Annotated in this window: 52 protein-coding genes, 1 tRNA gene and 1 pseudogene (2 of these 54 running past the window's edge); 32 read left to right on the top strand and 22 right to left on the bottom strand. The window is 70.8% G+C overall.

Going from position 1 to position 56781, the window contains the following annotated elements; genetic code table 11:
• Positions 1–397 carry the 5' portion of a TetR/AcrR family transcriptional regulator gene (locus BLR90_RS16540; RefSeq protein WP_091026331.1) on the bottom strand. Its footprint begins 179 nt before the window's first position, so the window shows 397 of its 576 coding nt (coding positions 1–397); it begins with the start codon at positions 395–397; the stop codon falls past the left edge of the window.
• A 37-nt stretch (positions 398–434) separates the two neighbouring features.
• Between BLR90_RS16540 and BLR90_RS16535 the strand changes: the two genes are divergently transcribed.
• From BLR90_RS16535 to BLR90_RS16520, 4 genes are all read left to right on the top strand, one after another.
• A complete protein-coding gene (locus BLR90_RS16535) occupies positions 435–938 on the top strand; it encodes a VOC family protein (protein ID WP_091026330.1) in 504 nt (167 codons plus the stop codon).
• 1 nt (position 939) lies between these two features.
• Positions 940–2070 (top strand): 3-ketosteroid-9-alpha-monooxygenase, oxygenase component, encoded by a 1131-nt coding sequence (locus tag BLR90_RS16530; RefSeq protein WP_091026329.1) that lies wholly within the window; start codon positions 940–942, stop codon positions 2068–2070.
• On the top strand, positions 2067–2900 hold the full coding sequence (locus BLR90_RS16525; RefSeq protein WP_170254315.1) for an SDR family NAD(P)-dependent oxidoreductase: 834 nt from the start codon (positions 2067–2069) through the stop codon (positions 2898–2900). The genes BLR90_RS16530 and BLR90_RS16525 overlap by 4 nt, the downstream gene beginning before the upstream one ends.
• Positions 2901–3279: 379 nt before the next feature.
• Entirely contained in the window at positions 3280–4503 is a 1224-nt protein-coding gene (locus BLR90_RS16520; RefSeq protein WP_170254314.1) for an HNH endonuclease signature motif containing protein, read from the top strand.
• A 1-nt stretch (position 4504) separates the two neighbouring features.
• Here BLR90_RS16520 and BLR90_RS16515 read toward each other — a convergent pair whose 3' ends face one another.
• Genes BLR90_RS16515 through BLR90_RS21535 form a run of 3 tightly spaced genes read right to left on the bottom strand, consistent with a single transcriptional unit; the run spans position 4505 to position 6176 of the window.
• Complete coding sequence (locus BLR90_RS16515; protein WP_091026326.1) at positions 4505–5686, bottom strand: PASTA domain-containing protein; 1182 nt, start codon at positions 5684–5686, stop codon at positions 4505–4507.
• Positions 5683–5943 carry an RNA polymerase sigma factor gene (locus tag BLR90_RS21540; protein ID WP_245715362.1) on the bottom strand — a complete coding sequence of 87 codons (261 nt, stop codon included), beginning with the start codon at positions 5941–5943 and terminating at the stop codon, positions 5683–5685. The genes BLR90_RS16515 and BLR90_RS21540 overlap by 4 nt, the downstream gene beginning before the upstream one ends.
• Positions 5940–6176: a SigE family RNA polymerase sigma factor gene (locus tag BLR90_RS21535; protein WP_245715361.1), complete on the bottom strand. Its 237-nt coding sequence runs from the start codon at positions 6174–6176 to the stop codon at positions 5940–5942. The genes BLR90_RS21540 and BLR90_RS21535 overlap by 4 nt, the downstream gene beginning before the upstream one ends.
• A gap of 117 nt (positions 6177–6293) precedes the next feature.
• Between BLR90_RS21535 and BLR90_RS16500 the strand changes: the two genes are divergently transcribed.
• Genes BLR90_RS16500 through icmA form a run of 3 tightly spaced genes read left to right on the top strand, consistent with a single transcriptional unit; the run spans position 6294 to position 9079 of the window.
• The gene (locus BLR90_RS16500) at positions 6294–6782 is read left to right on the top strand and encodes a MarR family winged helix-turn-helix transcriptional regulator (RefSeq protein WP_091026323.1); all 489 of its coding nucleotides are present in this window, start codon (positions 6294–6296) and stop codon (positions 6780–6782) included.
• 16 nt (positions 6783–6798) lie between these two features.
• Complete coding sequence (locus BLR90_RS20730; protein ID WP_143016243.1) at positions 6799–7347, top strand: MmcQ/YjbR family DNA-binding protein; 549 nt, start codon at positions 6799–6801, stop codon at positions 7345–7347.
• A 43-nt stretch (positions 7348–7390) separates the two neighbouring features.
• Positions 7391–9079: a coenzyme B12-dependent isobutyryl-CoA mutase large subunit gene (gene icmA, locus BLR90_RS16490; RefSeq protein WP_091026322.1), complete on the top strand. Its 1689-nt coding sequence runs from the start codon at positions 7391–7393 to the stop codon at positions 9077–9079.
• 18 nt (positions 9080–9097) lie between these two features.
• On the opposite strand, the gene BLR90_RS16485 is transcribed toward icmA, so the two are convergent.
• The 3 genes from BLR90_RS16485 to BLR90_RS16475 are packed head-to-tail and all read right to left on the bottom strand — an operon-like array spanning position 9098 to position 10982.
• Positions 9098–9445, bottom strand: a complete 348-nt coding sequence (locus BLR90_RS16485) for a type II toxin-antitoxin system PemK/MazF family toxin (RefSeq protein ID WP_091026321.1) — start codon at positions 9443–9445, stop codon at positions 9098–9100.
• On the bottom strand, positions 9432–9662 hold the full coding sequence (locus BLR90_RS16480) for a ribbon-helix-helix domain-containing protein (RefSeq protein ID WP_091026320.1): 231 nt from the start codon (positions 9660–9662) through the stop codon (positions 9432–9434). Before BLR90_RS16480 ends, BLR90_RS16485 begins: the two co-directional genes overlap by 14 nt.
• 60 nt (positions 9663–9722) lie before the next feature.
• Positions 9723–10982 carry an endonuclease/exonuclease/phosphatase family protein gene (locus tag BLR90_RS16475; protein ID WP_091026319.1) on the bottom strand — a complete coding sequence of 420 codons (1260 nt, stop codon included), beginning with the start codon at positions 10980–10982 and terminating at the stop codon, positions 9723–9725.
• A 143-nt stretch (positions 10983–11125) separates the two neighbouring features.
• Here BLR90_RS16475 and BLR90_RS16470 point away from each other — a divergent pair, with 143 nt between their 5' ends.
• From BLR90_RS16470 to BLR90_RS21780, 4 genes and pseudogenes are all read left to right on the top strand, one after another.
• The gene (locus tag BLR90_RS16470) at positions 11126–12361 is read left to right on the top strand and encodes an acetyl-CoA hydrolase/transferase family protein (RefSeq protein WP_091026318.1); all 1236 of its coding nucleotides are present in this window, start codon (positions 11126–11128) and stop codon (positions 12359–12361) included.
• Positions 12362–12380: 19 nt separating this feature from the next.
• A complete protein-coding gene (locus BLR90_RS16465; protein WP_091026317.1) occupies positions 12381–13346 on the top strand; it encodes a tetratricopeptide repeat protein in 966 nt (321 codons plus the stop codon).
• Between the two features lie 4 nt (positions 13347–13350).
• A complete protein-coding gene (locus tag BLR90_RS16460) occupies positions 13351–13770 on the top strand; it encodes a hypothetical protein (protein WP_091026316.1) in 420 nt (139 codons plus the stop codon).
• A pseudogene (locus BLR90_RS21780) lies at positions 13728–14372 on the top strand (EI24 domain-containing protein); the annotation flags it as partial. The gene BLR90_RS16460 and the pseudogene BLR90_RS21780, both read left to right, overlap by 43 nt.
• A gap of 111 nt (positions 14373–14483) precedes the next feature.
• Here BLR90_RS21780 and BLR90_RS16450 read toward each other — a convergent pair.
• Positions 14484–15386 (bottom strand): LysR family transcriptional regulator, encoded by a 903-nt coding sequence (locus tag BLR90_RS16450; RefSeq protein WP_091026315.1) that lies wholly within the window; start codon positions 15384–15386, stop codon positions 14484–14486.
• Between the two features lie 72 nt (positions 15387–15458).
• Here BLR90_RS16450 and BLR90_RS16445 point away from each other — a divergent pair, with 72 nt between their 5' ends.
• The gene (locus tag BLR90_RS16445) at positions 15459–16373 is read left to right on the top strand and encodes an EamA family transporter (RefSeq protein WP_091026314.1); all 915 of its coding nucleotides are present in this window, start codon (positions 15459–15461) and stop codon (positions 16371–16373) included.
• Here BLR90_RS16445 and BLR90_RS16440 read toward each other — a convergent pair.
• The 8 genes from BLR90_RS16440 to BLR90_RS16405 form a co-directional block, all read right to left on the bottom strand.
• On the bottom strand, positions 16330–16749 hold the full coding sequence (locus BLR90_RS16440) for a universal stress protein (RefSeq protein WP_091026313.1): 420 nt from the start codon (positions 16747–16749) through the stop codon (positions 16330–16332). The genes BLR90_RS16445 and BLR90_RS16440 overlap by 44 nt on opposite strands.
• 5 nt (positions 16750–16754) lie before the next feature.
• Entirely contained in the window at positions 16755–18269 is a 1515-nt protein-coding gene (locus BLR90_RS16435; protein ID WP_091026312.1) for an APC family permease, read from the bottom strand.
• A 67-nt stretch (positions 18270–18336) separates the two neighbouring features.
• A complete protein-coding gene (locus BLR90_RS16430) occupies positions 18337–19089 on the bottom strand; it encodes an NUDIX hydrolase (RefSeq protein WP_091026311.1) in 753 nt (250 codons plus the stop codon).
• Between the two features lie 24 nt (positions 19090–19113).
• Positions 19114–21306, bottom strand: coding sequence for a 1,4-alpha-glucan branching protein GlgB (gene glgB, locus BLR90_RS16425; protein ID WP_091026310.1), 2193 nt, complete (start codon positions 21304–21306; stop codon positions 19114–19116).
• Positions 21303–22745: a maltokinase N-terminal cap-like domain-containing protein gene (locus BLR90_RS16420; protein WP_091026309.1), complete on the bottom strand. Its 1443-nt coding sequence runs from the start codon at positions 22743–22745 to the stop codon at positions 21303–21305. The genes glgB and BLR90_RS16420 overlap by 4 nt, the downstream gene beginning before the upstream one ends.
• Positions 22742–24499 (bottom strand): maltose alpha-D-glucosyltransferase, encoded by a 1758-nt coding sequence (gene treS, locus BLR90_RS16415; protein ID WP_371863158.1) that lies wholly within the window; start codon positions 24497–24499, stop codon positions 22742–22744. Before treS ends, BLR90_RS16420 begins: the two co-directional genes overlap by 4 nt.
• Positions 24496–26481: an alpha-1,4-glucan--maltose-1-phosphate maltosyltransferase gene (locus tag BLR90_RS16410; RefSeq protein ID WP_091026308.1), complete on the bottom strand. Its 1986-nt coding sequence runs from the start codon at positions 26479–26481 to the stop codon at positions 24496–24498. Before BLR90_RS16410 ends, treS begins: the two co-directional genes overlap by 4 nt.
• A 181-nt stretch (positions 26482–26662) precedes the next feature.
• A complete protein-coding gene (locus BLR90_RS16405) occupies positions 26663–30100 on the bottom strand; it encodes a M36 family metallopeptidase (RefSeq protein ID WP_091026440.1) in 3438 nt (1145 codons plus the stop codon).
• 128 nt (positions 30101–30228) lie between these two features.
• On the opposite strand from BLR90_RS16405, the gene glgP reads away from it, so the two are divergent.
• The gene (gene glgP, locus BLR90_RS16400; protein ID WP_091026307.1) at positions 30229–32826 is read left to right on the top strand and encodes an alpha-glucan family phosphorylase; all 2598 of its coding nucleotides are present in this window, start codon (positions 30229–30231) and stop codon (positions 32824–32826) included.
• A 30-nt stretch (positions 32827–32856) separates the two neighbouring features.
• Here glgP and glgX read toward each other — a convergent pair whose 3' ends face one another.
• Complete coding sequence (gene glgX / locus BLR90_RS16395; protein WP_174812369.1) at positions 32857–35004, bottom strand: glycogen debranching protein GlgX; 2148 nt, start codon at positions 35002–35004, stop codon at positions 32857–32859.
• A gap of 94 nt (positions 35005–35098) precedes the next feature.
• Between glgX and BLR90_RS16390 the strand changes: the two genes are divergently transcribed.
• From BLR90_RS16390 to BLR90_RS16375, 4 genes are all read left to right on the top strand, one after another.
• The gene (locus tag BLR90_RS16390; RefSeq protein WP_091026305.1) at positions 35099–35878 is read left to right on the top strand and encodes an enoyl-CoA hydratase/isomerase family protein; all 780 of its coding nucleotides are present in this window, start codon (positions 35099–35101) and stop codon (positions 35876–35878) included.
• A gap of 4 nt (positions 35879–35882) precedes the next feature.
• On the top strand, positions 35883–36203 hold the full coding sequence (locus tag BLR90_RS16385; RefSeq protein WP_091026304.1) for a hypothetical protein: 321 nt from the start codon (positions 35883–35885) through the stop codon (positions 36201–36203).
• A 193-nt stretch (positions 36204–36396) separates the two neighbouring features.
• Complete coding sequence (locus BLR90_RS16380; RefSeq protein ID WP_245715358.1) at positions 36397–37182, top strand: electron transfer flavoprotein subunit beta/FixA family protein; 786 nt, start codon at positions 36397–36399, stop codon at positions 37180–37182.
• Between the two features lie 13 nt (positions 37183–37195).
• Complete coding sequence (locus tag BLR90_RS16375) at positions 37196–38158, top strand: electron transfer flavoprotein subunit alpha/FixB family protein (RefSeq protein ID WP_091026302.1); 963 nt, start codon at positions 37196–37198, stop codon at positions 38156–38158.
• A 71-nt stretch (positions 38159–38229) separates the two neighbouring features.
• On the opposite strand, the gene BLR90_RS16370 is transcribed toward BLR90_RS16375, so the two are convergent.
• Positions 38230–39741 carry a lysyl oxidase family protein gene (locus tag BLR90_RS16370; RefSeq protein ID WP_091026301.1) on the bottom strand — a complete coding sequence of 504 codons (1512 nt, stop codon included), beginning with the start codon at positions 39739–39741 and terminating at the stop codon, positions 38230–38232.
• Between the two features lie 131 nt (positions 39742–39872).
• On the opposite strand from BLR90_RS16370, the gene BLR90_RS16365 reads away from it, so the two are divergent.
• The 10 genes from BLR90_RS16365 (at position 39873) to katG (ending at position 47078) form a co-directional block, all read left to right on the top strand.
• Positions 39873–41132 (top strand): glutamate-5-semialdehyde dehydrogenase, encoded by a 1260-nt coding sequence (locus BLR90_RS16365; protein WP_091026300.1) that lies wholly within the window; start codon positions 39873–39875, stop codon positions 41130–41132.
• Between the two features lie 31 nt (positions 41133–41163).
• Positions 41164–41775: a CDP-alcohol phosphatidyltransferase family protein gene (locus tag BLR90_RS16360; RefSeq protein WP_091026299.1), complete on the top strand. Its 612-nt coding sequence runs from the start codon at positions 41164–41166 to the stop codon at positions 41773–41775.
• A 7-nt stretch (positions 41776–41782) separates the two neighbouring features.
• Positions 41783–42241 (top strand): YqaA family protein, encoded by a 459-nt coding sequence (locus tag BLR90_RS16355; protein ID WP_091026298.1) that lies wholly within the window; start codon positions 41783–41785, stop codon positions 42239–42241.
• Positions 42242–42263: 22 nt separating this feature from the next.
• Positions 42264–42422 (top strand): hypothetical protein, encoded by a 159-nt coding sequence (locus tag BLR90_RS21110; RefSeq protein WP_170254312.1) that lies wholly within the window; start codon positions 42264–42266, stop codon positions 42420–42422.
• Between the two features lie 36 nt (positions 42423–42458).
• Complete coding sequence (nadD, locus tag BLR90_RS16350) at positions 42459–43076, top strand: nicotinate-nucleotide adenylyltransferase (protein WP_091026297.1); 618 nt, start codon at positions 42459–42461, stop codon at positions 43074–43076.
• On the top strand, positions 43073–43450 hold the full coding sequence (rsfS, locus tag BLR90_RS16345; RefSeq protein ID WP_091026296.1) for a ribosome silencing factor: 378 nt from the start codon (positions 43073–43075) through the stop codon (positions 43448–43450). The genes nadD and rsfS overlap by 4 nt, the downstream gene beginning before the upstream one ends.
• Positions 43451–43452: 2 nt before the next feature.
• Positions 43453–44058: a histidine phosphatase family protein gene (locus BLR90_RS16340; RefSeq protein ID WP_170254311.1), complete on the top strand. Its 606-nt coding sequence runs from the start codon at positions 43453–43455 to the stop codon at positions 44056–44058.
• Between the two features lie 88 nt (positions 44059–44146).
• Positions 44147–44219, top strand: a tRNA-Ala gene (locus BLR90_RS16335).
• Between the two features lie 131 nt (positions 44220–44350).
• Positions 44351–44785 carry a Fur family transcriptional regulator gene (locus BLR90_RS16330; RefSeq protein ID WP_170254310.1) on the top strand — a complete coding sequence of 145 codons (435 nt, stop codon included), beginning with the start codon at positions 44351–44353 and terminating at the stop codon, positions 44783–44785.
• A gap of 22 nt (positions 44786–44807) precedes the next feature.
• A complete protein-coding gene (gene katG, locus BLR90_RS16325) occupies positions 44808–47078 on the top strand; it encodes a catalase/peroxidase HPI (protein WP_091026294.1) in 2271 nt (756 codons plus the stop codon).
• A gap of 66 nt (positions 47079–47144) precedes the next feature.
• Here the strand turns inward: katG and BLR90_RS16320 are convergent, their stop codons facing one another.
• Positions 47145–47795, bottom strand: coding sequence for a hypothetical protein (locus tag BLR90_RS16320; RefSeq protein ID WP_091026293.1), 651 nt, complete (start codon positions 47793–47795; stop codon positions 47145–47147).
• A 12-nt stretch (positions 47796–47807) separates the two neighbouring features.
• Entirely contained in the window at positions 47808–48644 is an 837-nt protein-coding gene (locus tag BLR90_RS16315) for a thioesterase family protein (protein ID WP_170254309.1), read from the bottom strand.
• Positions 48645–48732: 88 nt separating this feature from the next.
• Between BLR90_RS16315 and BLR90_RS16310 the strand changes: the two genes are divergently transcribed.
• Both BLR90_RS16310 and BLR90_RS16305 read left to right on the top strand, forming a co-directional pair.
• Positions 48733–49110: a hypothetical protein gene (locus tag BLR90_RS16310; RefSeq protein ID WP_143016242.1), complete on the top strand. Its 378-nt coding sequence runs from the start codon at positions 48733–48735 to the stop codon at positions 49108–49110.
• 92 nt (positions 49111–49202) lie between these two features.
• Positions 49203–50843, top strand: coding sequence for an acyl-CoA synthetase (locus BLR90_RS16305; protein ID WP_091026291.1), 1641 nt, complete (start codon positions 49203–49205; stop codon positions 50841–50843).
• Positions 50844–50930: 87 nt separating this feature from the next.
• Here BLR90_RS16305 and BLR90_RS16300 read toward each other — a convergent pair whose 3' ends face one another.
• The gene (locus BLR90_RS16300) at positions 50931–52397 is read right to left on the bottom strand and encodes a flavin-containing monooxygenase (RefSeq protein ID WP_091026290.1); all 1467 of its coding nucleotides are present in this window, start codon (positions 52395–52397) and stop codon (positions 50931–50933) included.
• A gap of 69 nt (positions 52398–52466) precedes the next feature.
• On the opposite strand from BLR90_RS16300, the gene BLR90_RS16295 reads away from it, so the two are divergent.
• The gene (locus BLR90_RS16295) at positions 52467–53420 is read left to right on the top strand and encodes an AraC family transcriptional regulator (RefSeq protein ID WP_091026289.1); all 954 of its coding nucleotides are present in this window, start codon (positions 52467–52469) and stop codon (positions 53418–53420) included.
• 78 nt (positions 53421–53498) lie between these two features.
• Positions 53499–55562 (top strand): PhoX family protein, encoded by a 2064-nt coding sequence (locus BLR90_RS16290; protein WP_091026288.1) that lies wholly within the window; start codon positions 53499–53501, stop codon positions 55560–55562.
• A gap of 37 nt (positions 55563–55599) precedes the next feature.
• Here the strand turns inward: BLR90_RS16290 and BLR90_RS16285 are convergent, their stop codons facing one another.
• Positions 55600–56361: an SDR family NAD(P)-dependent oxidoreductase gene (locus tag BLR90_RS16285; protein WP_091026287.1), complete on the bottom strand. Its 762-nt coding sequence runs from the start codon at positions 56359–56361 to the stop codon at positions 55600–55602.
• 171 nt (positions 56362–56532) lie between these two features.
• Here BLR90_RS16285 and leuS point away from each other — a divergent pair, with 171 nt between their 5' ends.
• A protein-coding gene (gene leuS, locus BLR90_RS16280; RefSeq protein WP_091026286.1) for a leucine--tRNA ligase crosses the window boundary here: on the top strand, positions 56533–56781 show its 5' portion. It continues 2226 nt past the right edge of the window; only the first 249 of its 2475 coding nucleotides appear in the window; the start codon lies at positions 56533–56535; the stop codon falls past the right edge of the window.

The following is a 56781-nucleotide window of genomic DNA, read 5'->3' as shown; positions in this document are numbered from 1 at the left end:
CCTCCTGGGAGGCGGCCCAGTCGGCATCGATGGCGACCGGGGTGGAGAGGACCGGGTGGCGGCGCACCTGCTCGAGGAAGCGCGCGTAATGGGTCGGCCCCGAGGCCAGCAGCTCGGTCATCGGCCGGACCAGCGCGTCGACCAGGCCGTGGACGTCGTGCAGACGCCCCGACTCGGCCAGCGCGTCGAGCAGCTCGCGGCGCCGTGCCTCGAGCGGGACCTGCCGGCGGCGGATGACCGCCTCGTGGAGCGCGTCGCGGGAGCCGAAGTGGTACTGCACGGCGGAGTTGTTGCGCTGGCCGGCGGCGGCCGCGATGTCGCGGCTCGACACCTCGATGCCGCGCTCGGCGACGAGCCGCTCGGCGGCGTCGAGGAGCCGCTCCTTTGCCGTGGACACATGGACAGTTTAAGGCAATTGCCTTAAAGTCGCCAGCATGAGCATCGCCGAGGGACCCGTCATCCAGCTCGCCTGGGTGACCGACGACATCGCCGCGACCGAGCGGCTCCTGAGCGAGCAGTTCGGCGTGGGTGCGTGGACCCGGCTGGAGGACGTCCGCTTCGGCCCCGACGAGACGACACTGCGCGGCGAGCCGGTGGACTTCACGATCCACGTCTCGCTCGGCTACGCCGGCGACCTCCAGCTCGAGCTGATCCAGCCGGTGTCGGGGGAGACCGTCCACGCGGAGTTCCTCGCGGCGCACGGGCCTGGCCTGCACCACGTCTGCTTCGCGGTCGACGACCTCGGCGCCGCGTGCGAGCGGGCCGAGGCGGCCGGTCTGCGGGTGCTCATGCGCGGCTCGATGATGGGCGGCGAGATCGAGTTCGCGTACGTCGACGGCTCGGCCTCAGGCGCGCCGTACGTCGAGCTGGCGCGGATCGGCCCGGCGATGCAGGCGTTCTACGACGACGTGAAGAAGACGAGCGAGAAGGAGCACTGACATGGCCGGAGTACGAGAGCTCGACCGCGGCACCCTGCCCACGCGCTACGCCCGGGGCTGGCACTGCCTCGGCCTCGCGGAGGACTTCCGCGACGGCGAGCCGCACGGCATCGAGGTCTTCGGCACCAAGCTGGTGGTGTGGGCCGACGGCGAGGGCAAGATCAACGTGCTCGACGGCTACTGCCGCCACATGGGCGGCGACCTGACCCAGGGCAGCGTGAAGGACGGCAACATCGCGTGCCCCTTCCACGACTGGCGGTGGGGTGGCGACGGCAAGTGCCAGTCCATCCCCTACGCGCGGCGGGTGCCGCTGCGTGCGCGCACGCAGCGCTACGAGACCTGCGAGCAGAACGGCCAGCTCTTCATCTGGAACGACCCCGAGGGCAACCCGCCGATCCCCGAGCAGGCGATCCCGGCGATCCCCGGGATGGCCGAGGGCGAGTACAGCGCTTGGGCCTGGCACACCAAGCTCATCGAGGGCGCCAACTGCCGGGAGATGATCGACAACCTGACCGACATGGCGCATTTCTTCTACATCCACTTCGCGGTGCCGACCGCCTTCCGCAACGTCTTCGACGGTCACACGGCGGCGCAGATCATGGAGTCCAAGGCACGCGCCGACGTGCACGACACTGACAAGTTCGACATCGACGCCGCCCTGCTGCGCTCGGAGGCGGCGTACTACGGACCGGCGTACATGATCGACTACCTGAAGAACGACTTCGGCAACGGCTTCGGGGTCGAGTCGGCGCTGATCAACTGCCACTACCCGATCAGCCAGAACTCCTTCATGCTCCAGTGGGGCGTGGCCGTACGGCGGGCCGACGGACTCGACGACGTGACCGCCGGCAAGATCGCGACATCGATGTCCAGCCACTTCGGCGAGGGGTTCCTCCAGGACGTGCACATCTGGCAAAACAAGGTGCCCGTGCAGAACCCGCTGCTGTGCGAGGAGGACGGGCCGGTCTACCAGAACCGCCGGTGGTACGAGCAGTTCTACGTCGACGTCGCCGACATCCAGCCCGACATGGTCGACCGCTTCGAGTTCGAGGTCGACACCACCAAGGCCCAGGAGCACTGGCGCGCCGAGATCGCCGAGAACCTCGCGGCCCGGGAGACGCAGGACGCGTGACCGGCGTCGCGCTCGTCACCGGGGTCGGACCCGGCTCGCTCGGTGAGGCCACCGCGGCGGCCCTCCGGGAGGCCGGTTGGCGGGTGCTCACGACCACCCGCTCCAGCGAGACCACTCTCGACAGCCACCCGCTCGAGCTCGCCGACGCCGGGTCGGTGGCCGCGCTGGCGGCGTGGGTGCCGACGGTCACCGACCGCCTCGACGTACTCGTGAACAACGCGGGCGTCCACCTCGACCTGCGCTCCAAGTGGCGCGAGCCGCAGCTCGTCGACGGCCACGAGGTGCACTGGCGCACCAACTACCTCGGCACCGCCCAGCTCACCCGGCTGCTGCTGCCGCTGCTCCTCGACACTGCTGCCGCTCAGGGGCAGGCCCGCGTGGTCAACGTCGTCTCCAAGCTCCACGAGCGCGGCCGCAACGACTGGCTCTTCGGCGACCTCACGCCCTACGACTCCTGGGCGGCGTACGGCACCTCCAAGCTCGCGCTGGTCCATGAGGCCGCCGAGCTCGAGCGGCGCTACGGGGACCGTGGGCTGCACGGCTACTCCCTGCACCCAGGCTCGGTCTACACGAAGGTCGCCGACCGGGGCCTCGAGACAGCTCCGGTGCTCGCGCGCCTGCGTCGGCTCGCCGCGCCGCTCGAACGACGGGCCCTGGCCACGCCTGAGGTCGGAGCGCGTACGACGGTCTGGTGCGCGACGTCCGCCGACGCCGTACCCGGTGGCTACCACGTGAGGTCGGCTGTGGCCGAGCCGTCCGCCGACGCGCTCGACTCCGCTGTTGCTTCGCGGCTGTGGGACGCGATGACCGAGTGGGTGGACCACCTCTAGCTCGGGCCGTCGTGGTGGCTGTCTTCTCTAGGACTGTGGCCCGCGCGCGTAGCAACCCGGGCCTCGCCGTCAAGGAGCTTCGCCCCCTCCGGGGCGCCTTCGGCGTCCTTGACTGCGAGCCTCTCCCGGGTTGCTTGGGCGGCGCACGGGCGGCACGGCTTCGCCGCGCCGCCCGCCAAGCGCGGGCCCGTTGGCGACTCCCGCCTGTGTTTGAGGCGCGTGCGAGGGGACCCTCCGGCGGTGGTTGAGGGGCGAGCGCAGCGAGCCTCGGAACCACCACCGCGAACTCGAAGGTAAAATGTCAGAAAGTTCTCGAAACCCCTGTGGATCAAGGGTTCTGAGGCCTCGGACTGTCGGTGCTCGATGCTGGAATGGACGTATGACCAGCACCGGACACCGCACCGATCGGGACCACCCGATCCTTGCTGCGCTGTCCGCGATCGAGGTCGAGCTCGACGCGATCGAGCACGCCCCAGCCTGGTTCCTGAGTGACGCTGACGCTCGCCAGGCGCTGCTCCGAACGACCCGGGTCGCAGTCCGCGTCGCCGCGGCGGAGCTCAAGCTCGCCGCCCACGCGGACCGCAACGACCTCGGCGCCGAGTCGGGCGCCACGAGCGCTGCAGTGTGGTGGGCCATCGAGACCCGGATGACCCAACGCGAGGCCGCCCGGAAGATGAAGCTCGCCAAGGCGCTTGAGCAGCAGGACCAGGTGAGCGAGGCCTTGGCGGCAGGTGACGTGCTGGTCGACCAGGCGCAGGCAGTCACCGAATCGGTCGACCGACTTCCCGACACCGTCCTGCCCGAGGTCCGCACCCAGGCGCGGGACTACCTCCTCGAGGCAGCCAAGCACTACGACTCGAAAGCCCTGCGCCTGCAAGGCCGCCGGATCCTCGACGTGGTCGCGCCCGAGGTCGGTGAGGCCGAGGAGGCCAAGCAGCTCGAGGCCGAGGAGCGTAAGGCTGAGCAGGCCGCGCGGTTGACGATGCATGACGACGGCCACGGGCAGACTCACGGCCGGTTCACTCTCGGCACGGCTGAAGCGGACATGCTCCGCAAGGCCCTCCACGCGATTGCCAACGCGAAAGGGCACGGTCTCGATCCGCACGGGATGGGGGTCGCGTTCGGTGAGTACGTCCGCGGCTACCCGGCCGACAAGCTCCCCACCGCCGGCGGAGTCAACGCCACCGTGGTGGTGACGATGACTCTCGAGACGTTGCTAGGCGGATTGAAGGCGGCCCAACTCGACACCGGAACGATGATCAGCCCCGGACTGGCCCGCAAGCTCGCGTGTGGGGCCGGTGTCATCCCCGTGGTGCTCGGCGGCAAGTCCGAGGTCCTCGACGTCGGTCGCAAGCGCAGGTTCCACACCAAGGCCCAACGCATCGCCATGGCCGTCCGAGACAAGGGCTGTGTGGCGATGGGCTGCGAACGACCCGGCTCCTGGTGCCACGCACACCACCTCATCCCCTGGAGCCAAGGAGGAAGCACCAGCGTCGAGAACGGCGCACTCCTCTGCCCAAGACACCACGCGCTGGCCCACCACCACGACTACGCCGTCACCCACCATCCGGAGGGCAGGATCTCCTTCACCAGGCGGGAGTGAGCTAGTAGGCCGCCCGCCACTCTCGAGCCGTCTTCTCGTCCCAGGGACGGGTGAAGCCGCACGCCATCAGGTCGCGCGTGGGGCCGAAGGCGGCCAGGATCTTCGTGCCCACGGCGTCCCGCCAGTCGTCGGGAAGCATGAAGTCGAAGGTGTTGAGTACGACCGTGGGATCGCTGCCGCCCCGGAACCACTCAGAGATGAGGACGCTCACCGTGGCTGGGACGGCATCGGCGCCGGCGACGTACTCGGTCAGCCGGACCCCGATCACGGTCCCGGCTATGGCCCCGGCCCTATCGGGGAGATCGTCGGGGTAGTCGTACGCACAGCTGATCGCCGGGCCGATGGACACGCTCGGCCAGTCCGTGCTCCGCGCGATCCGAACCCGGACCGTCGAGCCCACGAGCACAACGCTGCCGCCACCCGGCTGGGTGCCGAGGACATAGCCGTCGCTGAACTGGCTGTTGGTGTCGACCGGTACCTCCTCGACCACGAGCCCGGCCGCCTCGATCGCCTCGGGGGTCCACGGCACGGCGACCTGGTCGGCCGGGACGATCCGGGCGCTCTCCATGATCGCGCGGGTCTCGGCCTCGCTGTGGGTGGCGATCGCCAGGAAGCCTGAAGGGTCATGGCTGACGAACATCGTCACCAGGCCGCCCTCGGTGGTTGTCTGGGAGACCAGCAACGTGCCGCCAGGGACCTCGACCTGGGTGAGCTCCTCGTCGCTCCCGTCCCCATAGCCGTCAGTCAGGTAGCCGTCATCGAGCACCGAGACGTACGGCGCCGGCTTGGTGATCAGGCATTCCCTCCCGCTACTTCCCCAGAACACCGTCGGCTCCGACACAGACGGGCCGGCGCACTCCGCCTTTCCGCTCGGCCACGAGGCCGGCACCTCGACGGCGAGCCGGCCGACACCGACGAGACGGGTCTCGGCGGCGGGCGGCGCAGGCTGGACCACGGGAGCCTCGTCCCGAGGTCGCGACGGGTCGTCCCTAGTCAGCCCGACGGCGGCGGTGCCACCGGCCACGACGATGACCGCAGTCGCAGCAAGGGCGGCGCCGAGTCGGTGCCGGCGGCGTCGGTGCGCGGTGGCGAGGAGGTGGTCTGCGGGCAGCGGTCCGACAGGTACGGCGTCAGCGGCGCGGCGCAGCAGCGCGACCTGGTGGTCGTGCGGATCGTGGGTCACAGCTCCTCCTGGGCGAGCTCGGTGAGGTCGATGGCGGCCAGGGCACGCGAGACCCGGCTCTTGATGGTGCCGACCGGGATCTGGAGCGCCTCTGCGGTGGCCCGCTCGCTGAGATCGGCGACGAAGCGCAGGACCAGCACCGCGCGCTGCTCGGCGGGCAGCCCGGCCGAGCGCGCGCACCACTCTGTCGCGCAGCTCGACGTCGGCGCTGGCGTCGGCGACGGCCCGGTCGGGGGTGCGGTCGGTGGGGCGCTCACCCCACCACCGGCGCCGGCGGCTGGTGGAGAGCGTGTTGACCAGGATCCGGTAGACGTAGGCGTCCGGGTCTTCCGCACGCCGTACCCCGTCCCCAGCTGCTCCACGCCTTGAGCAGCGTGGCCTGGGCCAGGACCTCGGCGTCGGCGTGGGAGCAGCCGAGCAGCACCGCCGAGCGCACCAGCGACGTCCAGCGGCCGGCGGCGTACGCCGCGAAGTCCGCGTCCCGCTCCATCCGCACCCCCTCACGCCTGCCATCCGGAGTCGCCGTCACCCAACCAGACAACCCGGAGCGACGGTTCGGTTCCGTCGGTGCGTGACTGTCGGCGATCACTGCCACTATGGGCGCATCATGTCCCTGCCCTTCGACCCCATCGACGAGGCCGCCCGCCAGTGGGGCGAGCGCTGGGACGGCGTCCCCGCGATGCACGCCGTCACGTCGCTGATGCGGGTCCAGCAGCTGGTGATCGGCCAGCTCGACGCGCTGCTCAAGCCGCACGGGCTCACGTTCGCGCGCTACGAGGCGCTGGTGCTGCTTGTCTTCTCGTCGCGTGGCGCGCTGCCGCTGGGCAAGATGGGGGAGCGGCTCCAGGTGCACCCCACGTCGGTCACCTCGATCGCGCGCCGGCTCGAGGGTGCGGGTCACATATTGCGCAGGCGGCACCCCGACGACGGGCGGGCCGTGCTGGCCGAGATCACGCCGGCCGGGCGCAAGGTCGTGGAGGCGGCCACCAAGGACCTGGTCGAGTCCGGCTTCGCCCTCAACGCGATGGCCGAGGCCGACTTGGTCGCCCTGTCCGAGCTGCTGCGTCCGGTGCGCCAGCAGGCCGGCGACTTCTGAGGTCGGGGCACGTCCGATGGTCACCGCTGACGACGTACGCCGCGTCGGCCTGGCGCTGCCCCGGTCCTACGAGTTCCACACCGGTGGCCGCGCCAAGCTCAAGGTGCGCCAGATCGTCTACGCGGCGTTCAGCCGGGACGAGACGCAGATGGGCTTCGGCTACCCGAAGCTGGAGCGCGACGGGCTGGTCGCCTCCGACCCCGAGACCTTCTTCCTGCCACCCACGAGCGACCTGCGCTACCAGTGGGTGTGCGCGCATCTCGACCGCCTGGGGGCCGACGAGATGCGCGAGCTGGTCACCGACGCCTGGCGGTTGTGCTCGCCGGCGATGCTGCACGAGCTGCCCGAGCAGCCGGCGCCGACCGCCGCGGCCTGGGACGCGATGGACCGCCAGGAGTGGGGCGAGCTGCGGTCGCTGCTGAACCCCTACGTGCGCTTCGCCGACGGGTCGCTGAGTCTCCGGGGCCGGTCGCAGCTGCTCGCGCACCTGCACGACCACCCGACCCCGAGGCCGCCGACCGAGGTCGAGGTCCGCGACGGCCAGGTCTACCGCTGGAGCCGCTGACGGCTCATTTGGGAAATATAGTTGGACGTCCTACTATTTCCCCATGACGGAGACGGCACGCGCCCGCTGGCAGGACCGCTACGAGAAGTCCCGCACCCGGGAGGTCGACTTCACGACGCTGAGCGGCGTCGAGGTCGAGCCGGCGTACGGCACCGACGACTCGGAGTGGCCCGGCGAGTTCCCGTTCACGCGCGGCCTCTACGCCACCGGCTACCGCGGACGCACCTGGACGATCCGGCAGTTCGCGGGCTTCGGCAACGCCGAGCAGACCAACGAGCGCTACAAGATGATCCTCAACCGGGGCGGCGGCGGCCTGTCGGTCGCCTTCGACATGCCGACCCTGATGGGCCGCGACTCCGACGACCCCAAGGCGCTCGGCGAGGTCGGCCACTGCGGCGTGGCGATCGACTCCGCGGCCGACATGGAGCGGCTCTTCGACGGCATCGACCTGGGTCACACCACGACGTCGATGACGATCAGCGGCCCCGCCGTACCCATCTTCTGCATGATGCTCGTCGCCGCCGAGCGCGCGGGCGTCGACACCACCAAGCTCAACGGCACGCTCCAGACCGACATCTTCAAGGAGTACATCGCCCAGAAGGAGTGGATCTTCGGCCCCGAGCCCCACCTGCGCCTGATCGGCGACCTGATGGAGCACTGCGTCGAGAAGATCCCGGCCTACAAGCCGCTCTCCGTCTCCGGCTACCACATCCGCGAGGCCGGCTCGACGGCCGCGCAGGAGCTCGCGTTCACGCTGGCCGACGGGTTCGGCTACGTCGAGCTCGGGCTGTCACGCGGCCTCGACGTCGACGTCTTCGCCCCCGGTCTGTCGTTCTTCTTCGACGCCCACGTCGACTTCTTCGAGGAGATCGCCAAGTTCCGCGCCGCCCGCCGGATCTGGGCCCGCTGGCTGCGCGACGTCTACGACGCCAAGACCGACAAGGCCCAGTGGCTGCGGTTCCACACCCAGACCGCCGGCGTCTCGCTGACGGCGCAGCAGCCCTACAACAACGTCGTCCGCACCGGCATCGAGGCGCTCTCCGCCGTGCTCGGTGGCACCAACTCGCTGCACACCAACGCCCTCGACGAGACCCTCGCGCTCCCCAGCGAGCAGGCGGCCGAGATCGCGCTGCGCACGCAGCAGGTGATCATGGAGGAGACCGGCGTCGTCAACGTCGCCGACCCGCTCGGCGGGTCCTGGTACGTCGAGGCCCTCACCGACAAGATCGAGGCCGAGGCCAACCAGATCTTCGACAAGATCCTCAGCCTGGGCGGCTCCACGCTGACCCACGACCGGCCGGCCGACATCGCCGCCGCCGTGGGCCGCGGCGAGCTGCCGGTCACCAAGGGCCTGCTGCGCGGCATCGAGGACGGCTGGTTCATGAGCGAGATCGCCGAGGCGGCCTTCCAGTACCAGGTCGCCCTGGAGAAGGGCGAGAAGCGGATCGTCGGCGTCAACTGCCACACCGACTCCGTCACCCACGACCTCGAGATCCTGCGGGTCTCCCACGAGGTCGAGACCGACCAGGTGCGCACCCTCGCCGACCGACGTACGGCGCGCGACGACGCTGCCGTCACCGCCGCCCTGGCCCACCTGGTCGACGTCTCGCGCACCGACGACAACATGATCGAGGCGATGCTCGACGCCTGCCGCGCCGAGGCAACGCTGGGCGAGATCTGCGACGCCCTGCGTGCCGAGTGGGGCGAGTACCGCGAGCCTGCGCGCTTCTGACCGACCTCTGCGAGACGGCTACAGTTGGAGGTGCAGGCGCAGGGCCTCGTCGAGCTGAGTCAGCAGGTGCGTGGGGACGCGGCCGAGCGCGGGGCCCATACGTTCGACGGACACGGACCGGACCTGTTCGGCCTGCGCCTTGGACTCGACCCGAAGACCCGTCTCTGCGGCTGGTAGCAGCACCTGGAACGGGAACACCTGGGTGACGTTGCTGGTGATCGGCACGATGGTCACGACGCCGCGACCCAGTCGTGCGGCGGTGGCGTTGGCACGGTCGTTGCTGACGATGACCGCCGGGCGACGCTTGTTGGCCTCGCTTGGCCGGGCCGGCTCCAGGTCGGTCAGACGGATCTCACCGCGGAGCATCAACGAGTCCGTCGGCGGCAGTCGACTCCCAGGCCGCTGCGTCGCCCGAGGCCTCCCACTCGTCCCAGGCGGCGGCGTAGGAGTGCTCGAGCTCGGGATCGCCCAGTAGCCGGATTGCGTGCTGAACCGCCGCGGAACGCGACCCCAGCCCGGCTGCGCGGGCGTAGTTGTCGAGGGCGGCCACCTCGACCTCCGAGAGACTGACGCTGAGCTTCATGGGGCAATGCTACTTCGGTAGTACCGCTGTGCCTACCGCTGGAAGCGTCTCTGCGTTCTGTCACAGCCGCAGTTCGACCCAGACCGTCCGGTGGTCCGACGACGGGAACGGGAACTCGCCGGTCAGCCGCGAGAGCGGGTCGGACGGCACCGGCCAGAAGACGCCCGCGTCGCGCACCCTCAGGCCGCGTGACGGCAGGACGTAGTCGGCGCGCAGGTTGCCCGGCGCCGGGAAGTCGCTGAAGTCGGCGGTGTCGTAGCGCGGGTCGGACTCGTGCGCCGCGTTGGCACCGCCCTGCCGGGCCGCCGCCTCGACCGCGCCACGCGAGGTCGGCAGCGGGTCCATGATCCGGCGGTGGTCGAGCAGCTGCTGGATCGCGCCGTCGACCGAGTCTCCGTCGGCCGGGTCGCTGTTCTGGTCGCCGGCGATCACGAACGGCTCGCCGCGCGCCAGGCCGCCGCGGCGACCGCTGTCGTCGTACATGTAGTCACGGCCGGAGGCGTAGTCGGCCCAGAAGCGGATCTCGTCGTGGTTGCGGCGCCCGTTGCGGTCCTCGGCGCCGTCGAAGGTCGGCGGGGTGGGGTGCGAGACCAGGAAGTGCACCGTCTCGCGGCCGATCTTCACCGGGACGTCCCAGTGCGACTTGCTGGACAGCCGTACGTCGGCCAGCTCGGCGGGCGTGTACCAGTCGGCGGGGGCGGCCGTGGCCGGGTCGTCCGGGAGCAGTGCTCCGGGCAGGTCCTTCCAGAGGAACGTCTGGAACGTGCGGACCCGGTGGGTCGCGATCGGGTGCTTGCTGAGCACGACCATGCCGTACTGGCCCTCGAACTCACCGAACCCGAAGGCGTCGTTGCCGCCGCCGACCGTGCCGTTGTTGTCGAGGTCGTGCCCGCTCGGCACGCCGGTGTTGGACGGCGCGACGAACGCGTAGGGGTAGTGGATCGGGCGTGCGCCGTGGTGGCCGACCTCGAGGTAGTTGTCGCGGAACAGGTCGACGGCTGCGCGGCCGGGCACGTAGTCGAACTCGTTGAGCAGGAGCACGTCGGGGCGGGTGCGCTGGATGATCTCGGCCACCGCCGAGGCCTGCGGGTCGTCCGGGGTGGACAGGTCCTCGACCAGCTCGCCGGCACGGGCGCGGTTGAGCGAGGCGTTGAACGTCTGGAAGCGGACCGTGTCGTGCCGGTCGGCGTGGCCGGGTCCGCCATGGTCGCGACCGGCGGCGGCGCCGGCCATGGGGCCCGTGGTGAGGCCCGTGACAGCGAGGGTGGTGCTGAGAGTGATGGCCGCGGCGCTCGCCACGACAGCCCGAGAGAGAGTCATGGCTCCGATGCTGCCACGCCGCGGGGCCGGGCGGTCGAACGGGAGGTGACCAACAGGGAAGGACGAAAGTCACCACACGGGGTGCACTTATCAGGGACTGAGGTCACTGGCCCGCCGACGGCATACCTGCTGGAATCGGGAGCGTGAATCTCACCCGACACCCGGCTGGCGACCTCGAAGACCAGCTCTCGCGACTCCCTGCCAACCCCCGTGTGGTCGTCACCGGAAACCACGCCACCCCGTGGACCACGCTTCGTCGGATCGACGAAGCCCTGCCCGAGTTCCGCCTGTGGGTGCTCAACGGCCAGCCCGGACTGCCCGAACGCGAGGGTGTCACGCTCGAGACGTCCTTCGTCGGCTCCGGCATGCGCCGCAGCCCGCGCCTGAGCTACGTCCCGTCGCGGCTGTCGCTGGTGCCGTTGCTGTTCAGCGGCCCGATGCCCCCCGACGTGGTCCTCATCCACACCACGCGCCCCAAGGACGGCAAGGTCTCGCTCGGGGTCGAGGTCAACGTGCTGCCCGCGGCGATCGAGGCGGTACGTCGTACCGGCGGCCTGGTCGTCGCCCAGGTCAACGACAACATGCCGTGGACGTCGGGCGACGCGCTGGTCTCCGTCGACGACATCGACGTCATGGTGGAGGCCGACGAGCCGCTGCTGCACGCCTCGGGTGGCAGCTCCATCGACGACGCCTCGGCGACGATCGGTGAGCTCGTGGCGGCCCGCGTCGGCGACGGGGCCACGCTCCAGGCCGGCATCGGAGCCGTCCCGGACGCCACCCTGCACGGGCTGGTGAACCGTCGTGGGCTTCGGATCTGGACCGAGATGTTCTCCGACAGCGTGCTGGCCCTCGAGCGGGCCGGCGCTCTCGACCGCGAGGTGCCGATCACGGCGTCGTTCCTCTTCGGCTCCCCGGAGCTGCTCGAGTGGGTCGACGGCAACGACCGCGTCAACATGGTCCGTACCGAGGTGACCAACGACCCCGCCCTGATCGCCCGCAACCAGGCGATGGTCAGCGTCAACACCGCGCTCCAGGTCGACCTGTTCGGCCAGGCCAACGCGTCGCGGATCAACGCCCGGATCCACTCCGGGTTCGGCGGCCAGACCGACTTCATCGTCGGCGCGATGCACAGCTTCGGAGGGCAGGCGTTCATCGCCCTGCGCTCATGGCACCCCAAGGCCGACTGCTCGACGGTGGTCGCGCTCGTCGACGAGCCGGTAACGTCGTTCCAGATGAGCGCGATCGTGACCGAGCAGGGTCTCGCGGAGCTCTACGGTCGCGACCAGCGCGAGCAGGCCCGTCAGATCATCGAGAACGCCGCCCACCCGAGCGTGCGCGAGGACCTGCGCGAGGAGGCGGTCGGTCTCGGCCTCGCGTGAGGTCCCTAGGATTGGGGCCATGACGCAGCAGCCGTTCAGCCGTCCCGGAGCGATCGACCTGTCCGCCCTGAAGCGACCGGCGGCACCACCGCCGTCCGCGGGCGCCGGCCCGATCGACGGCCCGACCGCCGGCCCGACCGCTGGAGCCGGCGCCAGCGCCACGTCGTACTCCCTCGAGGTCAACGAGCAGAACTTCCAGGAGGTCATCGAGCGGTCGATGACCGCACCGGTCCTGCTGGTCCTGTTCTCGCGCTCGCGGATGCCCGAGAGCGGCCAGCTCGCCGACGACGTGGCCACGCTCTCGGGTGAGTTCGAGGGCCGGTTCCTCGCCGGTCTCGTCGACGTCGACGCGTCCCCGGGCATCGCCCAGGCGATGCAGGTGCAGTCGATCCCGCTCGTGGTCGCCGTGCTCGACGGCCGCCCCGCGCCGCTGTTCCAGGACGTCGTGCCGATGGACGAGCTGCGGGCGGCCCTAACCCAGGTCATGCAGCAGCTCGCGACGCAGGGTATGACCGCGCGGCACCAGCCCCTGACGGGTGCGCCGGCACCCGCCGAGGACGGCGAGGAGCAGGTCGACCCGAGGTACGCCGCGGCGCAGGACGCGCTCGCGGCCAACGACATCGACGGCGCGGTCGCGGAGTACCAGAAGCTGGTCGACGCCAACCCCGCCGACGCCGAGGCCGTCGCCGGGCTCGCCATGGCGAAGGTCCTCCAGCGCACGGAGGGCGTCGACCTCACAGCAGCCCGCGAGGCCGCCGCGGCGGCCCCCGACGACCTGGCCGCCCAGAGCCTGGTGGCCGACCTGGACCTGCTCGGCGGCCACGTCGACGATGCGTTCAGCCGGCTCATCGAGCTCGTACGCCGCTCGTCCGGCGACGACCGCACCAAGGCCCGCGAGCACCTGCTCGCGCTCTTCGCGGCCGTCGGCAACGACGACCCGCGGGTGCTCCGAGGTCGCCAGAACCTCGCCTCCGCCCTCTTCTGAGCCGGTGACGGGCCAGGGCACCACCAAGGACCGGCTGCTCGGGCTGCTGCTCCTGGTGCTGGCGCTCGCCATGCTCGGCTGGCTGGTCGCCGACCTGGCGGCGGACCGGCCGGTGGGTGGCCTGATGGTCGCGGCGCGGGTCGCGAGCGTGGCCTTCTGGCTGGGACTGGCCTGGGTCGCTCTTTCCGACACGCGCGGTCTCATCGGCGTCGTCGTCGCCGGCGGCTCCGTCGTACTGCTGCTGGTCGCCATGGCCGCCGGCCTGCTGCTGACCCCGGACGACTTCGTGGGCACCACCAGCAAGGGCCCGACCACCCCGGAGGCGGCGCGGCTCCTCGGCGCGGTGCTCACGGGGGCGCTGGTCGTCGGCGGCGTCTGGGCATGGCGCAAGCTCCGCCGCGCGACGCAGAGCGGGCCGCGATGACCTCCGGGGCCTCCTACGTCCTGCGCGGCTTCACGATGTGGCGCCGCCGCCCCGGGCTGATGCTGCTCGGCATGGTCCCGGCGTTGGTGGTATCCGCGGTCCTGCTGGCGGCGTACGTCGTGCTGCTCCTGCAGCTGCCGGACCTGGTCCGGTGGCTGACGCCGTTCGTCGACGACTCCGCCGACGTGGTGCGGGTGCTGGTGCGGACGAGCGTGTCGCTGGTGATCGTGGCCGGGGCGCTCGCGCTCGCCGCGTCGACCTTCGTGGGGCTGACCCTGGCCGTGGGCGACCCGTTCTACGCCCGGATCTGGCGCGAGACCGAGCTGATGCTCGGGGGCTCGGTGCCCGACGGCGAGCTGGGCGCCTGGCGGGCCGCGCGCGACGCGGTCGTGCTGATGGTCGTGGGCGTCACGGCGAGCGTGGTCGTGGTCGTCGTGGGGTCGCTGCCCCTGGTCGGCACCGTGATCGGCGTGCTGCTCGGGCTGGCGGTCTCGGGGTGGCTGCTGGCCAGCGACCTGCTCGCCCGGCCGCTGGAGGCGCGCGGCCTGGACGCCGCCCGGCGCACCGCCCTCACCCGCGGTCGCCGCTCCTCGGTGCTCGGCTTCGGCGTGACCGTCCAGGCGTTCTTCCTCGCGCCGTTGGGTGCCGTGATCGTCATGCCCGCCGCCGTCGTCGGAGCCACCATGCTCGCGCGCGACCTCGTCGAGGAGGACTCAGCTCTCCCGACCGTCGGCGCAGAGACCGGCCAGGACGGCGGCGACCGCGGGGGAGGCGGTCATGCTGCGCCGGTGGAGCGCGAGGACCGCGCGGGTGGGGACCGGGTCGTGGGCCGGTACGGCGACCAGCTGGTCGCCCAGGCGCTGCCGCCCGAGCCGGGGGACCAGGGCGATCCCGAGCCCGGCGCGCACCATCGCGAGGTGGCTGTCGAACTCCATCGCCACGTGGGCGATCCGCGGCAGCCGCCCGGTGCCGTCGTACATCCGGGTCAGCCACTGGCGGCAGATCGTGCCCTCCGGCGTGGCGATCCAGCCCTCGTCGAGCAGGTCGCGCGGCGCCACCACGCGGCGCCGGGCCAGGGGGTGGTCGCGGTGGACCACGACGTCGGCGACGTCCGGAGCGAGGCGGACCGAGGAGAGGTGGTCGGGGATGGCGAGGGCGGCGTCGCCCCAGCTGTGCACCACGCCGACCTCGCACTGCCCGGAGGCCACCAGGTCGATGGTGTCCCACGGCTCGCGCTCGGAGAGCTGCACGGTGAGGTCGGGGTGGTCGTCGAGCAACGACCGGACCATCGGAGCGACCAGCCCGCGCATGGCGGTGGAGAAGGCGACGATGCGCAGGTGGCCGGCGACGGTCTCGGCCTGGCGGTGGAGCCCGGACTCGATCTGCTCGAGGTCGGTCAGCACCTGGACGCCGGCGTCGACGAGGTGCCGGCCGTGCCGGGTCAGCATCACGCCGCGGCCGACGCGCTCGAGCAGCGGTACGCCGGTCTGGCGCTCGAGCCGCTTGACCTGCTGCGAGACCGCGCTGGGGGTGAAGCCCAGGGCGTCGGCGGCCGCGACCACCGAGCCGTGGGTGTCGACGGCGCGCAGCGCGGTGAGGGCACCCAGGTCGATCATGCAGCGATGCTACACAGATAGGTGTATGAACATTCGCTGGTGCTTCCGGGTTTCGGCCGTCACGATGGGCCGGTGAACAGACGCGACTCGCTCCTGGCCGCCCTGGTCGCCACCGTGTGGGGCTTCAACTTCGTGGTCATCGACTGGGGGATGGGCGAGGTCCCGCCGCTGCTGTTCCTCACCGCCCGCTTCTTGCTGGTGGTGTTTCCCGCGGTGCTGCTCATCCCGCGCCCGCAGGCGCCGTGGCGGGTGGTCGCCATGATCGGGCTGTTCATGTCCCTGGGCCAGTTCGCCTTCCTGTACGTCGGGATGGCGGCGGGCATGCCTCCGGGGCTGGCCGCGCTCGTGCTCCAGGCGCAGGTGATCTTCACGGTGCTGATCGCGGCCGGGGTGCTGCGCGAGCGTCCGACGCCCGGCCAGGTGGCCGGGGTCCTGCTGGGCTCGGTCGGCCTGCTCGTCGTGGCGGTGGGTCGCGGCGGCGACGTCTCGTTGCTCGCCCTGGCGCTGACCCTGCTGGCGGCGCTGACGTGGGGCATCGGCAACGTCCTGTCGCGCGCCTCGGGCGTGAGCGGCGGGCTGTCGCTCACGGTCTGGTCGGCGCTGGTGGTTCCGGTCCCGCTGCTGGCCCTGAGCCTGCTGCTCGACGGGCCTGCGGCAGTGGCCGACGGGCTGGCGGCGTTCGGCTGGGAGGCGCTCGCCTCCACGCTCTACACCGCGGGGCTGGCTTCGCTCGTGGGCTACGGCATCTTCAACACGCTGCTGGCGCGGAACCCGTCCGCGTCCGTGGTCCCGTGGGTGCTGCTGGCACCGGTGGTCGCGATGGCCTCCGCGACGCTGCTGCTCGACCAGCGGCCCAACGCCGCCGAGTCCCTCGGCGGGCTGCTGCTGGTGCTCGGTGTGCTGGTCGCGGTGCGCCCGCCGAGGCGGGCTCTGGCGCCGCAGGTCAGGGCTCGCCGACCGGCACGCACAGCACCGGCCGAGTGCTGAGGTGCAGCAGCTTGTGGGGCGTCGAGCCGAGCATCGCGCCCTTGAGCGGGCTCTCGCCGGCGGTGCCGACCACGATCACGGTGGCGTCGTGGGCGTCGGCCACCTGCATCAGGGCCTGGGCGGGCTTGGCGTCGACCAGCTCGATCTGCGTGTCAACCCCGGCGGCGTGCGCGCGCTCGACGGCATGCGAGAGAGCGGTGCGGCCGATCTCGCGCAGCGCGTCGCGGTGGGCCTTGAACTCCTCGCCGACGTTGCCCGGGGGAGCGGCGCCGTAGACCAGGATCAGCGGCTCGTCGAACCGCGCGGCCACGTTGATCGCCGTCGTCAGTGCCGCCTCGGCGCCCGGCGACTCGTCGTACCCCAGCACTACTGCCATGTCGTTCAGCCTTCCAGTCCGTCGGGGTCGGCCTCGGGCCGCTTCACGCCTCGGACCACGTCGGGGTCAGGGAGGCCTGCCCGCTCCGACCAGTAGCGGCCGTCCTTCGCCCGCCAGAACAGCATCAGGGCGACGCCGGCCAGGAAGATGCCCGCGCCGATCACCAGCGGCGGGCCGACGCCAAGCCACGACTGGCCGCTGTAGGAGTTGGCCGGGTCGGACATGTCGCGCACCGAGAGCACGAGCAGCCAGATCAGCATGGCCGAGCCCAGGAGCGGGCCGACGCCGATCAGCAACAGGTTCTTGGGGCTCTCGAGCAGGTGCTTGCGGTGGTAGACCGCGCAGGCGATCCCGGTGAGTGCGTAGTAGAAGGCGATCAGCAGCGCGAGCGCTGTGAGCGAGTCGAACAGCGCGTTGGCGCTGACCTGGTAGATCCCGACGTACCAGACGATCGCGATGCCGGCGACCCACCAGGTGCTGACGTGCGGCGTGCGGTGGCGGTGGTGGATGCGGCCGTAGTACGACGGCAGCGCGTGACGCCGGGCCATCGAGAGCCCGGTGCGTGACGCCGGGATGATCGTGGTCTGGGTCGACGCGATCGCGGAGGTCGCCACCGACGCGAGGACCACCCAGCCCCAGCCGCCCATCACGCGGTCGGCGAGCTCGGCGAAGACGAACTCCTCCTCGCCGGCGTTGTCGGTCAGCCAGTCGGTGCCGGCGTAGGCCACGACCGCGATCGCGACCGACACGTAGGTGGCGAGCAGGATGAAGGTCGACCAGACCGCAGCCCGTCCGGGAGTGCTCGCGCCGTCGGTCGTCTCCTCGCTGAGGTTGACTGACGACTCCCAGCCCCAGTAGGCGAAGACCCCGAGCAGGAGTGCGGTCGACAGGCTGGCGCCGCCGGCGCCGAACGGGTTGAGCCAGGACAGCGACGGGTCGATCGGGTCGAGCGAGCTGTTGTCGGTGACGGCCTTGACGATGGCCACCGCCGCGAAGACGAGCAGCGAGCCCACCTGCGCGAGGATCAGGATGTTCTGAAGCCGTGCCGAGACATCGGTGCCGAGCACGCAGACCCACGTGAGCAGCAGGATCAGCCCGATCGCGAGCGGCATCCGGACCCACGCGTTGTCGGCCGCGGTGTCGGCACCGAACGTGCGCAGCGTGAAGCTGACACCGACGTCGGCGAGCGAGCCGATCACCAGCACCCCGGTCATCGCGATGGCCCAGCCGCCGATCCACCCGAACCACGGGCCCATCGCCCGGGTCACCCAGCTGAAGGTGGTGCCGCAGTCCTGGTCGACCCGGTTGAGGTAGAGGAACGCGGTCGCGATCAGCGCCATCGGCACGAACGACGCGAGCAGCGCGCCCGGCGCGTAGACCCCCACCGCCGCCGTGACCGCCCCGATGACCGCGGCCAGCGAGTACGCCGGGGACGTGGCGGCGAGCCCGATGACCAGCGCGTCGACGAAGCCGATGGAGCCCGCCTTCAGCTGTGTTTCCGACACCTCGACGTCAGCCATGAGGCCCCCTTCCGACCGTGGGGACCAGTTCTACCGGGCCAGGACGAGCCGAAACAGTGACCGGCGGTCACACCCCCGACTCGGTGTAGGCCGGCCCCCCGCCGAGGTTGGCGAGGGCGGAGGTGAGCCGCCGGGCGGTGAAGTCGGCGCACCGCTCGCGCGCCTGCTCCAGGGTGAGGAACTCAGTGGCCCGGATCTCGCGGGTCTGCCGCACGATCGTGTCGGCGATGGAGGCGTCGTGGACGCCGCCGTCGAAGACCAGGCACAGCGCGTCGTCCCAGCCGCCCCAGGGCGGCAGCCAGTCGGTGAGCACGAGCGGGCCGGCCTTGATCGCGAGGCCGAGCTCCTCCTCGACCTCGCGGGCCACGGCCAGCTGCGGCGACTCGCCGACCTCGACGACGCCGCCGGGCAGGTCCCAGTCCTGCTTGTAGGTGAGCTCGCAGAGCAGGATCCGGTCGTCGTGGTCGCGGATCAGCATCTGGCTGATCGCCCGCTTGCGGGGGAGGAACGAGTTGAGCAGGGCCCGGAAGCCGCCCGGCTCGGAGACCGGCACGTCGGAGGTCAGTCGTGCGTAGACGACCTCGTCGCCGCCCACGCCACGGCGTACGCCCTCCCGGCGCATGCCGGACCAGGTCGCGACCCGCTGGGCAACCTCGTCGTCGGCGGCCACGTGGATCTCGACGCGGCCGTGCCGCTCGAGCGCCGCCTCGACCTCACGCCGTACGACGTCAACGGCGTCGGCCCAGTCACCGTCGGCCGGCGCCCAGATGATCCGGGCGACGCCGTCGTCGACGGTCACGATGCTCGGTCGGTCACTCACCCGCCCAACCCTAGTGTCGCGGTCTCAGTCGGGCACGTGGCGCAGCCACAGGGTGGCCAACGGCGGCAGGACGATGTCGGCGTGCGCCGGCTGACCGCTGTGCTCGCCCGCGACCGCGGTCACCGCGCCGAGGTTGCCGACCCCCGAGCCGGAGTAGCCGTCGGAGTCGGTGTTGAGCACCTCCTGCCACGTGCCGGCGGCCGGCAGGCCGAGGCGGAACCCCTCCTGCGGGTGGTCGCGGAAGTTGCTGACCGACACCACGTCGGGGCCGTCGCCACGGCGGATGAAGGAGTAGACGCTGCGACTCGCGTCGTTGGCGTCGACCCACTCGAAGCCCTGCGGGTCGTGGTCGCGCGACCACAGGGCCGGGGAGCTCGTGTAGACGCGGTTGAGGTCGCGCACCAGGTCGTGGACGCCGCGGTGCTCGGGGTGGTCCAGGAGCCACCAGTCGAGCTCGCGGGCCTCGGCCCACTCCGACTCCTGGCCGATCTCGCAGCCCATGAAGAGCAGCTGCTTGCCGGGGTGGGCCCACATGTAGGCGAAGTAGGCGCGCAGGTTGGCCAGCTGCTGCCACCGGTCGCCGGGCATCTTGCGCAGCAACGAGCCCTTGCCGTGCACGACCTCGTCGTGCGAGATCGGCAGCACGTAGTTCTCGGCCCAGGCGTAGGTGAGAGCGAACGTGAGCTCGTTGTGGTGCCAGGACCGGTGCACCGGCGGGCGCTCGAGGTAGCCGAGCGAGTCGTGCATCCAGCCCATGTTCCACTTGAAGCCGAAGCCGAGACCGCCGTCGCTGGTGCGGCCGGTGACGCCGGGCCACGAGGTAGACTCCTCGGCGATCGTGACCACGCCGGGCACCCGCTTGTAGACGGTGGCGTTCATCTCCTGGAGGAACTGCACGGCCTCGAGGTTCTCGCGTCCGCCGTGCTTGTTGGGCGACCACTCGCCGTGCTCGCGGGCGTAGTCGAGGTAGAGCATCGACGCGACGCCGTCGACGCGGAGACCGTCGGCGTGGAACTCCTCGAGCCAGTAGAGGGCATTGGCGTAGAGGAAGTTGCGTACCTCGGGCCGGCCGAAGTTGAAGATGTGGGAGCCCCACTCCTTGTGCCACCCGCGCTGCGGGTTGGGGTCCTCGTAGAGCGGCGTGCCGTCGAAGCTGGCCAGCGCCCACGCGTCGGTGGCGAAGTGACCGGGCACCCAGTCGAGGATCACGCCGATCCCGGCCTGGTGCAGCCGGTCGACCAGCCGCCGGAAGCCGTCGGGGTCGCCGTAGCGGGAGTCGGGCGCGAAGTACGACGTGACGTGGTAGCCCCACGAGCCGCCGAACGGGTGCTGCATGACGGGCATCAGCTCGACATGGGTGAACCCGAGGTTGGAGAGGTACGGGACCAGGTCGTCGGCGAGCTCGTCGTAGGACCAGAAGCCGCCGCCCGGGTGTCGCTTCCACGACCCGAGGTGGAGCTCGTAGATCGACATCGCCTCGGCGACCGGCTTCTTCTTCGCGCGGGCAGCCATCCACTCGTCGTCGTTCCACGTGTGGGTCGACTCGGTGACCCGCGACGATGTCGCCGGCGCCACCTCGGCGTGGAACGCCATCGGGTCGGCCTTCTCGCGCCACTCGCCGTCGGCACCGCGCACGCCGAACTTGTACGTCGTACCGGAGCCGATGCCGGGCACGAACAGCTCCCAGACGCCCGAGGAGCCGAGCTGGCGCATGGGGTGCTCGCGGCCGTCCCACGCGTTGAAGTCGCCCTTGAGCCGGACCGACCTCGCGGAGGGAGCCCAGACCGCGAACGACGTGCCGCTGACGATGCCGTCGACGGTCTTGTAGTGGTGGACCCGCGCGCCGAGCACCGTCCAGAGCAGCTCGTGACGGCCCTCGTTGATGAGGTGCAGGTCGACCTGGCCGAGCGTCGGCAGGAACCGGTAGGGGTCGTCGAGCTCGATCGGCCCGTCGTCGTAGGAGACGGCGATGCGGTAGTCGGGCACGGCGGTCTCGCCGGTCAGCACGCCCACCCAGACGCCTTCGTGCTCGTGCTCGAGCGGGGTCTCGGTGCCGCTGTGCCGGATCACGACGCTGGACGCCAGGGGCTTCAGCACGCGCACCGTGACGGCGCCCTCGTAGACGTGCGGGCCGAGGACGGCGTGGGGGTGCCCGTGCTCGCCGTTGACGATCTGGTCGAGCTCGGACGTGGGGACGGGTGCGATGGTGCGGGTCATTCCGCTCCGATCCTCGCCACAGCCTGGAGCGGGATGTCCACCCAGGTGGGGCGATTGCGCGTTTCGTAGACGGTCTCGTACACGGCCTTGTCGGCGACGTACGCATCGAGCAGGATCTGCTGCTCGTCGGTCAGGGACCCTCCGGCATAAGCCGTCAGGAAGTGGTTGGCCGCGCGGTTGGCCCACTCGTCGGCACGCACGCGGAGCATGGCCGCGTCGGCCAGGTCGTCGTCGGTGCGGTCGCGCTCGACGGCGTGGGGTGCGTAGTCGAAGGAGCGCAGCATGCCCGCGACGTCGCGCCACGGCGAGTCGGGCAGCATCCGCTCCGCGAGCGGCTTGGCGGGCTCGCCCTCGAAGTCGACGACCTTCCAGCCCTTGCTGGTGCGCAGCGTCTGGCCCAGGTGAAGGTCACCGTGGACCCGGTGCACCTCGATCTGGCCGAGCCCGGCGACCCGCGCGTGGACGGCGGCCAGGCGGTCGTGGTGCTCCCGCAGACCTGGTACGACGGTCTGTGCGGCGGCGAGGCGCTCGCCCATCTGGCCGACGAGACCGGCGGCGTCCGCGGTCTCGGTGCCGAACGACTCACGCAGCGTTTCGTGCAGCTCGCGCAGTGCCTCCCCGAGGCGGGTGGCCTCGCCGGCGAAGTCGCCGCCGGACTGGTTGGCGTGGAGCTCGGGGTCGGCGAACAGTGTGCGGACGCTGCCCAGGGCCATGTCCCAGCCGTCGATCGCGGTGCGCAGGAACTGCTGGAGCATCGCGAGCTGGATCACCGCGTCGGAGTCGGGGTCGAGCACGTCCAGCCAGCCGTAGAGGCTGGCGATGTGGTCGGAGCCGGCCCGGGTGAGGACCTCGTGGACGGCCACGTCGGGGTTGACGCCCGGCGTCACCTTGCGGAACACCTTCATCAGGGCGTCCTCACCGAACGCGACCGACGAGTTGGACTGCTCGCCGGTGAACAGCGTGGAGGCGGCCTCGCGGTCGAGGTCGTGCCCCGGCAGCCGGTGGAAGGTCAGCATCGACTCGGGGTCGACCGTGTGGTCGTGCTCCTGGCCGGCGGCCTCGTCGAAGGAGCGCAGCCAGCAGGCCATGGCCTCCCGGTCGTGCAGGGCGTCGTAGGCGTGGACCCAGCCGTGCTCGGGGTCCTCCCACCAGCCGACGAAGGCGTGGTCGAGCCGGTTCTCGGGGTGCTCGTAGTAGGCGAGCGGCACCTGGTAGAGCTCGACGGCGTCCGGCGCGCCCGCGGCGACGTCGGCGTAGCTGACCTCGACCAGGTGGATGACGACGCGTGGGCTGTCGTCGACGCGGCTGGGGACCTCCCCGACGGTGCGGACATCCGTGACCGTGAAGGGACGGCCCTTCCCGGCGAACCAGCGCGTGCGCGCGAGGTAGTCGGCGAAGACCTGGGGCTCGAGGTGCCCGGAAACCTGGGGTGCGGTCACAGCAGCTGCCCCTCTCCGTGGTCGGCGCCCGGCGTCAACCGGAACCAGTAGAACCCGTAGCCGCCGAGGGTGAGCAGGTAGGGCAGCTCGCCGACGCGCGGGAACGGCACGCCCCCGAGGAGCTCCACCGGCACCATGCCCTCGAAGCGCCGCAGGTCCAGCTCGACCGGCTGCGCGAAGCGGGACAGGTTGTTGATGCAGACGATGATGTCCTGGGTGCCGTCGTCGGCGACGTGCTCGCGGGCGTAGGACAGCACCGCGGGGTTGGACCCGCCGAGGTCGTGGAACGACCCGAGCCCGAACGCGTCGTGCCGCCGGCGTGCCTGGATCATCCGCCGCGTCCAGTGCAGCAGTGAGGACGGGTTCTCCAGCTGGGCCTCGACATTGACCGACTGGTACCCGTAGACGGGATCCTGAATCGCCGGGAGGAACAGCTTTCCGGGCGTCGCCGCGGAGAAGCCGGCGTTGCGGTCGGGCGTCCACTGCATCGGGGTGCGCACGCCGTCGCGGTCGCCGAGCCAGATGTTGTCGCCCATGCCGATCTCGTCGCCGTAGTAGAGGACGGGTGAGCCGGGCAGCGACAGCAGCAGCGCGTTGAAGAGCTCGATCTGGTTGGTGTCGTTGTCGAGCAGCGGGGCCAGCCGCCGGCGGATGCCGATGTTGGCCTTCATCCGCGGGTCCTTGGCGTACTCGTCCCACATGTAGTCGCGGTCGTCGTCGCTGACCATCTCGAGCGTCAGCTCGTCGTGGTTGCGCAGGAAGATGCCCCACTGGCAGCCGTCAGGGATGGGCGGTGTCTGCTCGAGGATCTCGGAGATCGGGAAGCGCGACTCACGGCGCACGGCCATGAAGATGCGCGGCATCACCGGGAAGTGGAAGCACATGTGGCACTCGTCGCCACCCTTGTCGAAGTCTCCGAAGTAGTCGACGACGTCGGACGGCCACTGGTTGGCCTCGGCCAGCAGCACCCGTCCGGGGTACTTGTCGTCGACGAAGCGGCGTACCTTGCGGAGGAGCTCGTGGGTCTCGGGGAGGTTCTCGCCGTTGGTGCCGGGACGCTCGTAGAGGTAGGGCACCGCGTCGAGACGGAAGCCGTCGAGGCCCATGTCGAACCAGAACGAGATGGCCTCGAGGATCGCGTCGTGCACGGCCGGGTTGTCGTAGTTGAGGTCCGGCTGGTGGGAGAAGAACCGGTGCCAGAAGTACTGCTGGCGCACGGGGTCCCAGGTCCAGTTGGACGGCTCGGTGTCGACGAAGATCACCCGGGCGTCCTGGTAGAGCTCGTCGGTGTCGGACCACACGTAGAAGTCGCCGTAGGGACCGTCGGGGTCCTCGCGGCTGGCCTGGAACCACGGGTGCTGGTCACTGGTGTGGTTCATGACGAAGTCGATGATCACGCGGATGTCGCGCTTGTGGGCCTCGTCAAGGAAGTGGTGGAAGTCCTCGACGGTCCCGGCCTCGGGAAGGATGTTGGTGAAGTCGGCGACGTCGTAGCCGCCGTCGCGCAGCGGGCTGGTGAAGAACGGCGGCACCCACAGGCAGTCGACGCCGAGCCACTCGAGGTAGTCGAGCTTCTCGGTGAGGCCCTTGAAGTCACCGGTGCCGTCGCCGTTGGAGTCGCGGAAGGACCGCACCATCACCTCGTAGAACACCGCCGACTTGAACCAGTCGGGGGTGCTGCCCTCGGTGTCCGGGAACGGGTCGCTCGTCGTCGGGTCGGTCTCGGGGAGGTTCACGGCTTGCGGGTCGGTCACTCGGTGCTCCTGATGGTCAGCACGTGCGCGGGCTCGTGCCCGGGATCGAGCCGGACGTAGTTGTGCTGGCCCCAGTGCCAGTCCTCGCCGGTGATCTCGTCGTGCACGGTGAAGCCGTCGTGCCAGTCGAGACCCAGGCTGGGCAGGTCGAGGTGGATCATGGTCTCGCGGGTCGCGTGGGGGTCGAGGTTGACCACCACGATGACCCGGTCGGCGCCCGGCCCCTCGCCCGCCACCTTGGAGAACACCAGGATGTTCTCGTCGTCGCTGCTGTGGATCGTGAGGTTGCGCAGCAGCTGGAGCGCCGGGTGTGCACGCCGGATCTCGTTGAGCCGGGTGAGGTACGGCGTGAGCGTGCGGCCCTCGGCCTCCGCGGTGTCCCAGTCGCGGACCCGGATCTCGTACTTCTCGGAGTCGAGGTACTCCTCGCTGCCGGGCTTGACGGCGACGTGCTCGTAGAGCTCGTAGCCGGCGTAGACGCCCCAGCTGGGGGACCCGGTGGCCGCGATGGCGGCGCGGATCTTGAACGCCGCGGGCCCGCCGTACTGGAGGGAGGCGTGGAGGATGTCGGGGGTGTTGACGAAGAAGTTGGGCCGGACCAGGTGGTCGGACTCGCTGGCCAGCTCGGTGAGGTAGGCCTCGATCTCCCAGCGTGCGGTGCGCCAGGTGAAGTACGTGTAGGACTGGTGGAAGCCCACCGAGCCGAGCGCGTGCATCATCGCCGGGCGGGTGAACGCCTCGGACAGGAAGATCACGTCGGGGTCGGTGCGGCGCACCTCCTTGAGCAGCCACTCCCAGAACGGCAGCGGCTTGGTGTGCGGGTTGTCGACGCGGAAGACGCGCACGCCGTGCGACATCCAGTGCCGGACGATCCGCAGCACCTCGCGGCAGATGCCGGTCGGGTCGTTGTCGAAGTTGATCGGGTAGATGTCCTGGTACTTCTTCGGCGGGTTCTCCGCGTAGGCGATGGTGCCGTCGGCGCGCGTCGTGAAGAACTGGGGGTGCGTGGTCACCCAGGGGTGGTCGGGCGCCGCCTGGAGCGCAAGGTCGAGGGCGACCTCGAGGCCGAGCTCGTTGGCGCGCGCCACGAACGCGTCGAAGTCGTCGAACGTGCCGAGGTCGGGGTGCAGCGCGTCGTGGCCGCCGTCCTTGGAGCCGATCGCCCACGGTGATCCCGGGTCGTCCGGCCCGGGGGTCAGCGTGTTGTTGGGGCCCTTGCGGTTGACCTCGCCGATCGGGTGGACCGGCGGCAGGTAGATCACGTCGAAGCCCATCGCGGCCACGGCGTCGAGGCGCAGTGCGGCCGTGCGGAAGCTGCCGCTGGTGACCTTGCCGGTCACCTCGTCGCGGGTGGCACCCTCCGATCGGGGGAAGAACTCGTACCAGCTGCCGGAGAGCGCGAGGGTGCGGTCGGCGTAGGCCGGGTAGGGGCCCTCCACGGTGACGAAGTCGCGCACCGGGTAGGCCAGCAGCACGGCCGCGAGGTCGTCGGACTGGAGCTGGGCCAGGCGTGCCTCGACGGGTCGCTTGCCGTCCGTGGCGGCCTTGATCGCAGCCGACAGCACCTGGTGCTGGGCCTTGGCCTTCTTGGGGACGGTGGCCTTGACCCGCTCGAGCAGCAGCTTGCCCTCGAGGAACATCAGGTCGACGTCGACCCCCGCGGGGATCTTGAGACCGGCGTCGTGGTCCCACGTCGCCACCGGGTCGGACCACGAGTGCACCTCGAAGGTCCAGGGGCCGGGAGCGTCGGGGGTGACCCAGGCGCGGTAGCGGTCGGGCTCCTCGCCGTACGGCGCCATCCGCACGGGCTCGCGCCTCGTGCCGTCGGGTCCGGTGAGCACCACCTCGGCGGCGAGCTGGTCGTGCCCCTCGCGGAACACCGTCGCCGTCACGGGGAAGGGCTCACCGACGGTCGCCTTTGCTGCCTGCCTGCCGAGATCGACGACAGGCATGACGTCCATTACAGGGATTCGTCCAGCCATCTCTCCACCCTTGCCGGTTGCCAGTGCCCTTGCAAGCCGGGGTTCTGTCCACCCCCCTACGGGGTGAGACGGGCGGCGCGCAGGGGTGCGGACAGGCGTGCTGGGGTGAAGCGGAACGCGGACGAGGCAGGCGCCCCATACGCCCGCCCCGCCCGCTTTCTCCCCGGAGGGAGGCCCAGCCTCAGAACACCTGCAGCTCCGCGGCGTGGACGATCGTGCCCCGGTCGGACGCCGTCTTGCAGTCGGTGGCGTTGACGGGGTCGTTGTCGAGCTCACCGGCGTAGCCGGCGAAGCCCGTGCACTGGTTCTCGAGGACGACCAGTCGGATGGCGGCCGCCTTGGTCGGCTTCACCTTGAACGAACGCAGGTTCAGGGTGGGAGCCACCGGTCGCGGGCGCTTGGACGGGAACGCGTCGGCGCTCGAGACGTAGAAGCGCTTCCACTTCGCGTTGGCCTTCGTGCAGTTCTTCACGCACGCCTCCAGCGCGAACCGGCGCAGCGCCGTGAAGCGGGACCCGGAGTCGGGGTCGGCCGCCAGCGGTACGTCGGTGGGGGAGGCCGGCGCCGGGTTGAGGTAGGCGCTGACCTGGACCCGGCGGACCGTGTGGATCTTGCCCGCCAGGTCGACGGACACGAAGGGACGCGTCGCGTCGACGTTGCCGGCGGTGACGCCGCCCCAGTTGGTCGCCTCGGTGCCGTCGATGAGGGAGCCCGCGTTGCGCGAGCCCGCCGTCGAGCCGATCACCTTGGCACCGGACGCGCGGGCGGCGAGGTTGAGCTTGTCCTTGATCCGGTACGCCGTCTTGCCCGGGGTCACCTTGAGCGTGAACCGGGTGAAGCCGGTCTTCGGCGACACGAAGAGCATCTTGTAGCGGCCCGGGGTGAAGCCCACGACGTTGTCGAGCTTGGTCTTCTTCACGGTGTCGCCCACCGGGGTGACCCGCGCCTCGTAGTCGCCGACGAAGAGCTTGCCGGGGCTGGTGCTGGTGAACTTCACCGTGCCGTTGGCGCCCTTGGGGGACGTGAAACTCGGCTTCGGCTGTCCGGAGTCGGCGTTGGGCACCGAGGCGCCCTTGCCCATGCCGCGGCGGGCGAAGGCGGCCCACATGACCTTCTGGTTGACGCCGTTGAAGCGCATCCGGTCGGCGGCGAGCATCGCGTCACGCGCGTCCAGCATCGACGTGGCGCCCTGCTGGAGCAGGAAGGAGTCGAACATCAGCTGGACCCAGCGGCGGTTGCCCGGGCACAGCTGCGGGCGCTGGACGCCCTTGTCCCGGTTGCCCTGCGCGCACTTGAGCTGGAGCTTGGCGCGGGAGTAGTGGAAGCGCTTGACCTTGTTCCACTTGTTGACCAGGGCCTGGCGCACCTCCCACTGCGTGCCGTTCCAGATCTCGCCGTCCGCGTGCACCTCGACGCCGGTGCTGTCGAAGCCGTAGTCGGAGTAGTTGAGCGGGTTGCGGTTGATGGCGTAGTCGCGGATGGCGGTCTGCTTGTTGCCGGTGGCGTAGACGCCGACGGCCCAGATGTTGCCGCCGTTCTTGTAGCCGTGGCTGAACTGGTACTCCGCGGCGACCAGGTCGCTCCACGACTCACCCATGGCACCACCCTGCTCCGAGGTCAGGCCCTCGTCGGGGCCGCCGACCATCCTCCCAGTGATCGCGTGGGTGTACTCGTGGGCCACGATGCCCATGTCGAGCCCGCCGTCGGTGCACGGAGCGTAGAACGCGCCCGCGATCGGCTGGAAGAGGTACTGGTTGGTGATGCCCGGCACGCCGTCCTGGAGCGTGATCTGGTTGGCGTTGTCGCGGCCGAGGAACGACGGCTGACCGCCGGACAGCGCGCCGGCCTGGGCGTTGCCCACCTCGGGGTCGTTCTCCACCCCGCCGCGGCCGATGTTGTCGGTCTGGAGGTTGAAGTTCCGCTCGTTGAAGCCCAGGTAGTAGGAGTAGTCGTGCATCCGGTTGTGCGCCACGAACAGGTTGGTGACGCTGGCGTTGATGTCGTTGCCGCCGGGCACCAGCTCCGCGGGGTTGCACTTGCTGTTGTTCCACGCGTCGGTGAACGGGGTCGTGTACTGCTGGGTCGGCGACACCGGTGCCTGCGCCAGGCCGCCGGGGGTCAGCGGACTGGCCCAGGCCTCGTGGGTCGTGGCGTTGTTGCCGGTGGTGGTGAGCGACGACGTCCCGGAGGCGGTCATGAAGTCCCAGGGGCCGACCGCCTGGAGGTTGCGGAGAGGGCCGGTGCTGAGCGTGCAGCCCGAGGCGGCCAGCCAGCAGCCGACCACCGAGTTGCCCGGGGTGTGGTTGGGGGAGAAGTTCATCGTCGGGTTGGTGGGGAAGAAGCGCCACTTGGAGTTGTAGGCCAGGTCGTCGGCGCCGGGGGCACCCTCGTCACTGGTGGTCACGGCGACGCCGTAGTTGCCCGGGGGCAGGAACGGCGCGGTCGGGTCCTCGAACGGGCAGACCTGGACCGAGTAGTCGCCGCCCGGGATCGGGTCGGCGGAGTACGTCGCGGTCTCGGGGCTGGTGCCGAGGTCGCCGGCGACGAGCAGCACGTTGCCCGGTCCCCAGAGCTTCACCACGATGTCGTTGGCGGCGTTGACGGTGGAGGCGACCGCGACGATCTGGCGGGTGTTGTTGTCGGTGAGCGTGAACGGGTGTCTCGGCCCGCACGTCGCCGCGGTGATCGACCCCTGGAACGGGAAGACGTCGCTGCTGTTCTCGACCTTGTTCTGGCGGTGCAGGATCTCGCCGGTGACGGCGTCGACCATCAGCGTGTAGCCGAGCGCCGGGGCCGCGGCGGCGTCGACGACGTTGGACTCGAGGACCGGGCGGACCGAGCCGTCGGCCATGGCCAGGGCGCGCAGGCGCACCAGCTGCTCCTGGTCGAAGCCGGGGACGGCGAGGCGGGTCCAGCCGTCGGCGACGGTCTGGGTGATGTCGGCGAGGTCGCCGCCGGGGATGGCGCGACCGACGTTGGCGGCCGCCTTCAGCCAGCCTTGGAGCGGCGAGAGCTGGGCGGAGGGAGCGTCGCCGGTGGTCTTGCTGATCGAGGAGGAGGCGTAGGCGATCTCGCCGTTGGCGACGCCCACGGTGACCATGCTGGCCAGGGCCGGGGTCAGGTCACCGAAGCGCTGGCGGAAGAGGACGGCACGCGCGCTGCTCACGGCGAAGGGCTGCGAGCTCACGAGCTCGAGGTCGCTGACCTGCGCGGCGGTCAGCCCGAAGACCGAGGCGTTGCGGCTGAGCCAGGTGCGGGCGGCCTTGACGGGGTCGGCCGAGGTCGTCTCCGCGAGCGCGCCGTCGGCGGGCAGCAGGGACGCCGGCGTACCGAACCGGTTCCAGCGCACGTCGACGGCGCCGAGGCCGGCGACCGCCCGCTGCTGGGTGAGGCTGGGCCGGGCGGTACCGCGCCGGTCGAGGTCGGCCATGCCGTGCACCGGGTCGCCGATGGTGCGGATGTCGTCGACGACGGGTGCCGAGGAGGCGGGGGAGCGGGGCGCGGCGGCCGGGGTGTCGGCGAGCGCCGGGATCTGCAGCAGCCCGGGGACCAGGGTGGCGGTCAGGAGGGCGAAGGCGGCCGCGCTGTAGCGGCGACCCCGAGAGGGCAGGTGTGTCATGTCCAGCACAACGCCCGGCGTGCACGATCGTTATGTGGCTGTCAGACGAAACGTGAATTTCACATGCCGAGGGCACCTTTTACGAGATCTATTGGATCGTTCAAGAAATCGACGGTAGCGTCCTGCTGGTGCGAGCAATCAGACGATTCACGGTCCGCCCGGTCCTGCCCCCCGCCCTCCAGCCGCTCGGCGTGCTGGCGCTCAACCTGCGGTGGTCCTGGCACCCGGAGACGCAGGACGTCTTCGACGAGGTCGACTCCGACCTCTGGGAGTCGACGGGCCACGACCCGGTCCGGCTGCTCGGCGCGGTCGGTCGCGCCCGGCTCGAGGAGCTCGCCACCGACGAGGGTTTCCTGGCCCGCCTGAAGGTTGCCTCCGACGACCTCGACGCCTACCTCACCGGCGACCGCTGGTACCAGCACCGGGTGGCCGCCGGGTCGGCCACCACGGAGGCCGGCCCCGTCGCGATCGGCTACTTCTCGCCCGAGTTCGGCATCACGGCCGTCCTCCCGCAGTACTCCGGTGGCCTCGGCATCCTCGCCGGTGACCACCTCAAGGCCGCCAGCGACCTCGGCGTACCCATCGTGGGCGTCGGCCTGCTCTACCGCCACGGCTACTTCAAGCAGGCGCTGTCCCGAGACGGCTGGCAGCAGGAGACCTACCCGGTGCTCGACCCCGACGGGCTGCCGATCTCGCTGCTGCGCGAGCCCGACGGCTCGCGCGCGACGATCTCGATCGCCATGCCCGGCGGCCCCGACCTGCTCGCCCGGATCTGGGTGGCCAGCGTCGGTCGCGTGCCGCTCCTGATGCTCGACACCGACGTCGAGGGCAACCCCGACCACTACATCGACGTGACCGACCGGCTCTACGGCGGCAACAGCGAGCACCGCCTGCGCCAGGAGATGCTGCTCGGCGTCGGCGGCGTGCGGGCGCTGCGCGCCTACTCTCGGATCACCGGAGCGCCCGAGCCGGAGGTGTTCCACACCAACGAGGGCCACGCCGGCTTCCTCGGCATCGAGCGGATCCGCGAGCTGACCGTGGCCGAGGGCGGGCCCGGGCTCGACTTCGACACCGCGCTCGAGGTGAGCCGCGCCTCGACCGTCTTCACGACTCACACGCCGGTGCCCGCGGGCATCGACCGGTTCCCGCAGACCCTGGTCGAGCAGTACTTCGGTGAGTCGGGCGCGACCCCCGGCGTCCCCATCGACCGTGTGCTGGCCCTGGGCGCCGAGGACTACGAGGACGGCGACCCGTCGGTCTTCAACATGGCGGTCATGGGCTTCCGCCTGGCGCAGCGCGCCAACGGCGTCTCCGTCCTGCACGGCCAGGTCAGCCGCGGCATGTTCAACGGCCTGTGGCCGGCCTTCGACGAGGCCGAGGTGCCGATCGGCTCCATCACCAACGGCGTGCACGCGCCGACCTGGGTGGCGCGCGAGATCATCGAGCTCGCCGAGGCCGAGGGTGCCGACGCCGACACCGACGACACCGACCCCTTCTTCAACGCCGTCGACCGGGTCTCCGGCGCGCAGGTCTGGTCGGTCAAGCGCCGGCTGCGCGAGCGGCTGGTGCTCGACGCCCGCAGGCGGCTGCGGCGCTCGTGGGAGAACCGCGGCTCGGCCAAGGCGGAGCTGGCCTGGATCGACGGCGCGCTCGACCCGGACGTGCTGACCATCGGCTTCGCGCGCCGCGTCCCGTCGTACAAGCGACTGACGCTGATGCTGCGCGACCCCGCCCGGCTCAAGGCCCTGCTGCTCGACCCGGAGCGGCCGATCCAGCTGGTCATCGCCGGCAAGTCGCACCCCGCCGACGACGGCGGGAAGAAGCTGATCCAGGAGATGGTGAAGTTCGCCGACGACCCGGAGGTGCGGCACCGGATCGTGTTCCTGCCCAACTACGACATCGCGATGGCGCTGCCGCTCTACCCCGGCTGCGACGTGTGGCTCAACAACCCGCTGCGGCCCTACGAGGCGTGCGGCACGTCGGGCATGAAGGCCGCCCTCAACGGTGGGCTCAACCTCTCGATCCTCGACGGCTGGTGGGACGAGTGGTACGACGGCGAGAACGGCTGGGCGATCCCGTCGGCCGACGGCCTCGACGACCCCGAGCGCCGTGACGACCTGGAGGCCTCGGCGCTCTACGACCTGATCGAGAACGAGGTCGCGCCGCGCTTCTACGACGTCGACCACGAGGGGGTGCCGACCCGCTGGGTCGAGATGCTGCGCCACACCCTGAAGTCGCTCGGCCCCAAGGTGCTCGCCTCGCGGATGGTGCGCGACTACACCCTCAAGCTCTACGCCCCGGCGGCCTCCAACGCGCGCCGCCTCAACAACGACTTCGAGGGAGCCCGCTCGCTCGCGGACTGGAAGCAGCGGGTCAAGTCGCTGTGGCCCGAGGTCAAGGTCGAGCACGTCGAGAGCAGCGGCGTCGGCGACGCCCCCGAGGTCGGCGACGTCATGAGCGTGCGCGCCTTCGTGGCCCTCGGCTCGCTGACCCCCGACGACGTGGAGGTCCAGCTGGTCCACGGCAAGACCAACGGCGAGGACGAGCTCTCCGAGACCCGGATCGACACCCTCACCGTCGCCGAGTCCTACGACGGCGGGCGCCACCGCCTCGACGGCGAGGTCACCCTCGACCACAGCGGCGCCTTCGGCTACACCGTCCGCATCATCCCCCGCCACGACCTGCTGGTCTCCGACGCCGAGCTCGGCGTCGTCGCCATGGCCTGACCCGAACCTCACCGCCGACTCGGCGGTCGGTCAGGTGCCGCGCAGGACCAGGACGGTGCGGGGCCCGAGGGTGAGGGCGTCGCCGGCCTTGACGGGCGAGCCGGGCTCGAGGTCGGGGTCGGTGGTGAGGGCGATGTCGCCCTGCTGGACCCAGTCGTTCTCGGGCATCACCAGGTCGACCGGGTCCGAGCCCGAGTTGAACCACAGCATGAACGACGCGTCGACCTGCTGCTCGCCGCGCGGGCCGGGGGAGCGCAGGGGCTTCCCGGAGACGAACATGCCGATCGTCGTCAGGTGCGAGTCGTGCCAGTCGTCGGCGGTCATCTCCCGCCCCGACGCGTGCAGCCACGCGAGGTCCTTGGGTCCGCCGAGGATCGACGGCTGGCCCTCGAACCAGTGCCGCTGCCGCAGTGCCTGGTGCTCACGCCGCAGGCGCAGGGCGGCCTTCGTGATCTCGTAGACGTCGAGCCAGGCGTCGTCGGGCCGCCAGTCGACCCACGACACCGGGTTGTCCTGGCAGTAGGGGTTGTTGTTGCCGTGCTGGGTGCGGCCCCGCTCGTCTCCCGCGGTGATCATCGGGACCCCGTTGCTCAGGCACAGCGTCACCATCAGGTTGGCCGCCTGCCGCCGTCGTAGCGCGAGCACCTCGGGGTCGTCGGTCTCGCCCTCGACGCCGTGGTTCCAGGACCGGTTGTTGTCGGTCCCGTCGCGGTTGCCCTCGCCGTTGGCCTCGTTGCGCTTGTGCTCGTAGCTCACCAGGTCGCGCACCGTGAACCCGTCGTGCGCGGTCACGAAGTTGACCGAGGCGTACGCCGACCGGCCGTCGTCGGCGTACAGGTCCGACGACCCGGCCAACCGGGTCGCGACCCGGCGGATGCCCGACGAGCGACCGCGCCAGAAGTCGCGGATCTCGTCGCGGAACTGGTCGTTCCACTCGACCCACGGTGGCGGGCAGTCGCCGACGCGGTAGCCGTCCATCGACGCGTCCCAGGGCTCGGCGATGAGCTTGACGTGGCGCAGCACCGGGTCCTGGCCGATCGCCGTCAGCAGGTGGCAGCCCATGTCGATCTCGTGGTCGATCCGGGTGAGGGCCGAGAGCAGGTCGAAGCGGAAGCCGTCGACGTGCATCTCGGTCACCCAGTAGCGCAGCGAGTCCAGGATCATCCGCAGCGCGAAGGGGTAGGCCGCGTCGACGGTGTTGCCGCAGCCCGTGACGTCCCAGTAGTGGTCGGCCGGCTTGTCGGGCTCGGACGGTCCGACCCGCGTGTAGACCGCGTCGTCGAACCCGCGGAACGACAGGGTGGGCCCGTCCGCGCCGGCCTCCGCGGTGTGGTTGTAGACCACGTCGAGGATGACCTCGAGGCCGGCGGCGTGGAACGCCTTGACCATCGACTTGAACTCCGTGATCTGCTGGCCGCGGTCGCCGGAGGCCGAGTAGGCGTTGTGGGGGGCGAAGAAGCCGATCGAGTTGTAGCCCCAGTAGTTGGTCAGCCCGCGCTCGACCAGAGCCACCTCGGGCACGAACTGGTGGATCGGCAGCAGCTCGATCGCGGTCACCCCCAGGTCGCGGAGGTAGTCGACGACCGCCGGCGTCCCGAGGCCGGCGTAGGTGCCGCGCAGCTCCTCGGGCACCCGGTCGTGCAGCTGGGTCATGCCCTTGACGTGCGCCTCGTAGATGACCGTCTCGCGCCAGTGGTGGTCGGGCGGGGCGTCGTCGCCCCAGTCGAAGTCGTCGGTGACGACCACGCTGCGAGGGACGTACGCCGCCGAGTCGACCGGGTCGCGCTGCTCCGGGTCCTCCTCGCGGAAGCCGTAGATCGCCTGGTCGACCACGACCTCACCGCTCACCGCCCGCGCGAACGGGTCGAGCAGGAGCTTGGCGGGGTTGAACCGAAGGCCCGCTGCCGGGTTCCAGGGTCCGTCGACCCGGAAGCCGTAGCGGGCGCCCACCGCGACGCCGGGGACGGCGCCGTGCCAGATGCCGAGCGAGTGCTCGGTGAGCTCGTGGCGGCTCTCGCCACCCTCCTCGTCGAACAGGCAGACCCACACCGCGTGGGCGCGCGGGGCGTGGACGGCGAAGTTGGTGGCCTCGGGCGACCAGGTCGCGCCGAGCGGGTGGTTGCTTCCGGGCCAGACCGCGGCTCGGTCGCCGAGGTTGCGCCAGAGGCCGGGGGTCACTGACTCATTCTTGCCGATGCGAGAGGGTGGGTCCTCACAAGTCCGCATCGGCCTCGCAGTCGGCCGCAGCGGCAGCAGCGAAGGAGTGAGCGTGATGGGTGAGTTCGTAGGCCTCGAGGTGGCTGACGGCGTCGGCACGATCCGGCTGGACCGGCCGAAGATGAACGCGATCAGCTTCCAGGTGCAGGCCGAGCTGCGCGCCGCGGCCGCCGAGGCGAGCGAGCGCGACGACGTCAAGGCCGTCGTCCTGTACGGCGGCGAGCGGGTCTTCGCGGCCGGCAACGACGTCAAGGAGATGGCCGAGCTCTCCTACGCGGACATGGTGACGCTGTCGGGCTCCATCCAGTCGGCGGTCACGGCCGTCGCAGGGATCCCCAAGCCCGTCGTGGCCGCGATCACCGGCTACGCCCTGGGCGGCGGCTGCGAGCTGGCGCTGGCCGCCGACGTCCGGTTCGCCGCCGACAACGCCACCCTGGGCCAGCCCGAGGTCCTGCTCGGCATCATCCCGGGGGCCGGCGGCACCCAGCGCCTGAGCCGCCTGGTGGGTCCGAGCAAGGCCAAGGACATCATCTTCACCGGCCGCTTCGTGAAGGCCGACGAGGCACTCGCGATCGGCCTGGTCGACCGCGTCGTACCCGCCGAGTCGGTCTACGACGAGGCGGTGGCGTGGGCGGGGCAGTTCTCCGGCGCGGCCTCGCTCGCGGTGCGGGCGGCCAAGGAGAGCATCGACCGCGGCCTGGAGCTCGACCTCCCCAGCGGGCTCGAGATCGAGCGGCTGCAGTTCGCCGCCCTCTTCGCCACCGAGGACCGGAGCACGGGTATGCAATCCTTCGTCGACAACGGTCCAGGCAAGGCTCGGTTCGGGGGACGGTGAGCTCGTGGCAGAACGTAAGGCAAGCAGCACGCGACTGAGGGTGGTGGCGGCGCGGCTGCTCTGGCTCCTCTTCGTGGCGTGCGCGTCCGTACTGGCCGTCGCGGCGCTGCTGATCGCGCTCGAGGCCGAGCCCGACAACCCGCTGGTCGAGCTGGTGCTCAACCTCGCGGACGGTGTCGACCTCGGCGTCTTCGACCTCGACAACCCGATCAAGCGTTTCGCTGGCGACAACGGCGAGACCACCACGGCGCTGTTCAACTACGGCATCGGCGCGGTCGTCTACCTCGTCCTCGGCCGGCTCGTCGACCGGCTGGTCCGGCCCTGACGAGTGGCTCCGAGGCACGGGTGACCCATTCCACGCTGTGACGTAGTCGACCGCGGACCTGTGTTTCGTCGTACGTGACTCGGCGGTAGCCTGCCCTCGCCAGGAGTCCTGGCAGTCATGGACCTCACCATGACCTCACGAGTCCACAGGAGGGGCCGTTCCCGGCCACACCACCATGAACATTGTCGTCTGTGTGAAGCACGTCCCCGACGCGACCGCCGACCGGCGCTTCGAGTCGGACAACACCGTTGACCGCGTAGGCGTCGATGGTCTCCTCTCGGAGCTCGACGAGTACGCGGTCGAGCAGGCCCTCCAGATCAAGGAGAAGTCCGACAACCCGGAGGAGACCAAGGTGACCGCGCTCTGCGTGGGTCCCGAGAAGGCAGTCGACGCGGTCCGCAAGGCACTGCAGATGGGCGCCGACGAGGGCATCCTCGTCTCCGACGAGGCGATCGCCGGCTCCGACTACGTCGCGACCTCGCTCGTGCTTGCCAAGGCCATTTCAAAGGCCGGGGAAGAGCGGGCCGTTGACTTGGTGATCTGCGGCATGGCGAGCACCGACGCCGCGGGCAGCGTCGTTCCGGCGATGCTGGCCGAGCAGCTCAACCTGCCTCAGGTCACGTTCGCCTCGGTCGTCGAGACCCAGGGTGACCAGGTGCGTGTGAAGCGCGACGGTGACACCGCGACCGAGGTCATCGGCGGCACCATGCCGCTGGTGCTGTCGGTCACCGACCAGACCGGCGAGGCGCGCTACCCGTCGTTCAAGGGGATCATGGCCGCCAAGAAGAAGCCCCTCGAGACCTGGTCGCTCAGCGACCTCGGTGTCGACGCGGGCGACGTCGGGCTGTCGGTCGCCTGGACCCAGGTCGAGGACACCACCGAGCGCCCGCCGCGCTCGGCCGGCGAGATCGTCAAGGACGAGGACGGTTCGGGCGCCACGGCGCTCACCGAGTTCCTCGCGTCCAAGAAGTTCATCTGAGGAGCGGGAAGACATGTCTGAAGTTCTGGTACTCATCGACCACGTCGACGGCGCGGTCCGCAAGCCGACCTACGAGCTCCTCGCGATCGCCAAGCGCCTCGGCGAGCCGTCCGCGGTCTTCATCGGCGGGGCCGACCAGGCCTCCGGTGCGGCCGAGGCGGTCAAGAAGTACGGCGCCGAGAAGGTCTACACGGTCGACGACACCGAGATCAAGGGCTACCTCGTGGCCCCCAAGGCCGAGGTGCTCCAGCAGTTGGCCGAGAAGACCTCGCCGGCAGCGATCCTGATCTCCTCCTCCTTCGAGGGCAAGGAGATCGCCGGTCGTCTGGCGATCAAGCTGAAGTCGGGGATCATCACCGACGCGGTGGACGTGCAGTCCTCCGAAGGCGGCCCGGTCACGACCCAGTCGGTGTTCGCGGGCAACTTCACCGTCCAGGCGAAGGTCACCAAGGGCACGCCGATCATCACGGTCAAGCCCAACGCGGCGGCACCCGAGGAGGGTGACGGCGCGGGCGCTGTCGAGGAGTTCGCGGCGACCATCTCCGACGCCGCCAAGAGCGCCAAGATCGTGGCCTCGCAGCCGCGTCAGGCGAGCGGGCGCCCGGAGCTGACCGAGGCCGCGATCGTGGTCGCGGGTGGACGCGGCACCGGTGGCAACTTCGAGCCCATCGAGGGTTTCGCCGACGCCCTCGGCGCGGCGGTCGGTGCCTCGCGTGCCGCGGTCGACTCGGGCTGGACGCCGCACACCTTCCAGATCGGTCAGACCGGCAAGACGGTCTCGCCGCAGCTCTACGTCGCCAACGGCATCTCCGGTGCGATCCAGCACCGCGCCGGCATGCAGACCTCCAAGACGATCGTGGCCGTCAACAAGGACGACGAGGCCCCGATCTTCGAGCTGGTCGACTTCGGCGTCGTGGGCGACCTGCACACGGTGCTCCCGGCCGCGACCGAGCAGATCAACAAGCGCAAGGGTTGACCCGCCCGTAACTCACGCGAACAGTCGTTGACCCGCCCGAAAGTTTCGGGCGGGTCAACGTCGTTTCCGGGTCAGCGACCCTCGCCGGCGCCGCCACCCTGTGAGGGTTCGACGACCAGGCCGACCTGGGGCACGTGGACGGTGCGGGCGCCCGGCTTGCCGCCGATGACGACCTTGCGGAGCGCGACGTTGTTGTCCGTCGAGCCCTCGACGAGACGGCCGCGCGGGTTGGCCCGGACCTCGATGTAGTAGGTCCCGTTGGGCAGGCCCTCGAGGCTGAACGACTGGCCGGCGCGGAACTGCGCGTAGGTGTCACCCCAGCCGGAGACGAGCACCTCGCGGATCGACAGGGAGCTGTACTCACCGCAGGATGTGGTGAGGTCGGTGTTGACCGGGTTCAGCACCGCGGAGGGCACGGTCGTGTCGACGGCGTCGGTGTTGGCCAGGCAGAACGCCTCCTTGCGCGACTTCACGATCGCGGTCTGGTCGGCCTTGAGCAGCGTGTAGGACGCGAAGTCGCGGAAGTGCCAGTGCTGGTGGGTGGGCTTGGCGTCCCAGTGGAAGTGGCCCACCGGCTGGTAGCCGGTCTGGTTGCCGTCGGCGTCGAAGAAGTACTGGTAGGCGTCCATCTCGTCCTCGCCCTCGCGCCGGAAGCCGTCGACGACCAACGGGCTGTCGCCGCCGTTCCAGACGGTCGCGGAGAACTGTAGGAAGTCGCCCTTCTCGGCGACCCGGATGCCCCAGGCGGGCACGGCGCGCAGGTCCGGCATCGTCGTGGGCAGGTCGCGGGCGACCGGGCCGGTGGGCCGGGTCGCGGCGGGCCGCGCGACGCGGGACGGCGGCGTCGTACGACCCACGGGCTCCTCGACGCCCGCCTCCTCCTTGACCACGAGCGTCAGCGTGCGGGTCGAGTCGGCCTCGTTGAGGCCGAACGCCGTGGCGTAGCGCGGGGTGATCTGCGCAGTGACCTGGTAGCGGCCCGCCTCGAGACGCAGCGGCTTGCGGCTGTAGCCGAGCAGCGGCATCGCCCACCCGGCCTGGATGCCCTGGCGGGCGCCGATCGCGAACGGGTTGTAGCTGCACCAGTCGGCGTACGGCGAGGTCGCGGGGGCGTCGGGACGCATGCGCTGGGCGTAGCCCGCGAAGCAGACGCCGCGGACCAGGGTCTGGGTCGGCCCGCCCTTCATGGGCACCAGGGTGAGCTTCACGAACTGCCGGAGCGTGCCCATGCTGGTCATGGAGCCAGGGGGCAGCGCGACGTCGCCGCCGGGGGCCTTCCAGACGGTCTTGATCGTCTCCTCGTAGCTCGCCCGGGTGGAGCTCAGCTCGAAGGTCTCTCCGTTGGCCAGCAGGCGCAGGCCCAGGTCCGTGTAGGCCCGGCCCCGGTAGACGAAGGTCTCGTAGCGCTTCGGGGCCCACAGCGAGAGCGGCGAGTCGCCCTCCGCCCGCTGGCTGACGGGTGGGGCCGCGGGGGCAGTGGCGATGGCGGTGGCGGTGGGGCCGGTCAGGACCGGCACTGCCGGAAGGAGGAGGGCGATGCTGGCCAGGCCGAAGCCTCGCAGGGTACGACGGGTCCGCGACAAGGGTTCCTCCACTGATGGGTGACGTCTGCAGTGTGGACGCTCTGGCGGGGGTTTTGGTTGCGTACCGGGCGGATCGGTCGACTGGTCGAGACAGGTCGGGTCCGGCACGAACGCTCGCCTAGGCTCGGGGCATGAGCACCGCCGACATCCAGCAGGACGTGCTCGAGGTCGCACGCCGAGCCCGTACGGCGAGCCACACGCTGGCCCTGGCCACGCGGGCCGAGAAGGACCGCGCCCTGCACGCGATGGCCGACGCCCTGGCCGAACGCCACGACGAGGTGCTCGCGGCCAACGCCGACGACGTCGCCCGCGCCGAGGCGGACGGGACGCCCGCCAACATCGTGGACCGGCTCCGGCTGACCCCGGACCGCCTCGACGCCATGTCGCAAGGTCTGCGCGACGTCGCCGGCCTGCCCGACCCCGTGGGGGAGGTGGTGCGCGGCAGCACCCTGGCCAACGGCCTCGAGCTGCGCCAGGTCCGGGTGCCCTTCGGTGTGGTCGGGATGATCTACGAGGCCCGCCCGAACGTCACGGCCGACGCCGCCGGCATCTGCCTCAAGTCCGGCAACGCGGTCCTGCTGCGAGGCAGCTCGAGCGCCCGCTCGAGCAACGCCGCGATCGTGGCCGTGCTCCGGGACGCGGTCACCACGGCCGGGCTCGACGCCGACGTGGTGCAGCTAGTCCCGGGCGAGACCCGTGACAGCGTCAAGGCCCTGATGCGTGCCCGCGGCCACGTCGACGTGCTCATCCCGCGCGGCGGCGCCGGCCTGATCCGCTCGGTGGTCGAGGAGTCGACGGTTCCCGTGATCGAGACGGGGGTCGGCAACTGCCACGTCTACGTCGACCGCGCCGCCGACCTCGACAAGGCGCTCGCGATCGTGCTCAACGCCAAGACCCACCGCACCAGCGTCTGCAACGCGGCCGAGTCGCTGCTGGTCCACGCGGACGTCGCCGAGCAGTTCCTGCCGCGTGTCGTCGCAGCCCTCCAGGACGCCGGCGTGACCATCCACGGCGACCCGGCCTTCGGTGCCCACGACGGCGTCGAGCCGGCCACCGACGACGACTACGCGCAGGAGTACCTCTCGCTCGACATCTCCGCGGCCGTCGTACCCGATCTCGACGCGGCGATCGCCCACATCCGGCGGTTCTCCAGCCAGCACAGCGACGCGATCGTGACCGAGGACCAGGGGGCGGCCCGCCGGTTCGTGGCCGCCGTCGACTCCGCGGCGGTGCTCGTCAACGCCTCGACCCGCTTCACCGACGGAGGTGAGTTCGGCTTCGGCGCGGAGATCGGGATCAGCACCCAGAAGCTCCATGCGCGCGGTCCGATGGGACTGCCCGAGATGACCTCGACGAAGTACGTCGTCACCGGCGACGGCCACGTGCGCTGAGGGGGACACCCCTCGCGATAGCGTTTTGCCCATGCCCGCCTCCGACCGCGCCATCCATGCCGATGCGAGCGTGGAGCGGCTGTGGACCGGCGCGACTGTCATCACGTTCGTCCGGACCCTCGCGTCGCTGGCCCTGTGCCTGGTCGCGGCGGTCGAGCAGGACCGCACGCTGCTGATCGTGGGGCTGGTCGTTTACTGGGTCGGCGACATGGCCGACGGCGGCTACGCCCGTCTCTTCGACTGCGAGACCCGCATCGGCGGCGTCCTCGACATCATGTGCGACCGCATCAACTGCGCCGCCTTCTACATCGGGCTGGCCTGGCTCGAGCCCGAGATGGTGCTCCCGGTGTCGGTCTACCTCTTCAACTTCATGGTGATCGACATGTTCCTGTCGCTGGCGTTCCTGGCCTGGCCGATCCGCAGCCCCAACTACTTCTACGTCGTCGACCGCCGGATCTACACCTGGAACTGGTCGAAGCCGGCCAAGGCCGTCAACTCCTCGCTGTTCGCCGTTCTGCTGCTGGTCACCGGCTGGTGGCAGGTTGGGCTGGTGATCGCACTGGCTCTCGTGGTGCTCAAGTGCGTCTCGATGCGGTGGCTCTTCCAGCTCGGGATCCCGGTGCCGGAGCGCGCCGCCGTATGAGGCTCGCATGAGCCTGACCCTCTGGACCTTCGGGGTCAGCATCGCCTCCGCCCTGTTCCCGCTGATCAACATGGAGGTGATCCTCGGCGGGATGGCGGCCACCGTCGGCGACGGCCACGCCTTCCCGCTGGCGCTGACCGCCGGCCTGGGCCAGATGTTCGGCAAGATCGTCTGGTACGAGGCGACCCGGCGCAGCATCGAGACCGACTGGGTCCAGAAGAAGCTCTCCGGCGACAAGATCAAGACCAGCTACGCCCGCTGGCAGGCCCGCATGGACGGCCGGCCGTGGTTCTCGGGCGGGATCATGCTGATCTCGTCGTTCGCCGGGGTGCCGCCGCTGCTGGTGATGGCGGCCGTCGCCGGGGCGCTCAGGATGCGCATGTACGTCTTCCTGCCCACCATCCTGGTCGGCCGCACGCTGCGGTTCTGGCTGGTCCTCGCCGGAGTCGAGTCGCTGCTGGGCTGAGGGTCCCGATAGGCTGCGCCCCATGTCGTTGAGCCAGATCACGCTGTCCCTGAGCCGGGCCGCCGAGGAGCACCACGAGCAGGTCATCAACCCCTGGATCGTCGGTGCGATCACCATCGCCATCCTGCTCGCGATGATCGGTGCGCTCGTCGCCTTCGGCGGAGGACGCGAGCACACCTGAGTGGCACCCCTCAGTGAGCTCGCATGACTGCCGCCCATGAGTGAGGCAGAGCCGGTACGCCGCCGGGTCGGCGTCATGGGTGGCACGTTCGACCCCATCCACCACGGGCACCTGGTGGCGGCGTCCGAGGTGCAGGCGTGGTTCGACCTCGACGAGGTCGTGTTCGCGCCGACCGGACGGCCCTGGCAGAAGTCCGACCGCCAGGTCTCGCCCGCGGAGCACCGCTACCTGATGACGGTCATCGCCACGGCCGCCAACCCACGGTTCACGGTGTCGCGGGTCGACATCGACCGCGAGGGCCCGACGTACACGATCGACACGCTGCGCGACCTCAGCGCGGCCATGCCCGACGCCGACCTCTACTTCATCACCGGCGCCGACGCGCTGACCGAGATCTTCGGCTGGCGCGACGCGGAGGGACTCTTCGAGCTGGCGCAGTTCGTCGGCTGCACGCGCCCCGGCTACGACATGGACCCCGACGTGCTGGGCTCGATCCCCGCCGCCCGGGTGACCATGGTGGAGATCCCCGCCCTCGCCATCTCGTCCACCGACTGCCGCGAGCGCCAGCGCCGCGGACAGCCCGTGTGGTACCTCGTGCCCGACGGTGTGGTGCAGTACATCCAGAAGCACCGCCTCTACCCCGGAGAACAATGACTGCCACCGACCATGCCGTCGAGCTCGTCGTCGCTGCCGCGCGCGCCGCGGCCGACAAGCTCGCCACGCAGATCGTCGCGTTCGACGTGAGCGAGCAGCTCGCGATCACCGACGCCTTCGTCCTCGCCTCGGCCACCAACGACCGCCAGGTCAAGGCGATCGTCGACGAGGTCGAGGACAAGCTCCGCGAGATCGGCGCCAAGCCGATCCGCCGGGAGGGCGAGCGCGACGGCCGCTGGGTGCTCATCGACTACGGCGAGATCGTCGTCCACGTGCAGCACGAGGAGGAGCGCCAGTTCTACGCCCTCGAGCGGCTCTGGCGCGACTGCCCGACCATCGAGCTGCCGGCCGACCTCACCCGCCCGGCCGGCTGACGGTGCGCACGCTCGTCCTGCTGCGCCACGGGCGCACCGCCTTCAACCACGGGCTGCGCGTGCAGGGCCAGCTGGACGTCGAGCTCGACGAGGTCGGGCGCCAGCAGGCGGTTGTGGCCGCCGAGGCGCTCGCCAAGCTCGGTCCCACCCTGCTCTGGTCCTCCGATCTGGTGCGCGCGCGGGCGACCGCCGGCGCGCTCGCCGAGGCGACCGGCCTCGCACCGACGTACGACGCGAGGCTGCGTGAGTTCCACCTGGGGGAGCGCCAGGGCCTCACCCACGACGAGTACGCCGCCGCCGACCCGGTCGAGTTCGAGCAGTTCCGCCGCGGTCACTACGACTCCGCGCCGGGGGCCGAGCCCGCTGACGACGTACGCCGCCGGATGACCGAGGCGCTGCACGAGCTGCTCGCCGCCCTGGCGCCGGGGGAGGCCGCGGTCGCCGTCTCGCACGGCGCCGCCATCCGGGTCGCGACCGGCGCGATGCTGGGCTGGCCTGACGAGCAGTTCCACACTCTGCGCGGGCTCACCAACTGCGGCTGGGTGGTCCTCGAGGAGCATCCCGAGGTCGGCGGCCTGCGGCTGGGGGCCTACAACCGCACCGCGTGACCCGCGATTTCGCCCCCCGATTTTCGTGGGGCGTGCCGGGTTGGCTAGTATTCCGCGAGTTGTCCGAAGGAGACTTCGTTCGACGTGAGGGGCTGTGGCGCAGCTGGTAGCGCATCTGCATGGCATGCAGAGGGTCAGGGGTTCGAGTCCCCTCAGCTCCACCGATCGAGAGCGGCTCGTCTTGCTGAGGCAGGACCGGGCCGCTCTCGTCATTTCCCGGCTGTCCCGCCGCCCTCTCGCCGCCTGCGAGTCCTTTCTTGACTTGTTCCAGAAAAGCGGCAGAATGATTCGCATGGCCACCGAGCACGACTTCCCGCACCTGCTGCGCGAGGCCGCGCTGCGCGTGACCCGACCGCGGGTGGCCGTGCTCGCCGCGGTCCACGCGCACCCGCACGCCGACACCGACACGATCATCGGCGCCGTACGACGCGAGCTGCCCGACGTCTCGCACCAGACCGTCTACGACTCGCTGCACACCCTGACCGGCACCGGTCTCGTCCGGCGGATCCAGCCGGCCGGGTCGGTCGCGCGCTACGAGTCGCGGGTCGACGACAACCACCACCACGTCGTGTGCCGCTCGTGCGGCGCGATCGCGGACGTCGACTGCGCCGTCGGCCACACCCCTTGTCTCACCGCCTCCGACGACCACGGCTTCATGGTCGACGAGGCGGAGGTCGTCTACTGGGGCACCTGCCCCGCCTGCACGACCGCAGCCCTCATCCAGTGAACCGTCAGCCGGAAGGAAGCAGATGACCGACAGCCAGGACAGCAGCACCCCCGAGAGCCCCCAAGGGGTGGACCGCAAGGCTGAGGCGGGATGCCCGGTCATGCAGGGCTCCGCTGCCGCGAAGGGCAGCGAGAGCGAGAACCCGGCGATCGACTCGCCGACCGTCAAGGAGGGCCGTCCCCACGGCAACCGCGACTGGTGGCCCAACCAGGTCGACCTCTCGGTGCTCCACTCCCACTCGCCCAAGGGCAACCCGCTCGCTCCTGACTTCGACTACGCCAGCGAGTTCGCGAAGCTCGACCTCGAGGCGGTCAAGCAGGACATCGTGGAGGTGCTGCACTCCTCGCAGGACTGGTGGCCGGCCGACTTCGGCCACTACGGCGGCCTGTTCATCCGGCTGAGCTGGCACGCCGCCGGCACCTACCGGATCTACGACGGCCGCGGTGGCGCCGGCGACGGCGGCCAGCGGTTCGCGCCCCTCAACAGCTGGCCCGACAACGCCAACCTCGACAAGGCCCGCCGGCTGCTCTGGCCGGTCAAGCAGAAGCACGGCCAGAAGATCTCGTGGGCCGACCTGCTGGTGCTCGCCGGCAACGTGGCGCTCGAGGACATGGGCTTCGAGACCTTCGGCTTCGGCTTCGGCCGCGAGGACGTGTGGGAGCCCGAGGAGATCTTCTGGGGCCCCGAGGACACCTGGCTGGGCGACGAGCGCTACAGCGGCGAGCGCGACCTCCACGAGCACCTCGGCGCGGTCCAGATGGGGCTGATCTACGTCAACCCCGAGGGCCCCAACGGCAACCCCGACCCGTTGGCCTCCGCCCGCGACATCCGCGACACCTTCGCCCGGATGGCGATGAACGACGAGGAGACCGTCGCCCTCATCGCCGGCGGTCACACCTTCGGGAAGACCCACGGCGCTGGCGACGCCGACCTGGTCGGCCCCGAGCCCGAGGCGGCTCCGCTGGAGCAGCAGGGCCTGGGCTGGAAGAGCGAGTACGGCTCCGGCATGGGCGCCGACGCGATCACCAGCGGCCTCGAGGTCACCTGGACCGACGTACCCACCCAGTGGAGCAACCGCTTCTTCGAGATCCTCTTCGGCTACGAGTGGGAGCTCACCGAGAGCCCCGCGGGTGCCAAGCAGTGGGTCGCCAAGGACGCCGAGGCGATCATCCCCGGCCCGGCCCCGGACTCGCCCAAGCGCAAGCCCACGATGCTGACCTCCGACCTCGCGCTGCGCTTCGACCCGGAGTACGAGAAGATCTCGCGCCGCTTCCTCGAGAACCCCGACGAGTTCGCGCTGGCCTTCGGCAAGGCCTGGTACAAGCTCCTGCACCGCGACATGGGCCCGGTCGACCGCTACCTCGGTCCCTGGGTGCCCGAGCCGCAGCTGTGGCAGGACCCCGTCCCGCCGGTCGAGGGCGCGCTCGTCGGTGACGCCGACGTCGCCACCTTGAAGAGCAAGGTCCTCGAGTCGGGCCTCTCGGTCTCCGAGCTGGTCTCCACCGCGTGGGCCTCGGCGGCGAGCTTCCGCACCACCGACAAGCGGGGCGGCGCCAACGGTGCCCGTATCCGCCTGGAGCCCCAGCGCAGCTGGGCCGTCAACCAGCCCGAGCAGCTTGCCCGCGTCCTGGCCAAGCTCGAGGGCGTCCGCGACGAGTTCAACGCCGCAGGGGGCGCCCAGGTCTCGCTCGCCGACCTGATCGTGATCGCCGGCAACGCCGCGGTCGAGAAGGCGGCGAAGGACGCCGGCGTCGAGGTCACCGTGCCGTTCCACGCCGGCCGCACCGACGCCACCGAGGAGCAGACCGACGTCGAGTCGTTCCGGGTCCTCGAGCCGCGCGCCGACGGGTTCCGCAACTATCTGCGAGCGACGGACAAGATGTCGCCCGAGACGCTGCTGGTCGACCGCGCCTACATGCTCGAGCTGGGCGCTCCCGAGATGACCGTCCTGGTCGGCGGGCTGCGGGCGATCGGTGCCAACGTCGAGGGCGCGCAGCACGGCGTCCTCACCGACCGTCCCGGGGTCCTGAGCAACGACTTCTTCGTCAACCTGCTCTCGCCGGGCACCCGGTGGAAGGCCTCGGACCGGGAGCACGTCTACGAGATCCGCGACGCGGCCACCGACGAGCTCAAGTGGACCGCCACCGCGGTCGACCTCGTCTTCGGCTACCACTCGCAGCTGCGGGCGCTCGCGGAGGTCTACGCCAGCGCGGACGGGCAGGACAAGCTCGTGCACGACTTCGTCGCCGCCTGGACGAAGGTCATGGAGCTGGACCGCTTCGACCTGCGCTGACCCGGCCAGCGGCGCGAGCCCGGTCGACCTCACGGTCGGCCGGGCTCGTCCCGTCTCCGGAGACTGTCAGGCGGACTCGGCGACCCGTTCGGCGAGCCGCACCGCCGCGTGGCGCACCACGTCTGCCTCCGCCGGGTCGGCGGCCACCTGCTCCGGTACCTGCCCGCCGAGCAGGCCGGCCGGCTGGGTCAGCCACGCCCAGGCGCGCCACGGGTCCATGCCCGCCGCGAGCAGGGGGCGGAGCACGGGCTCGAGCTCGGGCCGCAGCTCGCCCGCCTCCGTGAGCTGGAAGCCGGGTACGACGGTGCCGGCCTCGGTGGCGACGACGAGCAGCCCGTGGTCGTTCTGGGCCTTGTGCACCGCGAAGCGGGTGGCGTTGACCGAGGCGCCGCGGAGCGCGGCCAGGGTCTCGTAGGTGTACGACGGTCCGGCCAGCAGCTCCTGGCGCACGCGCGCCTGGCGGGCGATCAGCAGCAGCGGCACCGGCACGGCGTGCTCGGGCTCGGAGCCCTCGCGGTGGAGCAGGCGGTCGAGCTGGTGGAGCTGGTCGGCGTCGAGCGGCTTGCGGGTGACCGGGTCCGTCCAGTGGACACCGCCCTCGCCGTCACGGGCGAAGGTCGGCAGCCCGGCGGCCCCCAGGTGCTCGGTCAGCCCGAGGCCCTCGAGCCAGGAGGCCAGTCGCTCGCCGAGGTCTCCGGGCAGCTGCTCCGACGTCATGGGAACAGCCTGTCAGCCGCCGGTGCGGGTGCCGTCGTCGGAGTACTCGATGCCACCCATGTCGACGGTGCGCAGGGCGTTGGCCACCGACGTGACGACCGCCGTGCCGAGCGGTCCGCTGCGGTCGAAGACGGCCGCGGTGCCGACCGCGATGCCGTCGTACTCCACGCGGTCGACGGCGGAGAGGCCGATCTCGGCGCCGTCGGGCTGGCGGGCGAGGGTGAGCGTGATGTCGGTGTTGATGTACTCCACGCCGCGACTGCCCCAGTTGGTGACCAGGCTGGCACCGTCGGCGACCGCGGCGGCGGCCTGGAACGGCGTGATCGGCTCGCCGGCCAGGACGGGGATGGCGGAGTTCCAGGACTGCTTGCGCGACGCGTTCTGGTGCTCGCCGAAGTTCTGCGACCAGCCGGCCTCGCTGTGGAGGAACGGCACGTGCGGCACGTCGGTCTGCGGCGCGACGTCCAGCGGCGGCGGGACCGGGCGCTCCGACGGGCTCCAGACCTCGCCCTCGGTGGTGGCGGTGGCCGCCAGGAAGACCGCGCTGGCCCGCGCCACCCGCTGGCCGCCCTGGGTCAGCACGGCGTCGACGAGACAGATCCGGCGTCCCTCGCGCACGACCTCGGCCGTGACCTCGCAGGGGTCCATCGTGGCCGCCCGGAACAGGTCGACCGTGAGCCGGGCCGGGTGCAGGTCGTGCCGCCCGAGGTCGGCGACCTGGCGCTCGAGCGCCCGGGCCAGCGCGCCGCTGACCGCGACGCCGTGCATGTGGTTGGTGTCCCACATGCTCTGCGCCATCTCGGTGGGGACCAGCAGGGCGCCGTCGGCTCGGAAGAAGGAGAGATCCACGATCGGAGGTTAATGGCGGCTCTCAGCCGGTGACAGGGGCGGGGTACCGGCCTACGCTGCCAGGGGGGAAATCGAGACAGGAACTCACATGCGAGCAATCACTCTGTCAGTGGCGGCACTCGCCGTCGTACTTCCGGCCGGCCTTCTGAGCGGCATCGCCGCCGAGGCCGCGGCCCCGGCCGCGTCGGTCACCGTCACCATCAAGGCCGAGGGCACCGACATGTCCGGCACGGTCTCCAGCACCAAGCCCCTCAAGTGCGCCGCCAACCGCACGGTCAAGGTGTTCAAGCTGGTCAACGGCGAGCCGCACCTCTGGGCCTCCGACACGACCGAGAAGCAGGGCGCCAAGTACGTCTGGTCCACCGGCAACACCGGGACCGAGGGGCGCTTCTACGCGAAGGTCGGCGCCAAGCCGGGCTGCAAGATGGACGTCAGCCCGACGATCAGGGTGGTCCGTCCCGACTAGCGACCCACCACACCGTGGGATTTGACACGCGTCAGGTGTGACGGCGGCTACAGTCCTGGAACCTGTTCTAGTTCCGGCCCAGGAGTGTGGCAATGCCCGGCTTCAACCTCTCGACCGTGTTCGACACCGTGGCCCGCGCCGTGCCCGACCAGGAGGTCCTGGTCTGGCGCGACCGGCGGTTCACCTACGCGCAGAGCAACGCGCGCGCCGACGGTGTCGCGCACTTCCTGGTGGAGCAGGGGCTCGGCTGTCACACCGAGCGGGCGGGGCTCGCGGGCCACGAGTCCGGCCAGCACCACGTCGGCATCTACCTGCGCAACGGCAACGAGTACCTCGAGACCCTGGTCGGCGGGTGGCGTGCCCGCGTGGCGCCGTACAACATCAACTACCGCTACGTCGAGGAGGAGCTGCTCTACCTGCTCGAGGATGCCAAGACCGACGCGCTCGTCTACGCCGCGGAGTTCGCGCCGCAGGTCGCCGCGCTGCGCGAGCAGGTGGCGGGGCTGAAGGTGCTGGTGCAGGTGGCCGACGACAGCGGCAACGCGCTGCTGCCCGGGGCGGTGGACTACGAGTCGGTCGTGGCGACGCCCCCGCCGGTCGGCGGCATGCCCGAGCCGGACGGTGACGACCTCTTCATCATGTACACCGGTGGCACCACCGGCATGCCCAAGGGCGTGGTCTGGCGCCAGGACGACGTCTTCATCTCCGCGATGGGCGGGCTGCCGTTCGGCACCACCGAGCCCTATGCGTCGTACGACGAGATCGCGCAGGCCGCACGCGACGCCAATGGCGGGGTGACCCTGCTGATGCTGCCGCCGTTCATGCACGGTGCGGCCCAGTGGTCGGCGTTCCACATGTTCACCACCGGCGGCAAGATCGTGATCCCGGACGACGTGCACCGCATGGATCCCGCGGACGCGCTCTCCACGGCGGTGAGGGAGAAGTGCCTGAGCATCCCGGTGGTGGGCGACGCGGTGGCGCGGCCGCTGGTCGAGGAGCTCGAGCGCGGTGACTACGACATGTCGGGGGTCGCGGCGTTCAGCAACGGCGGCGCCCCGATGACTCCGACGGTGCGTAGCCGGCTGCTCGAGGCGCTGCCGCACATCATGCTGCTCGATGCGGTGGGCTCGTCGGAGACCGGCATCCAGATGAACCACTACTCCGCCAAGGGGTCGGAGGCCGACACCGCCATCTTCAACCCGCAGGAGGACACGACGGTCGTGAGCGACGACCTGGACCGCCGGCTCCAGCCGGGTGAGGGTGGCGGCTGGCTGGCCCGTCGCGGCCGCATCCCGCTCGGCTACCTCGGTGACCCCGACAAGACCGCCCGCACGTTCCCGGTGATCGAAGGCGCGCGCTGGTCGGTGCCCGGCGACCGGGCCAACCTGCTCGCCGACGGCCGGATCGAGCTCCTCGGCCGGGACGGCGTCACCGTCAACTCCGGCGGCGAGAAGATCTTCGTCGAGGAGGTCGAGCGGGCCGTCGCCGCGCACCCCGCCGTACGGGACGTGGTCGTGGTCGGCCGCCCGTCCGAGCGCTGGGGGAGCGAGGTCGTCGCCGTCGTCCAGCTCGCCGAGGGCAGCGAGGCCACCGACGAGGAGCTGGTCGCCGAGGCCGGCCGCCACGTCGCCCGCTACAAGGTCCCCAAGGCCATCGTTCGCGTGACCGAGATGCAGCGCTCACCCTCCGGCAAGGCCGACTACCGCTGGGCGAAGACCCAGGTCGTCAGCTAGGACACCTCTCTCGTAGACCCGCACCGTCGGGATAGTCCCCAACAGGAGAGCGAATGAGAGCCCTCTTATCCGCTCTGGTGTTAGGGACTATCCCGGCGACCCGACTTCTTCGAGCTCCGACCAGTCGACGGTGGCGGTACGGCGTTGGTACTCCGCGACCAGGCCGGGCCAGTTGGTGGTGATCCGGGGGCCGTCGACGTACCAGCTGCTGCAGCCGGCCCAGGCGCTGTCGGCGAGTCGCGACTGCATCTCCTGGTCGTAGGCCTCGGCCACGTCGGGACGTACGGCGACCGCGTGCGCGCGGCCGTCGGCGATCCGCCGGGTGACCTGGGCGAGGTAGCCGGCCTGGGCCTCCATCATCGCGATGATCGAGCTGCCCCCGAGGTTGGTGTTGGGGCCGTAGATGCAGAACAGGTTGGGGAAGCCGGGCACGGTCAGGCCGAGGTGGGCGCGGGCGCCGTCGCTCCACAGCTCGTGCAGGTCGGCGCCGCCGGCCCCGGTGACGGTCACGTCGGCGAGGAAGTCGGTGGCGGCGAAGCCCGTGCCCCAGATGAGTACGTCGGCCTCGTGCAGCCGGCCGTCGGCGGTGCGCACGCCGGTGGGCTCGATCGCGGAGACCCGCTCGGTCACGACGTCGACGTGGTCGCGGGAGAGCGCGGGGTACCAGTCGTTGGAGAACAGCAGCCGCTTGCAGCCGATCGGGTAGTCCGGCACCAGCTTGCGGCGCAGCTCGGGGTCGCGCACCTGGCGCCGCAGCGTCAGCCGCCACGCGGCACGCAGCGCCGCGATCATCGGCTTGGTGAGCCTCGAGTCGCCGCCGAGGGTGCCGTTGAGGACCTCGGTCAGCCGAAACACCGAGCGTCGCTCGGCGGTCAGCAGCCACGGGAGCCGGGCGAACGCGCGGTGGTGGCGCGGCCGGTACTCCTGGTCGGGCTTCGGCACGACGTACGGCGCGGAGCGCTGGAAGACCGTCATCGCGGCGACCTCGTCGACGATGCCCGGCACGAACTGGATCGCGCTCGCGCCGGTGCCGACGACCGCCACCCGCTTCCCCTCGAGGTCGACGTCGTGGCGCCACTGCGCCGAGTGGAACGCCGGGCCGGCGAACGTCTCGGCGCCGGGCAGGTCGGGGATCACGGGGTTGGACAGCTGACCGACGGCGGACACGACCACCTCGGCGTCGTACGTCGCACCGCTCGCCGTGGTCACGTGCCACAGCCGGGCGGCCTCGTCCCAGGCGAGCCCGGTGACCTCGACCCCGGTCTCCACGAGGTCGAGCAGCCCCTCGCGGTCGGCCGCGTCGCGGATGTAGTCGAGGATCTCCGGTTGCGCGGAGTAGCGCCGCCCCCAGGCGGGGTTGATCGCCCACGACCACGAGTAGAGCGGCGACGGGACGTCGCACGCGGCGCCCGGGTAGGTGTTGTCGCGCCACACCCCGCCCACCGCGTCCGCGCGCTCGAGGATCGTGATGTCGGTGATGCCCTGCTGCTTCAGGGCGCGGGCGGCGCCGAGGCCGCCGAAGCCGGCCCCGATGATGACGACGCGAGTGCTCATGGGAGGAACCTAGGCCGCGCGCGGGACCAGCGGGAGCGCCGCAGCCGCACGTGGTTGATAATTCCGGACATGCCGTCCGTCGCCACCGAGCTCCCTGCGCCGGCGGCGGCCGACTGGGGCTTCCCGCGGTCCGCGACGGCGATCCTCGTCCTGGTCGAGTACGCCGGGTCGCGCGGCGTCGGGGCGCGCCGGGCCCTGGCCGGCACCGGGCTGCACCCCGAGGACCTCGTGGAGGGCGAGGTGACCGCCGCCCAGGAGTTGACCGTCGTGCGCACGCTGCGCGGGCTGCTCGGCGAGGTCGGTGTCGACGTGGGGCAGCGCTACCGCGCGTCGACCTTCGGCGCGTTCGGCTTCGCGATGCTGGCCAGCCGCACGGTGCTCGACGCGATGGACCTCGCGCTGCGCTTCATCGACCTGAGCTTCGCGTTCGCGATCCCGCGCGCCTCCGTGGTCGGTGACGAGGTGGTGGTGACCGTCGACGGCGGCGACCTGCCGGCCGACGTACGCAGGTTCCTCGTGGAGCGCGACGTCACCGCCGTGGTGGCGGTGCTCGACGGCCTGGTGCCGGGTGGGGTCGGCGCGCGGGTGACCTGGACCGAGCACGCCGCGCGGATCGAGTTCGGGGCCGACCAGCTGAGTCGGCCGCTGCCCGAGCGCAGCCCCGAGCGGCTGGAGCTGGCGGCCCGGATGTGCGCCGAGGTGGTCGACGCCAGGAGGGCTCGCACCGGCCTGGCCCAGGACGTGCGCGTGCTGATCACCCAGCGTCTGCCGCAGGGGGCGCCGATGGCCGACGTCGCTCACGCGCTCGCCCTGAGCGAGCGCACCCTGCGGCGCCATCTGGCCGACGAGGGCGTGGCCTACCGGCTGCTCCTCGACGAGGTTCGCTCCTCGATGGACCTGGCCCTGCGGGGCGGGCGCGCCACCATGCCGGTCGCGGTCGTCGCCCAGCGGCTGGGCTACGGGAGCTCGGCGGCGTACCTCCATGCGCGGAGACGCTGGCAGGCCTCCCGCCCCAGGTCTTAACGCGACCGACTGCCGGGCGCCACGTCCCGGCCAACTGAGCAACCCGGGGGATTCACCGGCCGCTGGTCGGCTGCGTCCATGACGACCGCCCCCACCCGCCCGAACATCCCGATCACGCCGGTGAACCGGCACGGCTCCCGGAGCCGGATGACCTGCCTCTTCCGCTGCGGCAACGCGTGCGACCACCCCGAGCCCAACCTCACCGACAACGGCCACATCCAGCAGGAGATCACCCGCGCCCTCGCGCGCCGCTCGGTGCTCAAGGGAGCGGCCGTCGGGTCCGGCGCCCTGGTCGTCGGTGGCGCTGCCGCCACTGCCTCGGGTGGCCTGGCCGCGGCCGCGGTCGAGCCGGCCCGGGCCGTCGCCGGCGACCTTGCGACGTCCGTCTTCTCCCCGGTGCGACCCAACAAGCGCGACAGCGTCACGGTCGCCGAGGGCTTCACGCACTCCGTCGTGATGCGCTGGGGCGACCGGGTCCTGCCGGGGGCTCCGGTCTTCGACGCCTACAAGCAGACCGCCGCGGCGGCCAGCATGCAGTTCGGCTACAACTGCGACTACGTCGGCATCCTCCCGCTCGGCCGGGACAAGGCACTGCTGATCGTCAACCACGAGTACACCGACGAGAACCTGATGTTCCCCGCCGACACCTACACGCCGGCCGAGATCAAGGCGATCGCCATGGTCAACCACGGGATGTCGGTCGTCACGATCAAGCGCGGCCTGGTGCCGGGGGACTGGCAGCAGGTCACGAACCTCCGCAACGCCCCGCACAACCGGCGCCTCCACATCGGTACGCCGTTCGCGATCGTCGGCCCTGCCGCGGGTGACGACCGGCTCAAGACCGTCGCCGACCCGACCGGCCGGGCCGCCTTGGGCACCCTCAACAACTGTGCCGGTGGCACGACCCCGTGGGGCACCGTGCTCTCGGGCGAGGAGAACTTCAACCAGTACTTCGACAAGTCCGGAGACCTCGACGCGCGGTACACGGCGCAGTACGCGCGCTACGGCATCACCGGGGTCGGCAAGGGCTGGAGCGAGGTCGACCCCCGCTTCGACCTCACCACGGACCCGCACGAGCCGCACCGCTTCGGCTGGATCGTCGAGGTCGACCCGACCGACCCGAAGTCGACGCCGCGCAAGCAGACGATGCTCGGTCGTTTCAAGCACGAGGGCGCCAACATCGTGATCGCGCGCAGCGGCCACGCGGTCGCCTACATGGGCGACGACGAGCGCGGCGACTACATCTACCGGTTCGTCTCGGCCGACAAGTTCGACCCCGCCAAGACCGTCAAGGCGCGCCGCCACAACCTGACCCTGCTGACGAAGGGCACCCTCTCGGTCGCCAAGTTCGTCGGCGACGGCGCCGGCGACGGCAGCTACGACGGCACCGGCAGCTGGATCCCGCTGTGCACCGACACGACTTCGTACGTCGAGGGCATGTCGGTCGCCGACGTCCTGATCTTCACCCGGCTGGCCGCGGACAAGATGGGCCCGACCAAGATGGACCGGCCCGAGGACGTGGAGCCCAACCCGGTGAACGGCAAGGTCTACGCGGCACTGACCAACAACTCCAACCGCGGCAAGCCCGAGCTGCCGGTCGACGAGGCCAACCCGATCGCGAGCTCGATGGTGCGGGCCTCGCTGGGCGCTCCGCTCACCGCGGCGTCCGGCAACCGCAACGGCTACGTGCTCGAGTGGACGCCCGCGGGCGGTGAGCACACGGCCGCCATGTTCACCTGGGACCTGCTGCTGGTCTGCGGCGACCCGGCGGCGGCCGAGACCTACTTCGGCGGCGTGGACAAGTCGACGGTGAGCCCGATCAGCTGCCCCGACAACGTGAGCTTCGACAGCGAGGGCCAGCTGTGGATCTCCACCGACGGCAACGTGCTCGGCTCCAACGACGGCATCTTCCGGGTGCCGGTGTCCGGGCCGCTGCGCGGGCAGGTACGTCAGTTCGTGACCATGCCGCGCGGGGCGGAGGCGTGCGGGCCGCTGATCACCGACCGCAACCGGTCGCTGTTCTTCGCGGTGCAGCACCCGGGCGAGATCGATGGGGCGACGTTCGAGAAGCAGGCGAGCACCTGGCCGCACACCGACGACTTCCCCCGGCCGTCGGTCTGCGTGGCCTACAAGCGCCGCTGAGGACCACCCGGAGCGCCAGTCGACGGCGGGCCGGCGATCAGGTGATCGTCATCCCGCCGTCGACGGCCAGGGTCTGGCCGGTGATGTAGCCGGCGGCGTCGGAGGCCAGGAAGACCGCGGTCGCGGCGAGCTCGGCCGGGTCGCCCTTGCGGCCGACCGGGATCCGGGCGCCCTGCGACTCGAGGTAGCCCGGCGGGTAGCTGTCGGTCATCTCCGAGGTGAAGAACCCCGGGGCGATCGCGTTGACGCGGATGCCCTTGCGCCCGGTCCACTGCTGGGCCAGGTCGCGGGTCAGGCCGATCAGCCCTGCCTTCGACGCGGCGTACGCCGCCTGGGGGAGGCCGGCGGTGGTGAGGCCGAGGACCGACGAGATGTTGATGATGCTCGAGCCCGGAAGCATCACGCGCCCGCAGGCCTGCGCCATCCAGTAGCAGCCGTTGAGGTTGACGTCGATCACCTCACGGAACTGCTCGGGCGTCTCGCGCGTCGCGGGCACGGCGGTGCCGATGCCGGCGTTGTTGATGAGGATGTCGACCCGGCCGAACTCCTCCATGGCGAGGGCGACCAGGTTGCTGCACGCCTCGGGGTCGGCCACGTCGGTGGCCACGGTCAGGGCACGACGGCCCGCGGCCTCGACGAGCGCGGCGGTGTCGGCCATCTTCTCCACGCGGCGCGCGCCGAGCGCGAGGTCGGCGCCGGCCTCGGCCAGGCCCTGGGCGAACGCGACGCCCAGACCGCTCGAGGCGCCGGTCACCACAGCGACCCGGCCGTCGAGCCGGAACATGTCAGTCACAGTCATGGCCGCGACTGTAGGGCACCCGGTTTCGGGTACTCTGGGCACATGCACAGGACCCTGCTCCTTACCTAGCCGCGTCGACGACTCCCAGAGCGACGCGGCTGCCCCTCGTGACTGAGGGGCTTTTTTGTGCCCAAAGAGCAGCAGGATCCGACGAGAGCCGAGAGAGACATCATGACCGAGCAGCACAGCACCGAACCTGCGACGTACGACGTCGCCGCCACCGAGCGCAAGTGGCAGCCGGTGTGGGAGAAGCTCGACCCGTTCCACGCCGACGACGCGTCGCCGCGTGAGAAGCGCTACGCGCTGACGATGTTTCCCTACCCGAGCGGCGACCTGCACATGGGTCATGCCGAGGTGACGGCGCTGCACGACGTGGTCGCGCGCTACTGGTGGCAGAAGGGCTACGAGGTCCTGAACCCG

Source organism: Nocardioides szechwanensis (assembly GCF_900103935.1).
GTDB classification, from domain to species: Bacteria; Actinomycetota; Actinomycetes; order Propionibacteriales; family Nocardioidaceae; genus Nocardioides; species Nocardioides szechwanensis.
Note: the sequence above shows the minus strand (reverse complement) of the source record. Positions and strands in the feature narration are given on the sequence as shown.

Bases quoted from the DNA above. Each gene is read 5' to 3' on its own strand.
- BLR90_RS16285 (WP_091026287.1), bottom strand. From the start codon at position 56,361: ATGACTGTGACTGACATGTTCCGGCTCGACGGCCGGGTCGCTGTGGTG.
- BLR90_RS16535 (WP_091026330.1), top strand. From the start codon at position 435: ATGAGCATCGCCGAGGGACCCGTCATCCAGCTCGCCTGGGTGACCGAC.
- glgB (WP_091026310.1), bottom strand. From the start codon at position 21,306: ATGACCCGCACCATCGCACCCGTCCCCACGTCCGAGCTCGACCAGATC.
- BLR90_RS16405 (WP_091026440.1), bottom strand. From the start codon at position 30,100: ATGACACACCTGCCCTCTCGGGGTCGCCGCTACAGCGCGGCCGCCTTC.
- nadD (WP_091026297.1), top strand. From the start codon at position 42,459: ATGAGTGAGGCAGAGCCGGTACGCCGCCGGGTCGGCGTCATGGGTGGC.
- rsfS (WP_091026296.1), top strand. From the start codon at position 43,073: ATGACTGCCACCGACCATGCCGTCGAGCTCGTCGTCGCTGCCGCGCGC.
- BLR90_RS16375 (WP_091026302.1), top strand. From the start codon at position 37,196: ATGTCTGAAGTTCTGGTACTCATCGACCACGTCGACGGCGCGGTCCGC.
- BLR90_RS16330 (WP_170254310.1), top strand. From the start codon at position 44,351: ATGGCCACCGAGCACGACTTCCCGCACCTGCTGCGCGAGGCCGCGCTG.
- BLR90_RS16485 (WP_091026321.1), bottom strand. From the start codon at position 9,445: ATGCTCCGCGGTGAGATCCGTCTGACCGACCTGGAGCCGGCCCGGCCA.
- BLR90_RS16290 (WP_091026288.1), top strand. From the start codon at position 53,499: ATGACGACCGCCCCCACCCGCCCGAACATCCCGATCACGCCGGTGAAC.
- BLR90_RS16295 (WP_091026289.1), top strand. From the start codon at position 52,467: ATGCCGTCCGTCGCCACCGAGCTCCCTGCGCCGGCGGCGGCCGACTGG.
- BLR90_RS21110 (WP_170254312.1), top strand. From the start codon at position 42,264: ATGTCGTTGAGCCAGATCACGCTGTCCCTGAGCCGGGCCGCCGAGGAG.
- BLR90_RS21535 (WP_245715361.1), bottom strand. From the start codon at position 6,176: ATGGAGCGGGACGCGGACTTCGCGGCGTACGCCGCCGGCCGCTGGACG.
- BLR90_RS16300 (WP_091026290.1), bottom strand. From the start codon at position 52,397: ATGAGCACTCGCGTCGTCATCATCGGGGCCGGCTTCGGCGGCCTCGGC.
- BLR90_RS16355 (WP_091026298.1), top strand. From the start codon at position 41,783: ATGAGCCTGACCCTCTGGACCTTCGGGGTCAGCATCGCCTCCGCCCTG.
- BLR90_RS16310 (WP_143016242.1), top strand. From the start codon at position 48,733: ATGCGAGCAATCACTCTGTCAGTGGCGGCACTCGCCGTCGTACTTCCG.
- BLR90_RS16475 (WP_091026319.1), bottom strand. From the start codon at position 10,982: ATGACTCTCTCTCGGGCTGTCGTGGCGAGCGCCGCGGCCATCACTCTC.
- BLR90_RS16520 (WP_170254314.1), top strand. From the start codon at position 3,280: ATGACCAGCACCGGACACCGCACCGATCGGGACCACCCGATCCTTGCT.
- BLR90_RS16440 (WP_091026313.1), bottom strand. From the start codon at position 16,749: ATGGCAGTAGTGCTGGGGTACGACGAGTCGCCGGGCGCCGAGGCGGCA.
- BLR90_RS16360 (WP_091026299.1), top strand. From the start codon at position 41,164: ATGCCCGCCTCCGACCGCGCCATCCATGCCGATGCGAGCGTGGAGCGG.
- katG (WP_091026294.1), top strand. From the start codon at position 44,808: ATGACCGACAGCCAGGACAGCAGCACCCCCGAGAGCCCCCAAGGGGTG.
- BLR90_RS16500 (WP_091026323.1), top strand. From the start codon at position 6,294: ATGTCCCTGCCCTTCGACCCCATCGACGAGGCCGCCCGCCAGTGGGGC.
- BLR90_RS16465 (WP_091026317.1), top strand. From the start codon at position 12,381: ATGACGCAGCAGCCGTTCAGCCGTCCCGGAGCGATCGACCTGTCCGCC.
- BLR90_RS16480 (WP_091026320.1), bottom strand. From the start codon at position 9,662: ATGAAGCTCAGCGTCAGTCTCTCGGAGGTCGAGGTGGCCGCCCTCGAC.
- BLR90_RS16365 (WP_091026300.1), top strand. From the start codon at position 39,873: ATGAGCACCGCCGACATCCAGCAGGACGTGCTCGAGGTCGCACGCCGA.
- BLR90_RS16305 (WP_091026291.1), top strand. From the start codon at position 49,203: ATGCCCGGCTTCAACCTCTCGACCGTGTTCGACACCGTGGCCCGCGCC.
- BLR90_RS16390 (WP_091026305.1), top strand. From the start codon at position 35,099: ATGGGTGAGTTCGTAGGCCTCGAGGTGGCTGACGGCGTCGGCACGATC.
- icmA (WP_091026322.1), top strand. From the start codon at position 7,391: ATGACGGAGACGGCACGCGCCCGCTGGCAGGACCGCTACGAGAAGTCC.
- BLR90_RS16530 (WP_091026329.1), top strand. From the start codon at position 940: ATGGCCGGAGTACGAGAGCTCGACCGCGGCACCCTGCCCACGCGCTAC.
- BLR90_RS16320 (WP_091026293.1), bottom strand. From the start codon at position 47,795: ATGACGTCGGAGCAGCTGCCCGGAGACCTCGGCGAGCGACTGGCCTCC.
- BLR90_RS16435 (WP_091026312.1), bottom strand. From the start codon at position 18,269: ATGGCTGACGTCGAGGTGTCGGAAACACAGCTGAAGGCGGGCTCCATC.
- BLR90_RS16450 (WP_091026315.1), bottom strand. From the start codon at position 15,386: ATGATCGACCTGGGTGCCCTCACCGCGCTGCGCGCCGTCGACACCCAC.
- BLR90_RS16410 (WP_091026308.1), bottom strand. From the start codon at position 26,481: ATGGCTGGACGAATCCCTGTAATGGACGTCATGCCTGTCGTCGATCTC.
- BLR90_RS20730 (WP_143016243.1), top strand. From the start codon at position 6,799: ATGGTCACCGCTGACGACGTACGCCGCGTCGGCCTGGCGCTGCCCCGG.